This window comes from Micromonospora sp. CNZ297 (assembly GCF_007827625.1).
In genome coordinates this window covers 112,018-166,856 of the sequence record NZ_VISU01000017.1, presented here as the reverse complement: position 1 = coordinate 166,856, position 54,839 = coordinate 112,018, and the positions used below count along the sequence as shown (strand labels likewise).

The window sequence follows — 54,839 nt, the reverse complement described above, 5'->3', positions numbered from 1 at the left end:
CGGACAAGCCGACGAATCCCCTAGAAGACACCCAAGGTCAGTCAGAGGGTGAGTCAGACCGGCCGGGTGACCCGCTCCCACATCATCACTGTCAGGGGGTGAGGACCACCTGGAGTTCGGTGCGGCGGCGCTCGGCCAGGTCGGTCAGCAGGGCCGGGGCCTCGTCCAGCGGGACCACTGCGGAGATCAGGTGCTTACGGATCACGTCCCCGTACTGGCGCAGCAGCTCCACCGTCTCCGCCGACAGCCGCTCCCGGTCCCAGGTGGGGGCCAGCCCGCGCGGCACCCGGCCGATCTGCGCGCAGCGCAGCGACAGCCCGTTGTGGTGGAACTCCTCACCGAGCCGGACCGCGTCCGCGCCGCCCTGGTAGAACGCCAGGTCGACCACGGTGCCCTGCGGGCGCAGCAGGCGCAGCGCGAGCTGCAACGCCCAGTCCTGGCCCCGGCACTGGAAGACCACGTCGGCGCCCCGGTCCCCGGCGGCGTGGTTCCACCGCGTCTTGAGCACCACCGCCGGGTCGTCAGCGTCCGGGTCGAGCGTGTCCAGGCCGAGCGCCTCGGCGACCTGCCGCCGGGCCGGCGTCGGGTCGACCACGACCACCGAGGCGGCACCGTGCCTGCGGGCGAACAGGGCGGTCAGCAGCGCCACCACGCCGCCACCCACCACGGCCACCCGACGGCCGCGTACGCCGTCGCCCAGCGTGCGCACGTCGGCGCCGCACAGGTCGGCCGCGGCGTGCAGCAGCCCGTTGGCGCAGATCGGGCCCATGTGCGCGACGTACACGCCGAGCAGCGGATCAAGGTCGTCGGGCAGCGGCACGAACCGCTCGGTGAGCGGGTCGGCGACCCAGCCGCTGCGGTGGCCGTACGTCATGGCGCCGACCTCGCCCACCGCGACGGCCGGGGTCCGGCTCTCCACCACGCGCCCGACCTGCATGTAGCCGAGCCGGGTGACCGGGTACGGCGTGCTCGCCCTGCCGGGCCGGAACAGCCCGAGCGCGGCGTCCCAGGTGACGTGCAGGTAGGGGTTGGTGCCCTTGACGAAGCTCAGTTCGGTGCCGGCGGACACGCCGCTGTAGAGCGTCTCCACCCGGAACGTGCCCTCGCGCAGCTCCTGCGCGTCCAGTTCGGCCAGCTCGACCCGGCCGGGACCACCGACCACCACCACCCGGTCACGCATCGACGCTCACCCCCGCGTCCGCGACCGGCGCGGACAGTCGGGACGCCGGCCCGGTCGGCAACGCCACCGGCCGTCCGGTACGCGCCGACTCGGCCACCGCCAGCGCGAGCCGGTGGGTGCGCAGCGCCTCCGCGTACGGCACCCGGACGTCGTCGCCGAGGCCGCAGACGGCGTCGACGAAGGCCCGGTCGACTGCCACCCGCGCGCCGTCCGGGTCGGCGGGAACGTGCCGCTCGCCGTCGGCGTCACGCACGGTCAGGCCGTCCTCGGCCAGCCACAGCGCCAGCCCGTCGGCGAGGATCTCCACGCCGGCCCGGTGCTTCCAGCCGAGCACGCAGGACGCGGCGAGCGTGCCGACCGCGCCGGAGCCGAACCGCAGCGTGGCGGCGGTCACCGAGTCGATGTCGGCGCCGTCGACCGGCGGCGGGCTGCCGTCGCCGTACGCGGTCACCTCGACCGCCTCGCCGGCCAGCAGCCGGACCAGGTCCAGCACGTGCGCGGCCTGCTCGACCACCGGGCCGCCGGAGCGGTCCCGCCGCGCCCACCAGGCAACCGGCGGCACCTTGTCCAGCCAGGCACCGTTGACCATCCGCACCGGACGGCCGGCGAGCAGCCGCCGCGCCTCCTCCACGACGTGCAGGTAACGCCAGTGGTGCCCGACGCCGGTGAGCAGCCCCTGCTGCTGCACCAGCGCGGCGACCCGCTCGGCGGTCTCCAGGTCCAGCGCCACCGGCTTCTCCACGAACATCGGCACCCCGGCTGCGACCACCACCTCCTCGACCGGGCCGTGCGCGAACGGCGGCACGCAGACGTACACCGCGTCCGGCCCGGCCGCGAGCAGCTCGTCCACGTCGCGGAACACCCGGCCGCCGTACGTGCCGGCGAGCGCCCCCGCCGCGTCCGGCGCGACGTCCGTCACACCGAGCAGCTCCACGTCCTCGAAGCCCGTGAGCACCCGGGCGTGGCGTTGTGCCACCCCACCGGCTCCGACTAGTCCCACCCGGCAGGTACGCATCCGACCAACCCTCTCGCCACGACTGGAAGACTGCGGTCACCACTCCCCCCGGCGGCCGCGCGCGAAACGCCGCCGGGGGGCGCAACGCAACGTTCATCCGCCCGGAACCGCCCGGTACGCACCTGGTGATCAGGTTGTTAGGCAAGATCCGGTTAGCGCGGATGCGGGATTGGGAAAACCATGATTCGCGATTCCACCACTAATGGGGGGTGCCCGTGCGGGAATCAGATTCGACCGTCTCACCTGTGGTGGAGGCGTGGGCCACGTACCGCACCAGCACCGCCGACGACTGGCCGGCGCGGCGACTGGTACGCGCCAAGGGCGCGAGCCGGGTCAGCGTGGTGCTGCCGGCCCGCAACGAGGAGGCGACGGTCGGCGCGATCGTGTCGACCGTCCGGGAACACCTGATGGACCGTGTGCCGCTCGTCGACGAGCTGATCGTGGTGGACTCCCGGTCCACCGACCGGACCGCGCAGGTGGCGCGCGCCGCCGGCGCCGAGGTGGTCAGCCAGGACGCGATGACGCGCGGGCTGCCCCGCCTGACCGGCAAGGGCGACGCGCTCTGGGCCGGGCTGGCCGCGGCCGAGGGGGACGTGGTCGCGTTCGTCGACGCCGACCTGCGCGAGTTCCGGCCGCATTTCGTGACCGGGCTGCTCGGGCCGCTGCTGACGGATCCGGGCGTGGAGTTCGTGAAGGGCTTCTACCACCGGCCGCTGGTCGGTGCGACGAGTGTGGAGCCCGACGGCGGCGGGCGGGTGACGGAGCTGATGGCCCGGCCGCTGCTGAACCTGTTCTGGCCGGAGCTAGCCGGTTTCGTGCAACCGCTCGCGGGCGAGTACGCCGGCCGCCGCGAGGTGCTGGAGCGGGTGCCGTTCGTCACCGGGTACGGCGTCGAGACGGCCATGCTGATCGACCTGCTGGAGATGGTCGGGCTGGACGCGCTGGCCCAGGTCGACCTGGGTGAGCGCAAGCACCGGCACCAGGACACCGCCGCGCTGGGCCGGATGTCCGCGCAGATCATGCTGACCGCCTGGTCGCGGCTGCAACGACGCGGGTGGGCGGCGCCGGGGGTGGCGCCGACCGCGCTGCTGACCCAGTTCCGCCGGGGCGGCTCGGAGACGCTGCCCAACCTGGACCGCGAGATCGTGGTCAACGACGTGTCGGTGCAGGAACGCCCGCCGCTGGCGCAGATGCGGCACCGCCTTCCCCGCCGCCGGGTGGCGGCCGCGTGAGCGGGGAAACCCTGAGAGAGGACAGCGCATGACGCTCACCGTGCTGATGAACGCCGGGCCGTGGCTGTCCGTGCCTCCGCCGGGCTACGGCGGCATCGAGAACGTGATCGCCACGCTGGTGCCGGAGCTGCGCCGCCTGGGCGTACGGGTGGTGCTCGCCTCGGTGGAGAGCAGCACGCTGCCGGTCGACGAGCGGATCGCGGTCTTCCCGGACGGCCAGTTCCACGCGTTGCAGCGGCCGTACAACCAGGTCTGCGGCGTCTCCCAGGCGCACCTGTCCGAGGTGGTGCGGGCGCTGCACGCCCGCGACGACATCGACCTGGTGCACGACCACGTGGAGGCGGTCGGGCTGGCCACGCTCGCCGCGATGGGCCCGGACGCCCCGCCGGTGCTGCACACGCTGCACTGGGACCTGGCCAAGCACCCGGAGCTGTACGGCAACCTCGACGGCGGCGACCGGGTACGGGTCAACGGCGTGTCCGCGTCGCAGCTGGCGCGCGCTCCGGAGGCGCTGCGCGCGCACTCGGTGGGGCACGTGCACCTGTCCACCCCGCTCGCGGTCGACGCGGACCGGCACGCGCCGGTGGCCAAGGGCGACCACGTGGTGATCCTCGGCCGGATCAACCCGGGCAAGGGGCAGGACCTGGGCGCCCGGCTGGCGCAGGCGACCGGCTTCCGGCTGGTTCTGGCCGGGCCGGTCGGCCCGTACCACCGGCCGGAGGATCTGGCCGCGGCCGGCGACGAGGCCCGGCAGAACCCGGACGTGCGTTTCTTCTACGACCAGGTGGCGCCGAACGTCGACGGCGACCGGGTGCGCTGGGTCGGCACTGTCGCCGGGCGGGAACGCGACGACCTGGTCGCCTCGGCGCGGGCGTCGCTGTTCCCGCTGCGTTGGGAGGAGCCGGGCGGTACGGCTGTGGTCGAGTCGCTGTCGCTCGGCACGCCGGTGGTGGCCACCGCCCGGGGCTGCCTGCCGGAGCTGATCGAGCACGGCCGCACCGGCCTGCTCACCGACGACGAGCGTGAGCTGGGTGACCTGGTGCTCGCAGCCGCCGGGCTGGAGCCGGCCGAGTGCCGGCGGGAGGCGGCCCGGCGGTTCACCCCGGCCCGGATGGCACAGCAGTACGTCGAGCTGTACGACCGGGTCCGGGCGGGCGTGACGAAGCCGCTGCAGCCGGCCTGAGCCGCACCGGCCCGGCTGCCCCGCGCGGCCGGGCCGGCGTTTGCCCCCGCCGGGCGCGGGAAACCGGCGCTTCCCGCGGTGGCGAGGAGGCCGGCGTGACGAACTCGATGGCGCACTCCCGGGCACGGCGCAACCCGGCCGACGGGCGGGCGCCGGTACGCCGGATCGCCTCGGGGTTCGCCGTGCTCCTGCTGCTGCTCGGCGCGCTGGGCTTCGTGCCGGGCATCACCAGCGACTACGCGGATCTGCGCTTCGCCGGGCCGGGCTCCGGCGCCCGGCTGTTCGGTGTGTTCCAGGTCTCGGCGGTGCACAACCTGGTGCACCTGGTGCTCGGCCTGGCCGGGCTGGCGCTGGCCCGTACCGTCGCCGGCGCCCGCGCGTTCCTGGTCGGCGCCGGTGCGGTCTACCTGGCGCTGTGGCTCTTCGGTCTGGCGGTCGACAGACGCGACGCGGCGAACGCGCTCGCGGTCAACCGCGCCGACTCGTGGCTGCACCTGCTGCTGGGCGCCGCCATGCTGGCGCTGGGGCTGGTCGCGGCGCGGCGCGGGGACCGCCGCTGACCTGCGCCCCGGCGGCCCCGATGCCCGGTTTCACCGGTCCGGGGCCCGGGTACGTCCGTAGTCCTCCGGCTGCGGGAGGCGGCGATCGCCCCGGCCGGGCGGCCCTCCCCGACGAGAAGGAAACGAGGCGGCGATGGTGACCCGGATCAGGTGCGAGGTCCGCGACGAGTCGCCGGTCACTGTCGTACGGCTGGCCGGAGCGCTCGACCTGGGCACGATGCGCGCGGTGCACGAGGTGCTCGACAACTGCCTCGCCGCGCAGCCGGACGCCCTGGTGGTCGACCTGGAGGAGATCGAGGTCGGCGAGCCGCTGGCCCTGTCCGTCTTCGCCGCCGCCGCGCGGCGCGCCGCCGACTGGCCGGCGGTGCCGATGGTGCTCGCCGCTCCCTGCGCCGAGACGGCGGCCTGGCTGAACGAGACCACCGCCTGCCGGGTGGTGCCGGTGCGCCGGGACTGCGCCGAGGCGACGGCGCTGGCCGGCGCGGAGGCGGCGCCCCGGCTGCGGGCCCGGCTGGAGCCGGTCGCCGGCGCCTGCCGGCGGGCCCGGGAGCTGGTCACGGAGGCGTGCGGCAGGTGGAACGTGCCGGAGCTGGCCGGCCCGGCGTCGCTGGTGCTCACCGAGCTGGTCGGCAACGTGGTGCGGCACGCCGGCACCCCGATGCACGTGACGCTGACGCTGCGCCGGCCGTACCTGCGGGTCGCGGTGATGGACGGCAGCCCGGCCGACGCCCGCGCCGCGAGCAGCCGCGATCCGCGCGCCGAGGGCGGCCGCGGGCTGATGCTGGTCCGCGAGCTGACCCAGCGCTGGGGCAGCACTCCGGTCGGCGCCGGCAAGGTCGTCTGGGCCATGCTCCCGGCTAATTGACCGAATTCTCCGCTCTCGCCTGGTTACATGGGCAGAGGGCCGGGTACGCCCGCCCGTCCTGTCTGTCGTCACACGGGGTGAGATGCCATGCCCAAGCGGGTAGTCACGGAACCGGCACGAGACCGAGGGCCCGCGATCCTCGCGCCGGCCCGGTTCGGGGGCTACCCCGGGCCCGTACGGGAGGCGGTGAAGGGCAACGCGCTGTGGCGGTTGCTGCGGACCACCGACGCCAAGCAGATCGGCCTGCTCTACCTGATCACGTCGTTCGGGTACTTCATCGTCGGCGGGATCCTGGCGTTGATCATCCGAGTGGAGCTGGCCCGGCCGGGGATGCAGGTCGTCTCCCCCGAGCAGTACAACCAGATGTTCACCATGCACGGCACGGTGATGCTGCTGCTGTTCGCCACCCCGCTGTTCTTCGGGTTCGCCAACTACCTGGTGCCGCTGCAGATCGGCGCCGCCGACGTGGCGTTCCCCCGGCTGAACGCGTTCGCGTACTGGCTCTACTTCCTGGGCGCGCTCATGGTCGTGGGCGGGTTCGCCACCCCGGCCGGCGCGGCGGACTTCGGCTGGACCGCGTACACACCGCTGAGCACCGCGCAGCACTCCCCCGGCGTCGGGGCGAACATGTGGGTGGTCGGCCTGGCCGTGTCCGGTCTGGGCACGATCCTCGGCGCGGTCAACCTGATCACCACGATCGTGACGCTGCGCGCGCCGGGCATGACCATGTTCCGGATGCCGATCTTCACCTGGAACGCGCTGCTCACCAGCGTCCTGGTGATCTTCGTGTTCCCGCTGCTGGCCGCCGCGCTGCTGGCGCTGGCCTCGGACCGGCTGCTGCACTCGCACGTGTACGACTCGACGACCGGCGGGCCGATGCTCTGGCAGCACCTGTTCTGGTTCTTCGGCCATCCCGAGGTCTACATCATCGCGCTGCCGTTCTTCGGCATCATCACCGAGATCATCCCGGTGTTCTCCCGCAAGCCGATCTTCGGCTACACCGGCCTGGTGCTGGCCACCATCGCCATCACGGTGCTGTCGATGACCGTCTGGGCGCACCACATGTTCGCCACCGGGCAGGTGCTGCTGCCGTTCTTCAGCATCCTGAGCTTCCTGATCGCGGTGCCGACCGGAGTGAAGTTCTTCAACTGGATCGGCACCATGTGGAAGGGACAGATCACGTTCGAGACGCCGATGCTGTTCGCCGTCGGCTTCCTGGTGACGTTCCTGCTGGGCGGCCTGACCGGGGTGCTGCTGGCCAGCCCGCCGGTGGACTGGCACGTCACCGACAGCTACTTCGTGGTGGCGCACTTCCACTACGTGATGTTCGGGACCATCGTCTTCGCCGCGTTCGGCGGGCTCTACTTCTGGTTCCCGAAGATGACCGGGCGGCTGCTCGACGAGCGGCTGGGCAAGATGCACTTCTGGACCATGTTCATCGGCTTCCACGCCACGTTCCTGGTGCAGCACTGGCTCGGCAACGAGGGCATGCCCCGCCGGTACGCCGACTACCTGCCCGGCGACGGCTTCACCACGCTGAACACGATCTCCAGCATCGGCTCGTTCATCCTCGGCGCGTCCACCCTGTTCGTGATCTGGAACATCTGGAAGTCGTGGCGGTACGGCGCGATGGTCACAGTGGACGACCCGTGGGGTTTCGGCAACTCGCTGGAGTGGGCCACCACCTGCCCGCCGCCGCTGCGCAACTTCGACCGGATGCCGCGCATCCGCTCCGAGCGGCCGGCGTTCGACCTCAAGTACGGCCCGCTCGTCTCCGACCTGGGCCGCGACCTGCCGCAGCGCACCACCAAGCCGCCGCAGTCGTTCCGCGAGGAGATGCACCACGAGCGGCACGTGCCGGAGTCGCCGTCGGCCGGCGGCGCGTACGGCGCGCCCGAGGCGGTGGACTACCAGCCCGCTCCGCAGTCCGGGGCGCGCCCGGTGGAGGTGCCGGAGCCGGAGGAGGTGCGCCGGCCCAGCTTCGAGGAGACCGACGAGCCGGAGGGCAGCGCGCTCAACGCCGAGCGCGACGACCAGCGCAACGACAGGTGGCGGCACCCGCGCGGGCACGGGGACACCCCGGAGAACTGAGACACCGGACGAGGGCCGGCGCCGTCGGGCGCCGGCCCTCTCGTCGTACGCCTCGCGCCGGCTCCCGTGGTGGGAAGCCGGCGCGGCACGTGCTGGTCGGTCAGTCGGCGGCCGGCAGTCCGGCCGCGGTCAGCGAGCGGCGCACCGCCGGCTGCACCCGGGTCAGCCGCAGCGGCACCCCGGTACGCGCGGCGGCCTCCCGGCCGGCCATCAGCGCGGCGATCCCGCCGGCGTCGAAACCACCGGCGCCGACCAGGTCGACCACCACCTCGCGGGGCTGGCCGGTGACCGCCTGGAGCACCGCCCGGCGCAACTGGTCCGCGCCGGCCCGGTCCACCTCGCCGCCGACCTCGACGACGACCCGGTCGCCGTTCTGCCTCACCGAGATCCGCGCCTTCGCCGGCTCGGCCTCGGCCGCGCCGTTCTGCCAGGGCGGCGGGGCGTCGGCGAGCATCGCCTGACGCAGCCAGGTCAGCGCCCGCGACAGCAGCCGGGACACGTGCATCTGGGAGATGCCGAACCGGGCGGCGATCTCCGCCTGGGTCTGGTTGCCGTAGAAGCGCATCGCCAGGATGCGGCGCTCCCGCCAGGGCAGCCGGTGCAGCAGGCCACTGACAGTGACCCGGTCGTCCACCGACTCCAGCGCGTGGTCGGACTCGCCGACCAGGTCGCCGAACTCGGCCGAGCTCTCGCCGCCCACCGGCGCGTTGAGCGAGGCCGGGCTGTAGCCGGCAGCCGACTCCAGCGCGGCGAGGATCTCCTCCTCCGGCGTCTCCAGCCGGGCGGACAACTCGGCCACTGTGGGCGCGCGGGACAGCTCACTGGTCAGCGTCGCCGTCGCCTGTCCCACCTCGAGGATCAGGTCCCGCAGCCGGCGCGGCACGTGCACGCCCCAGGTGCGGTCGCGGAAGTGCCGCTTGATCTCGCCGACGATGGTGATCGCCGCGTACGCGGTGAACGAACCGCGTTCCGGGTCGTACCTGTCGACGGCGTTGACCAGGCCGAGACGGGCCACCTGCTCCAGGTCCTCCAGCGGCTCACCGCGCCCGCGGTAGCGGCGGGCGAGCCGGCCGGCGAACGGCAGCGCGAACCGGACCAGGTCGTCCCGCGCCTCCTGCCGCCGCTCCGGTGGCAGGCCCTCGATCCGGGCCGCGTACGCGAGCGCCGCCGCGTCCAGGTCCTCCAGACCCCGGTCGGTGGTCGGTGGTGTGGGTGTGGTGGTCTGTCCGAACATCCGCGCCCCCTCGCCGAAGAGCCCCCGCCCGGTCGGAACCGGTCGTGCGCGTGGTCGGACCACGCACCGGGTGAGGAAGTTGGGTTACGTGACGGATACGTCGAAAGCGGTGGCTGCCCGCCGCACGGCGTCGTGGGCCGTTTCGCGGCGAGCGGTCTTCCCGCTCCGTAGGTACTCAATCACGGACCGCAGGATCGCGAGGAAGTTTCGCCAGGTTGGCCGGCAGCCCGGTCCCGGCGGCGGTTCAGCGGACCAGCAGGCCCTGGTGTGCGCCCGCGTCACGCAGCACGGTGAGGGCCTCGGCCATCCGCAGCGGCGGCGGCGCGGGCAGGTCGCAGGGCTGGTTGCGCAACACCTCCGTGGCACGTCGGGTGGGTACCGAGGCGACCGGGTAGCCGCGGGCGGCACCTCGGTCCAGGGCCCGCCGGCGGCGCCCGAAGCCGGCCACCGCCAGCCACTGGGGCAGTCCCGCGTACGCGGGCGAGCGCAGGCCGGGCGGCTCGGGCAGCACGTCCACCGAGCTGAACGGCTCGCTGCCGGCCAGCCACCACTCGACGCCCGCGACCCGGCGCGCGGCGGCGTTCTCGCACCAGTAGGGCACCAGGCCGGCCCGCAGCACCTGCGCCGGGTCGAGCAGCCGGCCGCACTCCACCACCAGCCGGTTGCCGGTCTTGCCGGCCCGCCGCAGCCAGCGCCGGTACAGGTCGGCGGTCACCGCGCTCAGCGCGTCCGGCTGCGGCACGACCACCAGGTGCAGCGGATGCCCGTGCCGGTCGCCGAAGGAGCGGGCGTCGTGCTCGAAACCGGACTCCACGCCGTGTTCGGCGAACGCGCCCGCCACCGTGACCTCCGGCGCGGTCCAGCGCGTCTCGTCACCGCCGGCCGCGCGCAGCACCTGGCCCAGCGCCCGGGCGTCCGGGTGGAAGTCGACCGGGTCCAGGCCGCCGCCCGGGCAGCCGGCCTGGAAGCTGTGCCCGTCGCCGCAGTCGCGTACCGGCCAGGTGCGGGCGTCGTGCAGCAGCAGCACCGGCGCGGCCGGTTCCAGCCGGTCGGCCAGGAAGCGCGCGTACGCCTTCGGCAGCGTGCGCCAGCGCACCGCGAACGTCACCGCCGCGCCGGCTGCCGCGCCCCGGCTGGCCGGGCAGTGCACCTGGCGTACGTGCACGCGCGGGTTGGCGTCGAGCAGCCGGGCGGCCAGCGTGGCTCCGTGCGCGTACGCGGCGTCCGGACGGTCCACCGCCCCCCGGGTCCACTGCCCGGCCAGTTCGAACCCGGCAGGGAGCCAGGGCACGCCCAGGGCCACCGCGAGGTGGGCGGCGGCGCCGTGCGGCGAGCCGAGCACCACGCCGGGCCAGCGCCGGTCCGGGTACTGCCCGGCGAACCACCCGGCCACCCGCTCGGCGTCCACGGCGGCGATCTGTCCGGCGGTGAGCGCCGCCCGCCCGGCGGCCCGGACGGCGGCGGCGCGGCGTACCGGCTCGGGCGCGCCGGTGAGGCGGGACAGCGCGCCCGGGTGGCCGAGGTCGCCGCAGTCGTCGCCGCGCAGCGCCCGGGCGGTCACGGCGACCAGGACCCGGGCGGCGCTGCCGGCCGCCACCACCCGCTCCGCGGGCAGCCCTGCGCCGCTGACCGGCGTCCGTTCGACTCGTTCGCTCACCACGCGGCCCGGCTTCCCGTCCCTCTGGGGTCTAAACGGGGCATCTCCCCACGGGTGAGGACCAAGGCCCGCCCGGTAACCGCACCGCCCGCGACACCCAGGTACGCCGTCGCGCCGCGTGCCCGCCGTCGCGGGCGCAACAGCGCTCGGGTGCGGGTTTGGGCCGGACCGGGACGGGCACTGCACCGCGCATGCCCGACGACGAGAGCACCCCGGCGGCGACCATCACCCCGTACCGGGACGGACCACTGCTGGTACGCGGCGACTTCGCGCTGGTCACGCCCGACGGCACGCCGATCGAGACGCGCCGGGGCACGGTGGCGCTGTGCCGGTGCGGAAAGAGCGCGATCAAGCCGTTCTGCGACGGCACGCACAAGCTGAGCGGTTTCCGAGCCGGCAGCGACCGCGAGTCCTGACCCCCACCTCGTCGATCTTGCACTTCGGTGCCCGGCAAACCTCCCGAACCGGACACTCAAGGGGCCCGAACTGCAAGATCGCGCGGGAAAAGTGGGGTCAGGCTGCGGCGAGGGCGTGCTGGGGTGGGCGCAGGGACGACTCGCCCGTCGACCAGGCGGTGAGCAGGTGTGCGGCGAAGAGGGCGTCCAGCGCCAGCGCGGCGGCGGCCCCGAACAGCACGTCGGACGCGAGCGCCGGCTCGGCCCGGACCAGCCCGCCGCACATGTCGTACGCGGCGATCTGCTCGTGTACGGCGTCGGCCTCGACGTGCTCGTCGTAGAAGCGCGTGGCGACCTCGTCGAAGCCGAGCCGGCGCAGTCCGTTGCCGTAGCGGCGATTCGGCAGCGACGAGGTCATCTCGTACGCGGCCAGGTGCCCGAGCAGCGCCCCGCGCAGCCGCCGGTGCAGACCGAACAGCGACATCAGGTTGTTCGTCGCCAGCGTCACCGCCGGCACCCGGTCCAGATGGGCGGCGTAGCCGGTGTCCAGGCCGAGCCGGTCCATCGTGGTGCGGAACAGCTCGGCGTGCATCCGGTCCAGCCGGCCGTTGCCGTACTCGTCGGTCTGGATCTCCACGAGCGCGGCCTTCGCCGGCCCACCGAGCCGGGGCAGCGCCCAGCTGTGCGGGTCGGCCTCGCGCAGGTGGTAGATCGAGCGGTGGGCGACGAACTCGCGGAACCGGTCGAGGTCGGCGCGGCGTTGCAGCGTGGCGGCCAGCGGCGGGCCGTCGTCGGCGGCCACCAGGTCGGCCAGCGCACCCGGCACGCCGGCCGGCAGCACCGCCGGCTGCGGACCGGCCAGCTCGCGCAGCGCCGCCTCGAACGGCCGCTCGGCGCGGGCGCGCAGCGCCAGCAGCGACGGCTCCCACTCCCACGCCGCGTCGACGCCCGACCAGCCCCGGTAGTGCAGCTCGTAGCAGAGGAACAGGGTGAGCTGGAGGTCCTCGTCGGTCAGCGGCGCGGCGGCCGCGTCCAGGTGCGTGCCCAGCCCGGCCGGCAGCTCGCCCGGCGCCGCGCGCAGCGCGGTCAGCAGCGCGGCGGAGACAGGCCCGCGCGCCGCGGGCAGCGGAGCGGGGCCGTGACGACTGTCGGCGGCGACGGACATGTGACCTCCCGGGACGGTTGCGCCCGGTCGCAGTGCCCCGCCCGGATGCCGCTAAACGACTTCGTCCGCCGCGATGGCCTCGGTCTGGATCACCCGCTCCCGCACCCGGCGGGCGGCGTCCCCGTCGGCCACCAGGCCGCGCAGGTCGGCCAGCGCCGGTTCGGGCGCGTCCAGCGGCACGGCCGGGTCCACCACCGCCTCCAGGACGGCAGGCCGGTCGGCCGCCAGCACCTCGTCCCAGGCGGGTCCGACCAGGTCCGGCCGGTCCACCCGGACGCCGTGCAGCCCGAGCAGGCGGGCCCACCCGGCGTACGGCACCTCGGGCCCCCGCTCCCCGGGTGACCGGCCGCCGCCGACGCCGGACCGGTCCCTGTTGTTCAGCACCAGCACGATCAGCCGGGGATCGTGCCAGGCCGTCCAGTGGTGCGCCACAGTGATCAGCTCGGCCAGGCCGTTGAGCTGCATCGCGCCGTCGCCGAGCAGCGCGAACACCGGCTCGTCCGGGCGGGCCAGCTTGGCGGCGACCGCGTACGGCAGGGCGCAGCCCATCGAGCCGAGCGTGCCGCACAGCCGCGCCTGCACACCCGGCGGCAGCTCCAGGTGCCGGGCGTACCAGTAGACGACCGAGCCGACGTCGACGGCGACGCCGGCGTGCCGGGGCAGCCGGGTGGACAGCTCACGCAGCACGAGCCGCGGGTCGACCGGATCGGCGGGCGTGGCGGTGCGCTCGGCGGCGGCCACGCGCCACCGGTCCACCATCTTCTCCACCATGCCGCGCCACTCGCGGTGGGGATTCTCCGGCACCCGGGTCAGCAGCGCCCGCAGCGTCTCGGCGGCGTCGCCGACCAGCGGCACGTCCACCGGGTAGCGGGTGCCGATGCGCCGGCCGTCGATGTCGATCTGGATGGTGCGTACCTGGCCCGGCATCGGGAACCAGTCGGTCCACGGATCGTTGGTGCCGATCATCAACAGCGTGTCGCAGGAGCCCATGAGCTGCGCGGCGGCGGTGGTGCCGACCTCGCCGAGCACGCCGGTGTGGAACGGCAGCCGCTCGTCGAGCACCGGCTTGCCCAGCAGCGACGTGGCCACGCCCGCGCCGAGCCGGTCGGCGAGTGCGACGATCTCCTCGGCCGCGCCGTGCGCGCCCTGGCCGACGAGCACCGCCACCCGCCGCCCGTTGCCGAGCAGCGAGGCGGCGGCGTCCAGGTCGGCGTCGTGCGGCAGCACCCGGGCCAGCGGCTCGCCGGGCGTCGCGGTGACCACCCCGGCGGTCTGCGGCAGCAGGTCCGGTACGGCGGTGACCTGCAACGCGCGCGGCAGCACCACGCAGGTCGGGCTGCGGGTCGCCGCGGCGGTACGGAACGCCTGGTCCAGCAGTGCCGGCACCTGCTCGGGCCGGCGGCCGTAGCGGACGAACTGGTTGCACACGTCGCCGAACAGCCGGCTCAACCCGATCTCCTCGTGCGCGCCGCCGAGCGGGCCGGTGACGTCCTCGCCGATGATCGCGACCACCGGCTTGCTGTCGAGCTTGGCGTCGTAGAGCCCGTTGAGCAGGTGCACGGCGCTCGGGCCCTGGGTCGCCAGGCACACCCCGACGCCGCCGGTGAACTTCGCGTGCCCGGTGGCCATGTACGAGGCGGTCTCCTCGTGCCGGGCGGGGACGAACGCCGGGTCCCCGCCCGCGTCGTCGAGCGCGCCCACGAGCGGGGCGATCGCCGCGCCCGGACAGCCGAACACCCGCGGCACCCGCCAGGCCCGCAGGCGTTCGACCACCAGGTCGGCGACGATGCGCTCAGCCATTACCCCGCCCCGGCGTGCTCGCGTCGACGTAGCGCAGCACCGCGCCGACCCCGTCGGTCAGCTCCGGCGCCTCCTCGGGCGCGAGCACCGTCAGGTCCGCGTCGGTGCCGATCAGCGCGCGCAGCAGCGCCGCGTCGGCGCGTACCCGCTGGGGGTCGGCCACCGACATGCCGGCCAGCTGCCCCGGGTCGGTGGCGATCTCGGTCGGCTCGGGGCCCACCCACAGCTCGCCGTCGGCCGACGGGTCGTCCACGATGAGCATCGTGTCGACCTGGTTGCGTTGCAGCGCGGAGACCACGGCGTCGAGTCCGGCGCCGACGTCCTCCTGGACGCCGAAGCGGTCCAGCGCGGCGGCGATCCGCCGGTCGGCGACCTCGGCGACGGTCTGCACCATGATGTCGTCCATCAGCGTGTCGTCGGCGCCCACGTCGCGGGCGCCCGCGTCGGTGCGGACCAGCACGTCCTGCCAGCGCTCGGGGAGCTGGGCGGCGATCATGCCGGTGGCCCGGACGTCCCCGGCCACCAGGACGACGTCCGCGCCGACGCGCTCGGCCAGGTCGGCGGTGGCCGCGGCGGCGTCACCGGCGTTCTGGTGCCACGCCTCCATGGCGGCGCGCTGGTAGCGGGACTGCGACCAGCCGCCCGGCTGCACCCGGCGCAGCTGGCGGCTCTGCCCGCCCTTCACCTGGGCGCGCCGGGGCACGCCACCGGCGCTGACCGCCATCGCGTCCGCGCCGGTACGGTCGGCCAGCACCCGTACCCAGGCCACCTGCTCGCCGCGCTGGGCGACCAGCGGCATGGTGTGCGGCAGCGCCGACCAGCTCGCCAGGTCACGCAGCGGCGGCGCGGACAGGTACTCGGTGAGCACCACGCGGCCCCGGGTGGCGAACACGGCGATGCCGTAGTCGCCGGGCATCGGCTGGTGCCGGCGGACGACCTCCTCCACCGCCTCGACGGTGACCGGGTCGGCGCCCTGCCCCAGCAGGTCGCCCTTGAGGGCCCGCCAGCGCAGGTCGACCTGCGGTCGCGCGTCCTGGGTGTCGCGGGAGGCGTCCATGTACACCGAGCACCAGGGCCCGGGACGGTTGTAGAGCGGGCGCAGGAAGGACAGCTGCATGCTCGACCCCTTTCCGGCTCGGCCGCACGCATACCCGCGCCCCGGCGGATGTCACCTGCCGGCGGCCGGGGCGTGACCACCGTTCATTCACGTCGTTCAACCCGAAGGGCCGATACCATCTGTGCACGGAACGGGACTCTCGGTGGTGAACATGGACACGGAGCTGTACAGCCGACGCGTCGTCCACCCGACGGAACGCGTCGTCACCGGGCGTCTCGTCCGGTTGATGGAGGGCTACGCCCGGGAGGTCCGGGTCGGGCAGCCCGCGCTTGTCGCGGTGCTGACCGCCGCGGGCGTGGTGGGGCTGCTGCTGAAGGTGGTGCGCGCGTTGCTCAGCAGCGGCGGCGGCGGGGCCCGGCGCAGCTTCAAGGAGCTGAAGAAGGGGCCGGAGTTCCTGGTCACCCCGGTCCGGGTACGCGACGCCGCCGGCCGGCTGGTGGAGGTCGAGCTGCACGGCCACCTGCCGCAGAGCGCACTGCACCCCGGCGACCACGTCCAGCTCACGCTGCGGGCGCAACGTGACGAGGACCTGCCGCCGCGGATCGAGCGGATCGTCAACCTGACCACCGGGCAACTGCTGACCCCGCGTACCGCGACGCTCTGGTCCCACCTGGGTCCGGCGCTGCTGCTCCAGGCCATGCTGGGCGCCGTGCTGCTGTTCGGCGTGGCCGCCTGCTCGGCCCTGACCTAGGTTTCCCCGTCACCGGAGGCGGGCACCGCTGCGGCCATGTTCGCCGGATTCACGCTCACCGAGATCGACGTCGGCGCGGTGCGCCTGCGCGTACGCCACGGCGGCTCCGGGCCACCCGTGGTGCTGCTGCACGGGCACCCGCGTACCCATGCGACCTGGCACCGGGTGGCGCCGCGGCTGGCCGCGCGGCACACGGTGATCTGCCCGGACCTGCGCGGCTACGGCGGCTCGTCGAAGCCGCCGAGCGACCCGGAGCACACCGTCTACTCGAAGCGGGCGATGGCCGCCGACGTGGTCGAGCTGCTCGACGCGCTCGGCCACCGCCGGGCCGCAGTGATCGGTCACGACCGCGGCGCGTACGTGGCCATGCGGACCGCCCTGGATCATCCGGACCGGGTGAGCCGCCTCGGCGTGCTGGACGGGGTGCCGATCGGTGAGGCGCTGGCCCGCTGCGACGCCCGGTTCGCCGCCCGCTGGTGGCACTGGTTCTTCCTCGGTCAGCTCGCCAAGCCGGCCGAGCGGGTGATCAACGCCGATCCGGATGCCTGGTACGGCGGATCACCGGAGGAGCTGGGCGAGCAGGCGTACGCCGACTACCGGCGCGCCATCCACGACCCGGCGACGGTGCACGCCATGTGCGAGGACTACCGGGCCGGGCTCGGGCCGGACCGGGCGGCGGACGACGCCGACCGGGCCGCCGGGCGGCGGATCGGCTGCCCGGTGCTGTTCGCCTGGTCCGAGCGCGACGACATGGTCGACCTCTACGGCGACCCGGCCGCGATCTGGCGGGACTGGGCCGACGACGTGCGGACCGCGTCGATCCCGTCCGGGCACCACATGGCCGAGGAGGCGCCGCGGGAGCTGACCGACGTGCTGGCCGGGTTCCTCGCCGAGGATGTCGCTGCGGTCAGCGACCCGCGGGGGTGAGCGGCCGCTGCGCGACAGCCGGCGCGTCGAGCAGGCCCCGGCGGCTCGCCCAGCGCTCGAACAGCACGGTGGCGAACGGGGGCACCGCGCTGGCCAGGGCCAGCCCGGTCTGCACGAGCGTCCAGCGGCGCCGCCGGGCCACCACAAGCGCCAGCAGGCCGTAGACCACGAACAGCGCGCCGTGGATCGGGCCGAAGATCTTCACGCCGATCTCGTCGCCGGGCGGGCCGTACTTGACCGCCATGCCGGCCAGCAGCGCCGCCCACGAGCAGGCCTCGGCGAACGCCGCCACCACGAACGCCCGGATCCACCCGTCGCGCATTCCGCCACTCCCCTTCGCCGTCGGCGGCCATGCTAGCCGCCCGGGCCGGGCCGCCCGGACGGAACCCGCTGCCCCGCGACGGGGATCACCGGGGCCGCCACGGGGTACAGAAAAGGGCCTCCGGGCCTTTCCTGACCCGCCACTCCGTGCGAGGTTGGGGAGAACCAACGGTGACAGGGTGGTGACCATGGGCGAGGACGTCGGCGTGCGTACCTTCAGCCGGGAGGACCGGGCCCGCTATCGCGAGAAGGTCCGGCGGTGCCTGGACGTGTTCGCCGAGATGCTGCGCGAGTCCCGGTTCGACGTGGAGCGGCCGATGACCGGCCTGGAGATCGAGCTGAACCTGGTCGACGACGGCTTCGACCCGGCCATGCGCAACGCCGACGTGCTGGAGGCGATCGCCGACCCGGCGTTCCAGACCGAACTGGGCCAGTTCAACGTGGAGATCAACGTCGAGCCGCGGCGGCTCGCCGGCACCGGCACCGCGGCGTTCGAGGAGCACGTCCGTGCCAGCCTGAACGCCGCCGAGGAGAAGGCCCGTACCGTCGGCGCGCACATGGTGATGATCGGGATCCTGCCGACGCTGCGCCCGGAGCACCTGACCGCCGAGACGCTGTCGGCCAATCCCCGGTACGCGCTGCTCAACGAGCAGATCTTCGCCGCCCGGGGCGAGGACCTGCCCATCGCGATCAGCGGGGTGGAGCGGCTGGCCACCACCGCCGACACCATCACGCCGGAGGCGGCGTGCACCAGCACCCAGTTCCACCTCCAGGTCAGCCCGGCGCAGTTCGCCGACTACTGGAACGCGGCCCAGGCGGTCGCCGGCATCCAGGTGGCGCTCGGCGCGAACTCCCCGCTGTTCTTCGGCCGGGAGCTGTGGCGCGAGACCCGGGTGCCGCTGTTCCAGCAGGCCACCGACACCCGGGCGGAGGAGATCAAGGCCCAGGGCGTACGCCCGCGGGTGTGGTTCGGCGAACGCTGGATCACGTCGGTGTTCGACCTGTTCGAGGAGAACGTCCGCTACTTCCCGGCGCTGCTGCCGGTCTGCGACCCGGAGGACCCGGCGGCCACGCTGCACAGCGGCGGCGTGCCGAAGCTGGCCGAGCTGCGGTTGCACAACGGCACCATCTACCGGTGGAACCGGCCGGTCTACGACGTGCTCAAGGGCCGGCCGCACCTGCGGGTGGAGAACCGGGTGCTGCCGGCCGGGCCGACGGTGGTGGACACCGTCGCCAACGGCGCGTTCTACTTCGGCCTGGTACGGGCGCTCGCCGAGTCCGACCGCCCGTTGTGGTCGCAGATGTCGTTCAGCGCGGCCGAGGAGAACTTCAACGCCTGCGCCCGGCACGGCATCGACGCCCAGGTGTACTGGCCCGGGCTGGGCTACCTGCCGGTGACCGAGCTGGTGCTGCGCCGGTTGCTGCCGATGGCCCACCACGGGCTGGACCGGTGGGGCCTGGACCCGGCGGAGCGGGATCGGCTGCTCGGCATCGTCGAGCAGCGCTGCCTGACCGGCCGCAACGGCGCGACGTGGCAGGTGGAGACGCTGCACCGGCTGGAGTCGGCCGACCACATGGACCGGCCGGCGGCGCTGCGCGAGGTGGTCCGCCACTACGTCGACCTGATGCACAGCAACCGGCCCGTGCACGAGTGGCCGATCCCCTGAGCCGGGTCGGCGCGGTGCCCCGCGTCAGCGCAGCGCCGTCACGGTCGCCCGCGCGGCCTGGGCCACCAGCGCGTCGTCGGGCTCCGCGTCGCGGCTGTCCCGGCTGGACATGACTGCGAGCACGATCGGCGCCCGGTCCGGCGGCCACACCACGGCGATGTCGTTGCGGGTGCCGTACCCGCCGGTGCCGGACTTGTCCGCCACCTGCCAGCCGGCCGGCACGCCGGCCCGGACCAGTCCGCTCCCGGTGGTGCTGGCCCGCATCCAGCCCAGCAGCAGGTCGCGGTCCGCGGGCGGCAGGGTCTCACCCAGCGTGTACGCCCGCAGCGAGCCGGCCAGCGCGCGCGGCGTACTGGTGTCGCGCTCGTCGCCGGGCGTGGCCGCGTTGAGTTCCGGCTCGGTACGGGCGGGCCGGGTCACCTGGTCGCCGACGTCCCGCAGCGCCCGCTCGAAACCGGCCGGGCCGCCGAGCGCGTCGAACAGCAGGTTGCCGGCGGTGTTGTCGCTGTACCGCACCGCCGCCTCGGCGGCGTCCCGCAGCGTCATCCCGGTCTCCACGTGCCGCTCGGTCACCGGGGAGTGCGCCACCAGGTCCGCGCGCCGGTAGCGGACCACCCGGTCCCGGTCGGCGTCCGACGTGGCGGCCAGCATCGCGCCCGCCGCGAGCGCCTTGCACGTGGAGGCGTACGCGAACCGCTCGTCGGCCCGGTGCGCGAGGGTGCGGCCGGTGCCGGTGTCGAGGGCGAAGATGCCGATCCGGGCGCCGGAGCGCCGCTCCAGGGCCGCCAGTTCCGGCGGCGCGGGCACCGGCGAGGCGTTCGGTGTGGCGCTCGGCGTGGCCGGGGCGGTGGATGCGGCCGGGGCGCTGGTCGCCGGTGCGGGTTCGGGCCGGTCCGTGGTGCAGCCGGCCACCAGAGCCGTCGCCGTGAGCATCGCCGCCGCGAGCACCTGCCGTCGGATCATCCGTTTCCTCCCCCGTCGTCCGGACCACGCCGTTCTCGGGCCATTGTCGCCGATCCCGGTCGCCGGTGGTCCGCAGCCTCTCGGCCGGGGCGGTGGTCCTGCCGCCCGCCCGCGCCGGCCAGGACCGGTGGTTCGCCGGCCGACGCGGCGGGTCAGCCCGCGACGGCGGCGAACGTGACAGCGCCGAGCGCGGCCACCGGCAACGCCACCGCGGCGGCCAGCAGCCGCACCCGGGCGGACCGGCCGATCAGCACCACGAGCAGCGCGGCGAGCGCGAGGTCGATCGCGACGTTCCACCACGCTCCGGGGTACGACCCGGACTTCAGCGCGAACCGCAGCGCCTCCTCGACGAACACGGCCACCGGCAGGGCGGTCCCCACGATTCGCCGCCATCCGTCGGTCCGCGCCCAGATGCCGCCGACGCCGAACACCACGCCCGCCACCACGCCGAACGCCATCCAGACGATCGAGGTGGGCGACCAGATCACGGCGAGGTCGTCGCCCTGGAGCAGCGTCGCCGCCAGGTAGTAGCTGGGCACCGCGACGATCAGCAGGACGCTGGCCGCCACGGCGGCGCGCACCGCGCCCGACCGGATCCACCAGCCCAGCGCGAACGCGGCGACCGCCCAGGTGGCTGTGGAGTTGCCGAGTTCGGCGAACGGGAACGGCACCCACTTGATCCAGACGAAGTCCAGGAAGCCGAGCAGGAAACCGGCGACGGGGACGACAAGCGCGACGGCGCGACGCGAGGGTGGCATGCGGGGGAGCATACTCAGTATGCTCACCGGGTCGGCAGGGTGGCCCTACGAAGCCAGGCGCCGCTCGGACGGCGCGAGACGCACCGCGGCGTCGGAGCGGTTGATCTCGGCCCACACCTCGTCGAGGGAGAGGCCGAGGACGTCGGCGATGGCGGCGATGGTGGGGAACGCCGGCGTGGCGACCCGGCCGGACTCGATCTTCCGAAGCGTCTCCGGGGAGACACCGGCGTCGAGCGCGGTGAGCAGCATCGAACGCTCGCCCCGGGCGCGGCGCAGAAGCGCACCGAGGCGCTGCCCGCGCTCGACCTCGGCGGGGGTGAGGGGCAACCTGACCATGCCAGGATTCTAATACCGGGATAACATGACCGGGATACTTATTGGTCGCGTGAGGAAGGCGCCTGCATGATCGAGATCCTGAGCCCCACCGACGTACGGCGGGCGCGGGACACCGGCGCCCTGGTCGCCCACATCCTGCGGACGCTGCGCAGCCGCACCACCGTCGGCACGAACCTGCTCGACATCGACAGGCAGGCGCAGCGCATGATCGCCGAGGCCGGGGCGCAGTCCTGCTATGTCGACTACGAGCCGTCGTTCGGGCGCGGGCCGTTCGGCCACTACATCTGCACCTCGGTCAACGACGCGGTGCTGCACGGGCTGCCGCACGACTACACGCTGGCCGACGGCGACCTGCTCAGCCTCGACCTGGCCGTCTCGCTGGGCGGGGTGGTGGCCGACTCCGCGATCAGCTTCATCGTCGGTGACGCCCGGCCCGCGGAGAGCGTCGCGCTCATCGACGCCACCGAACGGGCGTTGCAGGCCGGGATCGCCGCGGCCCGCCCCGGCGCCCGCGTCGGCGACCTCTCGTACGCCATCGGCTCGGTCCTCACCGAAGCCGGATACACGGTCAACACCGAGTTCGGCGGCCACGGCGTCGGGTCGACGATGCACCAGGACCCGCACGTGTCGAACACCGGGCGCCCCGGTCGCGGCTACACGCTGCGTCCCGGACTGCTCCTGGCGCTGGAGCCGTGGGTGATGGCGGACACCGCCACGCTGGTCACCGACGCCGACGGGTGGACGCTGCGCAGCGCGACCGGCTGCCGCACCGCGCACAGCGAGCACACCATCGCCATCACCGACGACGGCGCGGAGATCCTGACGCTGCCGAAGCAGTGACCTTCGCTGCGGCAGGCGTCGCCGTTCTCCCGCGTTCCCGCCGCCGGGCGTCGTCAGGCGGGCGCGCAGCGCTCCCGCAGCGCCGGCACGCCGGGGCCGGTGAGGTCGTCGCAGTAGGCGGCCCGCCCGGCCATCGCCATCATCAGCGCGAGCGTGGTGCCGCTGACCAGCGGGCCGGCGCCGGCGGTGAACGGTCCGTCGGTCGCCTCCACCCGCAGGCCGTCGATCGCGCTGCGCCCGGCCACCGTGAAGTCCCGCCCGGCGTAGAACCGGGCGACCGGCGTGACGGCCTCGACCGACGGCGTCCGTGTCAGGCCGAGCGGACGCCGGATGTCCTGGGCGTGCACGACCACCTCACCGAGCCACGCCTCGGTCGGCCCGAACGTCGAGGTGGTGCTGCGGATGATCCGGCGGAACCGGTCTAGCGTCTCCCCCGGGTCGGTGCCCCGGTGCTCGGCCAGCCGGCGGTCGTTGTGCAGATCGAAGTCGAACCGGGCGCCGAGCACGCTCGCGAGCCAGCGGACGCGGCCGATGCTCGCCGCCGCGGTCATGTGCGCCAGCGTCTCCTCCACCGTCCACCGGCTGCACAGCGAGGGCCGCGCCCACTGCGCCGCGTCGAGCCCGGCGAGATCGTCGGCCAGGGCGGCGCGCTCGGCGTGCGCGAGCGCCCACAGCTCGCTGCGGGTCAGCGTGTCGGACATGGAACCTCCAGAGTCGGGCCGTCGGAGGTTGGACCGCGCCGCCGCGGCGAACTCACCGCTCCCCTCTTTGCCGATCTTGGAGTTGTGGTGGTTCACCAACCCGACATCGGCGACATTCGAGGCGCCACAACTCCAAGATCGACGGGGGCGAGTCGGGTTCAACGTTTGCTGCACGTCCGCTGAACGCTCGCCGGTGACGCTTTTCGCATCCATCAAACCGCAAGGGAGAAGCGTCATGTCACACCGTTTCCTCTCCACCTCGCGTGCCGCCGCCTCGGTGGTCGGTGCGCTCGTCCTGGCCGCCGCCGGCCTTGCCGGTGGCGCCGCCCCGGCGTCCGCGGCCTACATCGTCCCCGCCGACTGCGGCCCCTACTCCGGGGCGCCGGTGCCGGCCGGATACACCCTGAGATTCGCCGGCGCGCTCTACGTCAGCAACAACGCCAACGGCCCGGAGTTCATCATCGGCACGACAACTCGCAACGTCATCGTCGGAAGCGTCTACGACGACATCATCTGCGGGCTCGACGGCAACGACGACATCCAGGCTAACAGCGGCGACGACATCGTCTACGGCGGGCTGACCGGCGACGACATCTGGGGCGACCTGGGCAACGACACCTCCACGGCGACGGCGGCGCCGACACCATCCACGGTGACCGCTTCATCGGGCCCAGCGCCCTGGACGGCAACGACCGCGTGGACGGCGGCAGCAACGACGACCACCTCTACGGCGACCAGGGCGTGGACACCCTGGTCGGCGGCCCCGGCTGGGACGACGGTGACTGCGGACCGGACGCGGTGATCGACGATCCCCGGCCCACCCTGGATCTCCCGATCAACTGCCCGTGATCCCGCCGGCACGGCGGTCCGCGCACCGGGAGACCGGGAACGCGGACCGTCGCGCTGCCGCCTGTCGGATCGTCGTCAGGCCCGGTCCGACCATCGCCGTCCGCGGCTACCGTGACAGTCCGTGGCGGTGGAGTTCCGGGTACTCGGCGACCTGGACGTCCGGGTCGACGGCCGGACGGTCCGGATCGGTCACGCCCGTCAACAGTGCGTCCTCGCCGCCCTGCTGGTCGAGCCCAACCGTGTCGTCGCGACCGAACAGCTCATCAGCCGGGTCTGGGGCGACGAGGTGCCGGACGGGGCCACCGCCACCCTGCGTGGCTACCTGTCCCGGCTCCGCCGGGCCCTGGCCGGCGCGGACGAGGTCCGCATCGTCCGGCGCCATCCCGGCTATCTGCTCGCCGTCGACCCGGACCGCGTCGACCTGCACCGCTTCCGCGACCTGACCGAGCAGGCTCGGCGCGCCGGGGACGACGCGACGGCGATCAGCTGCCTGGAACGGGCGCTGGGTCTCTGGCGCGGCGAGGCGTTCGACGGGCTGACCACATCGTGGCTGGTGGCCTACCGGCAGACCCTCGACCGGCAGCGGCTCGCCGCCGCGCTGGACCGCAACGACATCGCCCTGCGCCGGGGCCGGCACGTCCGCCTTCTCCCCGACGTTCTGGCGCTGAGCGGCCGGTACCCGTGGGACGAGCGCCTGGCGGCGCAGGCGATGCTCGCGTTGTACCGGTGCGGGCGGCAGGCCGACGCCCTCGAGCACTTCCACCGGATGCGCCGCCGGCTGGCCGCCGAGGTCGGCACGGACCCCAGCCCGCCGCTGGCACAGCTCTACCAGCAGATCCTCACCGCCGACGCGGCGATCGCGCCGCCGGACCTGCCGGGCGGCGGCGAATCAAGCGCGACGGCCACCGGCACGGCACGGGATGCGGGTGCCGTGCCCCGGCAGCTACCAGCGTCGCCAGGGGTCTTCGCCGGCCGGACCGCCCAGCTCGCGCGCCTCGACGAACAACTCGGCGACGCGGGACGCCCGGACGGCGGCGGGTCGCCGGTGGTGATCTCGTCCATCGGTGGTGGCGGTGGCGTCGGAAAGACCTGGCTGGCCCTGCGCTGGGCGCACGCCAACGCCGGCCGCTTCCCCGACGGGCAGCTCTACGTCAACCTGCGCGGCTTCGATCCGACCGCGGACCCGGTGGCGTGGCCCGCGGCGGTGCGCGGATTCCTCGAAGCGCTCGGCGTCGAACCGGCACGCGTCCCGGCCGACCCGGACGCCCGGGCGTCGCTGTACCGCACGCTCGTCGCCGGCCGCCGGCTGCTGGTGGTTCTCGACGACGCCCGCGACACCGCCACGGTGATCCCGCTGCTGCCCGGCACGCCCACGAGTGCGGTCCTGGTGACCAGCCGCCGGCAGCTGGCCGGCCTCGTCACCACCCACGGCGCGCGTCCGCTGCCGCTGGACGTGCTGCCCGACGACGAGGCCCACGAGCTGATCGTCCGGCAGGTGGGTGCCGCACGGGTGGCGGAACACCCGGACGCCGTCGCGGACATCCTGCGCTTCTGCGGAGGTCTGCCGCTGGCGCTCGGGATCGTGGCGGCCCGTGCCGCGCTTCACCCCGAACTCCCCCTGTCGTCGGTCGCGGCGGAGCTGACCACGGCTGTCCACCCGCTGGACGCGCTGGCCGGCGACGAGGCGACGACGAACCTGCGCGTGGTGCTGTCCCGCTCGCTCGCGGCGCTCACACCGGCCGCGGCGGAGGTGTTCACGCTGCTCGGACTCGCCCCGGGCCCGGACATCAGCCGGGCCGCGGCGGCCGGCCTGACCGCCCGTACGCCGGACGAGCTGCGCCCGCTGCTGCGCGAGCTGGTCGACGCGCATCTCGTGCAGGAGCACGTCGCGGGCCGGTACCGCATGCACGACCTGGTCCGCAGTTTCGCGGTCGAGCGGGCGACCGGCGACCCGGCCGGTACCCGGCCCGCGCTGTGCCGGCTGGTCGACCACCACCTGCACACGGCGCACGCGGCCGCGCTGCTGCTGTCCCCGCAGCGCGACCCGCTGACCCTGGCCCCCGCCGCGCCGGGGGTGACCGCCGAACGGCTCGACGACCTGGCGGCCGCGCTGGCCTGGTTCACCAGCGAACACCAGGTGCTCCTCGCGATCATCGACTACGCCGCCGGCAACGGCCTCGACACCGCTGCCGGGCAGCTGTCGTGGACCCTGGCCACCTACTTCGACAGGCAGGGCCACTGGCACGACTGGGCCACAGTGGCCCGCCGGGCGGTCGAGGCGACCCGGCGGTCGGGTGACCGTCCCGCGCAGGCCCAGGCGCACCGGCTCCTGGCCGGGGCCTGCTCCAACCTCGGCCGGTACGACGAGGCGCAGCGCAACCTGCTCGCCGCGCTCGACCTGTTCGCCGCCCTGGGCGACGACGAGGGGCGGGCGCACACCCACTTCGACCTCAGCATGCTGCACGACCGGCAGCGGCAGCCCCGGGAGGCCCTGCCGCACGCGCGGCGGAGCCTCGCCCTCTACGAACGGGTCGGCGGCCCGCTCAAGCAGGCGGTCGCGCTCAACGCGATCGGCTGGTACCACTCGCAGCTCGGCGAGCACCACGACGCGATCACCTTCTGCCGCCGGGCGCTCGCCCTGTCCGAGCAGGCCGGGAGCGCGTACGGGCAGGCGAACACGTGGGACAGCATCGGCTTCGCCCACCACCACCTCGGCGAGTACGAGCACGCAGTCGACTGCTTCCGGCAGGCCCTCGCCCTGTTCACCGACATCGGTGACCGCCATGCCGAGGGCATCGTGCTGGACCACCTCGGTGACACGTGGGCGGCGGCCGGGCGAGCGGACGCGGCCCGGGACGCCTGGCGGCGGTCACTCGTGCTGCTCGACGAACTCGGTCACGCCGACGCCGAGGCGGTACGGCGGAAACTTCACCAGTGAGCGCTCAGAGCGCCACGATCGCCGCGCTCTCCGGCGGCAACTCGATGCCGTCGCGCATCACGGTGACGCCCTCGGACGTGGCGAGCAGCACGCGGCGTACCACGCCGGGCAGGTTGATCCGCTGTGCCCGGCCCGCCAGGTTCGCCACCACGAGCGTCTCGCCGCGCCGCATCACCAGGAACCGGTCGCCGTGGCGTACGTCGACCCGGTCCAGCCGGGGGTCGGACAGGTCGGCCCGGGAGCGGCGCAGCGCGATCAGCCGCCGGTAGAGGTCGTACGTCTCGCGGTGCTCCGGCTTGTCCAGCTCGGCCCAGTCAAGCCGGGACCGCAGGAACGTCTGCGGGTCCTGCGGGTCGGGTACGTCGTCGGTGGCCCAGCCGTGGTCGGCGAACTCGCGTCGGCGGCCGGTCGCGACCGCCGCCGCGAGTTCCGGCTCGGGGTGGCTGGTGAAGAACTGCCACGGCGTGGAGGCCGCCCACTCCTCCCCCATGAACAGCATCGGCGTGAACGGCGCCGTCATCAGCAGCGTCGCGCCGACGCGCAGCAGGCCGGGCGACAGCGTGGCGGAGATCCGGTCGCCGGTGGCCCGGTTGCCGATCTGGTCGTGGTTCTGCAGGTACGCCACGAAGCGGTGGCCGGGCGTGCGCTGCCTGTCGACCGGGCGGCCGTGACTGCGGCCCCGGAAGCTGGACCAGGTGCCGGCGTGGAAGAAGCCGCCGGTCAGCACGTCGGTGAGGCACTCCAGGGAGCCGAAGTCGCCGTAGTAGCCCTGCCGCTCGCCGGTGAGCAGCGTGTGCAGCGCGTGGTGGGCGTCGTCGTTCCACTGGGCGTGCAGGCCGTACCCGCCCGCCTCGCGGGGCGTGATCAGGCGCGGGTCGTTGAGGTCGCTCTCGGCGATCAGCGACAGCGGCCGTCCGAGGTGCGTCGACAGCGCCTCGACCTCGGCGGCGACCTCCTCCAGCCAGTGCACGGCCCGGCCGTCCGGCATGGCGTGCACGGCGTCCAGCCGCAGCCCGTCGACGTGGTAGTCGCGCAGCCAGGTCAGCACGCTGTCGGCGATGTAGCGGCGCACCCCGTCGGAGTGCGGGCCGTCCAGGTTGACGGTGCGGCCCCAGGTGTTGCTCTGCTCGGTGAGGTACGGCGCGAACCGCGGCGCGTAGGCCCCGGAGGGCCCGAAATGGTTGTAGACGACGTCGAGGATCACCCCCAGGCCCTTGGCGTGGGCGGCGTCGACGAACCGTTTCAGGCCGTCCGGGCCGCCGTACGGCTCGTGCGGGGCATACCAGCAGACGCCGTCGTAGCCCCAGTTGTACTCGCCGTTGAACGCGTTGACGGGCAGCAGTTCGACCATGTCGACGCCGAGGTCGACCAGGTGGTCGAGCTTCGCGATCGCAGCGTCGAACGTGCCCTCCGGGGTGAACGTGCCGATGTGCAGCTCGTACAGCACGCTGCCGGGTAGTTGCCGGCCGGTCCAGGCGGCGTCGGTCCAGCCGAACGCGGCGTGGTCGTAGAGCCGGCTGGGCCCGTGCACCCCGGCCGGCTGCCAGGCCGAGCGCGGGTCCGGCAGGGCCTGCTCGTCGTCGTCGAGCAGGAACGCGTAGTCGGTGCCCGGCCCGGCGTCGGGCACCTCGACCCGCCACCAGCCGTCCGGCCCCTGACGCATCGCGTGGTCGGCGGCGCCGGGCAGGCGCAGCCGCACCCGGGCGGCCTCGGGCGCCCACACCGTGAACTCGGTCATGCGGCGGCCTCCACAGAGTCGGTGGGTGCGAGGAGGGCGACGGGATAGGTGCTCAGCAGATCATCCAGGAGCAGCTCAGAACCACTGTAGACCCGCCCGGTGAACAAGTCGGTGCACTGATGAACGGGAAGTGACACCGTCGTGTCCCGCCAGCCGCCGGAGCGGGCCAGCCGCAGCGGCAGCCGGGTCGCCACCGCCACCGCGCCGCCCCTGTCGAAGGCCACCGCGTGCGCGGCGGCCGGGCCGCGCGCCGGCACCGGCCGGTAGCCGCCGAACAGGTCCGGGCGGTCGCGGCGCAGCCGCAGCGTCCGGGACACCACGAGCAGCTTGGCCGCGCCGTCGTCGGCCACCGCGGGCCGCCATCCGGCGTCGAGCCGGGCCAGCATGTCCCGGCGTACGGCGAAGTCGACAGGCCGCCTGTTGTCCGGGTCGACGAGCGAGTTCTCCCACAGCTCGGTGCCCTGGTAGACGTCGGGCACACCGGGCATGGCGAGCTGCACCAGCTTCTGCCCGAGCGCGTTGGACCAGCCGGGCGGGGTGATCTCGGCGGCGAACGCGGTGATCTGGGCGTGCAGTTCCGGATCGTCGTACATCCGGTCGACCAGGGCGTGCATCTCGTGCTCGAAGGATGGGTCCGGGTCGGCCCAGCTGGTGGTGACCGACGCCTCCCGGGCGGCCTTCTCGGCGTACCCGTGCAGTCGTTCCCGTTCGATCGGCCACGCCCCGACGGCGGTCTGCCAGAGCAGGTGGGCCAGCGCGGGGTCGGCCAGCGGCGCGCGGGACATCCAGTCGGCGACCCGCTCGGACCAGCGGCCGGGCATCTCGGACAGCACCGCGAGCCGGGCGCGGACGTCCTCGCCGCGCTTGGTGTCGTGGGTGGAGAGCGCGGTCATGCTCGCCGGCCACCGGACCTGCCGGGTGGCGGCGAACCGGTGCAGCTCGGCCGCTGGTACGCCGAAGTGGGCCGGGCTGCCGCCGACCTCGTTGAGGGCGACGAACCGGCTCCACCTGTAGTACGCGGTGTCCTCCACGCCCTTGGCCATGACTGCGCCGGTGAACTGCGGGAACCGGGCGGCCAGCTCGTGGCCGGGGTCGCGCAGCCGGGCGGTGACCGCGTCCAGCACGCCGATCAGGTCGGGACGGCGGCGGCCTGCTTCGCTGCGGGCGGCGGCCAGGTGCCGGGCGCCCTCGGGCGGGTAGCCGCGGTAGACCGGGAAGCAGGCGGCCAGCTCGGCCAGGGTGGCGCGGACCTGCTCGCCGGGCAGCTCCGGCACGAGCGCGGCCAGCCGGGTCAGCTCGGCGGCGAGCAGCCGGGTGGCGGCCTCCAGCTTGGTGGCGTGCGTCAGGTCGGCCCAGGACGTGTGCCGCCCGGTCAGCCGGCCGTCCAGAGTGGTGAACTCCGGTTCGGCGTCCGGGTCGACGAAAAGCCCGGACACGGCGGCCAGCGCGTCGTAGCCGGTGGTGCCGTCGACCGGCCAGTCCGGCAGGTCCTCGCCGTACTCCAGGATCTTCTCCACCACCAGCCAGCTCGCCGGTGCGGCGGCGCGCAACCGGGCGAGATAGCCGGCCGGGTCGCGCAGCCCGTCCGGGTGGTCGACCCGGATGCCGTCGGCCTCGCCGGCGGCGACCCAGCGCAGGATCTCCGCGTGGGTGGCGTCGAAGACCTCCGGGTCCTCCACCCGCAGGCCGGCCAGGTCGGACACGGCGAAGAACCGGCGGTACGTCAGCTCGGCGTCGCCGCGCCGCCAGTTCACCAGCTCGTAGTGCTGCCGGTCGTGCACCTGCCGGGGAGTGCCGTCGCCGGTGCCGTCGGCGACCGGGAAGCGGTGCTCGTGGTAGCGCAGCTCTCCGTCGACGAGCTTCAGGTCGTCGAGCGCGTCGGCGGTGTCGGCGAGCACCGGCAGCAGCAGCCGTCCGCGGTCCCAGTCGATGTCGAACCAGCGCGCGTACGCCGATTCGCGTCCCCGCCGCAGCACGTCCCACCAGGCCGGGTTGGCCTCGGGCCGGGCCACCCCGGCGTGGTTGGGCACGATGTCCACGACCAGGCCCAGCCCGGCCGCGCGCAGCGCCCGGACCAGCCGCGCGCGGGCGGCCTCGCCGCCGAGCTGCGGGTTGACCGTGCGGTGGTCCACCACGTCGTAGCCGTGCGTGGAGCCGAGGGTGGCGGTGAGCAGGGGCGCGGTGTAGAGGTGGGTGACGCCGAGCGCGGCGAGGTAGCCCGCCAGCTCGGCCGTGGCGTCCAGGTCGAAGCCGGGACGCACCTGGACCCGGTACGTCGAGCGGGGGGTGTCGGGCATCGGTCAGGCCGTCCTCTCCAGGACCAGCAGCGAACGGTCCGGCACGCAGACCGTGCCGCCCGCCTCGACGAGCGTCGTCTTCTCCGGATCGGGTTCCGCGGTGCTGATCACCAGCTCCCACCGGGTGCCGAACTCCTCGCCGGGCAGCGTGAAGTCCAGCGGCGCGTCGTGCGCGTTGAACAGCAGCAGGAACGAGTCGTCCCGGTGGCGCTGGCCGTACTGGCCGCGCTCGCCGATGCCGTCGCCGTTGACGAACAGGGCCACCGAGCGGCCGAAGTCGTTGCCCCAGTCCTCGCCGGTCATCTCCCGGCCGTCCGGGGTGTACCAGGCCAGGTCCGGCAGTCCGGACCCGGCGGCCCGGCCGCCCACCGGCAGGCCGGTGAAGAACCGGCGGCGGCGGAACACCTGGTGCCGGTTGCGGAACTCGGTGAGCCGGCGGACGAAGTCCAGCAGCTCGGTGTCGGCCCGGTCCCAGTCGACCCAGGCGATCTCGCTGTCCTGGCAGTAGGCGTTGTTGTTGCCGCGCTGGGTGCGGCCCAGCTCGTCGCCGTGGCCGAGCATCGGCACGCCCTGGGACAGGATCAGCGTGGCCAGGAAGTTGCGCCGCTGCCGGTCGCGCAGCACACGTACGCCCGGGTCGTCGGTCTCCCCCTCGACGCCGCAGTTCCAGGACCGGTTGTGGCTCTCCCCGTCCCGGTTGTCCTCGCCGTTCGCCTCGTTGTGCTTGTCGTTGTAGGAGACCAGGTCGGTGAGCGTGAACCCGTCGTGGCAGGTGACGAAGTTGATGCTGTGGAACGGGCGGCGTCCGTCGTCCTGGTAGAGGTCGGCCGAGCCGGAGATGCGGGAGGCGAACTCGGCGAGCGTGGCCGGCTCGCCGCGCCAGAAGTCGCGGACGGTGTCGCGGTACTTGCCGTTCCACTCGGTCCACTGCGGCGGGAAGTTGCCGACCTGGTAGCCGCCGGGGCCCACGTCCCACGGCTCGGCGATGAGCTTCACCCGGCCGACCACCGGGTCCTGCTGCACCACCTCGAAGAACGTGGACAGGCGGTCCACCTCGTAGAACTCGCGGGCGAGCGTGGCCGCCAGGTCGAACCGGAAGCCGTCGACGTGCATCTCGGTGACCCAGTAGCGCAGCGAATCCATGATCAGTTGCAGTGAGTGCGGGCTGCGGACGTTGAGGCTGTTGCCGGTGCCGGTGTAGTCGACGAAGTAGCGCCTGTCCTCCTCGGAGAGGCGGTAGTAGCTCGGGGTGTCGATGCCCTTGAAGCTGAGCGACGGCCCGAGGTGGTTGCCCTCGGCGGTGTGGTTGTAGACCACGTCGAGGATGACCTCGATGCCGGCGGCGTGCAGCGCCTTGACCATGCCCCGGAACTCCTGCACCTGCTGGCCGAGGCGGCCCAGCGCGGAGTAGCCGTGGTGCGGGGCGAAGAAGCCGATGGTGTTGTAGCCCCAGTAGTTGCGCAGCCCCAGGTCGGCCAGGCGGTGGTCGTGCACGAACTCGTGCACCGGCATCAGCTCCACCGCCGTCACGCCGAGCCGCTTGAAGTGCTCGATCATCACCGGTGAGGCGATCGCCGCGTACGTGCCACGCAGCTCCTCCGGGATGCCCGGGTGGCGCATGGTCAGGCCGCGCACGTGCGCCTCGTAGATCACCGAGTGGTGGTACGGGGTGCGCGGCGGCCGGTCGTTGCCCCAGTCGAAGTACGGGTTCACCACCACCGACTTCGGCATGTACGGCGCCGAGTCGGCGGTGTTCATCCGGTCCGGGTCGCCGCCGACCTCGTAGTCGTAGACCGACGGATCCCAGGTGATCTCCCCGTCGACCGCCTTCGCGTACGGGTCGAGCAGCAGCTTGTGCGGATTGCAGCGCAGCCCCTCGGCCGGGTTCCACGGCCCGTGCACCCGGTAGCCGTAGCGCTGGCCGGGCTCGACCCCGGGGATGTAGGCGTGCCAGACGTACGCGTCGACCTCGCGCAGCTCCACCCGCCGCTCGGTGCCGATGTCCCACTCGTCGAACAGGCACAGCTCGATCTTCTCCGCCACCTCGGAGAAGATCGCGAAGTTGGTGCCCATCCCGTCGTACGTGGCGCCGAGGGGGTAGCTCTCGCCCGGCCAGACCTGCATGTCGCTCCTTCGGCCCATGATCGTGAGCGCACCGGACAGGGGGAACCGCCGATGCGCACGCCGGTGATGCCCAGTCGTACCCGCCGTCAATCCACCCGTTCGGACCGTAACCGAATCCGCCCTCGTGCGAACGGATAGACGTTCGGGTGTCATCCGTCACGATCGCCCTTTTCGAGATGCGGACCGGCGGCGGATGGACTTTCCTGGATCCGGGCCCACGCGCGCGCGGGCCCGCCCGGCCGTTCGGCCACCCCTCACCACCGCTCGACGCCGCCACCGAAGCCGGCGTGCCTCACCATGCATGGACGGAGATCCACGTGACCACTCTGCGGGTCGGCGCTCAGCCCGCCACCGCGACGGACCGGCTCCACCGGCCCACCCTCACCTCCCGCCCGGCGCCCCCGTCGCCGGCCGGGTCCGCGCCCCGGACCCGGCGCATCCTGATGCTGTCGTGGGAGTACCCGCCGGTGCTCGTCGGCGGGCTCGGCCGCCACGTGCACGCGCTGTCAGTCGCCCTGGCCGCCGCCGGGCACGAGGTCACGGTCGTCACCCGCCACGCCGAGGGCGCTCCCCTGGAGGAGTACGCCGACGGCGTCCGCATCGTCCGCGCCGCCGAGGACCCGGTCACCTTCCCCCTCGCCACCGGCTCGCTGCTGGCCTGGACCATGGCGTTCAACCACACCCTCACCCGGGCCGCGCTGCGCGCCGCCTCCTCCGGCTCGTACGACGTCATCCACGCCCACGACTGGCTCGTCGCGCACACCGCGATGACGCTGCGCGAGCACCTGGACGTGCCGCTGGTCAGCACCATCCACGCCACCGAGGCGGGCCGGCACCAGGGCTGGCTGCCCGAGGAGATGAACCGCACCATCCACGGCGTCGAACACTGGCTCGCCGGCGAGTCCGGCCGCGTGATCGTCTGCTCCGGTTACATGCGCGACGAGGTGGGCGCGCTGTTCGGCGTGGACGCCGCCCGCGTCGACGTGGTCCCCAACGGCGTCGAGCCGCACCGCTGGCGGGTGCCCGCGTCGGCGGTCGCCGCCGCCCGGGCCCGGTTCGCCGCCGACGGCCCGCTGGTCACGTTCGCCGGCCGCCTGGTGTACGAGAAGGGCGTGCAGCACCTGCTGGCCGGGCTGCCCCGGCTGCGCGACCGGCACCCGGGCCTGCGCGCGGTGATCGTCGGCGACGGGCCGTACAAGGCGGAACTGGAGGCCGAGGTGCACCGCCTCGGGCTGGGCGCCACTGTGAGCATGCCCGGGTTCCTCGGCGGCACCGACCTGCCCGCCGTCATGGCCGCCTCGGACTGCTTCGCGGTGCCGAGCATCTACGAGCCGTTCGGCATGGTGGCGCTGGAGGGGGCCGCCGCGGGCGCGCCGCTCGCCGTCGCCCGTACCGGTGGGCTGGCCGAGATCGTGGAGCCGGGCGTCACCGGGATGACGTTCGCCCCGCACGACCCGGACGGCCTCGCCGAGGCGGTGCACGCGCTGCTGTCCGACCGGGACCGGGCGCGTGCGCTCGCCCGGCGGGCCCGCACCATGGTGCACGAGCAGTACGGCTGGGCGGCCATCGCGTCCCGCACGGCTGCCGCGTACGCCGCAGCCATCGCCGGCGACCCGGCGTTCACCGCGGCCCGCGCCCAGCACCGCATGGCACACGGCCACCCCACGCCGCGCGTCCCCGAGGGCAACCTCCTCACCGCCGCCGGCTTGAGGTAAGGAAGGGCCCCCTATTAACGCCTCAGGTAGAGGAAGGGCCCCTTATTAACGCCCCCGCACCCCGGACGCACGACGAAGGCCGCCGACCCGAGAGGGTCGGCGGCCTTCGTCGTCCGCGTGTTAAAAGGGGGCCCCTCGTCTACCTGAGGCGTTAAGAAGGGGCCCTTCCTTGCACGCTCAGCGCTGGGCGGCGGGGACGTAGTCCCGCTCGGTGGCGCCGGTGTAGATCTGCCGCGGGCGACCGATCTTGGTCTCCGGGTCGTTGATCATCTCGCGCCACTGCGCGATCCAGCCGGGCAGCCGGCCGAGCGCGAACAGCACCGTGAACATCTTCGTCGGGAAGCCCATGGCCTTGTAGATCAGGCCGGTGTAGAAGTCCACGTTCGGGTAGAGCCGCCGGGACACGAAGAAGTCGTCGGCGAGCGCGATCTCCTCGAGCTGCACCGCGAGGTCCAGCAGCGGGTCCGGCTTGGCCATCCGGCCGAGCACGTCCTGGGCGGCCTTCTTCACGATGGCGGCGCGCGGGTCGTAGTTCTTGTAGACCCGGTGCCCGAAGCCCATCAGCTTCACGCCGTCCTGCTTGTCCTTCACCTTCTGCACGAAGGAGCGGACGTCGCCGCCGTCGGCCTGGATCTTCTGGAGCATCTCCAGGACGGCCTGGTTGGCGCCGCCGTGCAGCGGGCCGAACAGCGCGTTCACGCCGGCCGAGACCGAGGCGAACAGGTTGGCGTTGCTGGAGCCGACCAGCCGCACGGTCGAGGTGGAGCAGTTCTGCTCGTGGTCGGCGTGCAGGATGAACAGCATGTCCAGCACCCGGGCGACGACCGGGTCGACCTCGTACGGCTCGGCCGGTACGCCGAACGTCATCCGCAGGAAGTTCTCGACGTAGCCCAGCGAGTTGTCCGGGTACAGCAGCGGCTGCCCGATCGACTTCTTGTACGCGTACGACGCGATGGTGGGGACCTTCGCCATCAGCCGCACCGTGGACATCTCCACGTGCTCGGAGTCGAACGGGTCCAGGCTGTCCTGGTAGAAGGTCGAGATGGCGCTGACGGCCGAGGAGAGCACGGCCATCGGGTGCGCGTCGCGGGGGAAGCCGTCGAAGAAGCGGCGCATCTCCTCGTGCAGCAGCGAGTGCCGCCGGATCCGCTCGCTGAACTCGGTGAGCTGCGTCTGGGACGGCAGCTCGCCGTAGATCAGCAGGTAGGAGACCTCCAGGAAAGAGGACTTCTCGGCCAGCTGGTCGATCGGGTAACCCCGGTACCGCAGGATGCCGGCATCACCGTCGATGTAGGTGATGGCGGACGAGCAGGACGCGGTGTTCACGAAACCGGGGTCGTACGTGGTCATCCCGGTTTCCTTGAGCAGCTTGCTCACCCCGATCCCGGCGGGGCCCTCAACCGCGGACTGCACCGGCATCGACAGCTGCCCACCGGGGTGGTCGAGCTTGACTTCCGTCATCTGTTCCTCGCTTCGCCGGCAAGATCTTCGTTGAATTGCCTTCGCTTCTACCGTAATCACGGCGCGGAGAACACCGCTCGTCATGGTTTGAGGGTGAGGTGTGCGTCACCTGTTTCCCGGCCAGCCGGTCCGGAAACCGGATGGGAGCGCGGCCATGGGCATGTTCGGGAGGTCCGTCACGACAGCGTGAGCCGCCGCAGCGTCCCGTCGTCGCCGACCCGGTAGAGGTCGAGCCGGTTGGCTCCGGCGGCGAACAGACGGTCGTCGGCGAGCAGCGCGGCGAACCGCCGCCCGGCGGCGTCCGGGGGCACCACGGGCACCACCGCGCCGACGGTGCCGTTGACCGCCACGGCGAGCCGGGTGCCGTCGGGTACGCCGTCCGGCACGGTGCCCCAGACCATCGCGGGCAGCCCGCCGCCGGCCGGGTCGACCGCGTCGAACGCGTCCCGGTTCGCCACCGTGGCGGTCCCGGCGACCGGCACGTCACCGACCCGGGTGCCGACGAGCGGGTCGACGGGAGGCGGCGGGAGCGGCGCGGGCACACCGCCGTTGACGGTGACCGGCTGGCCGGGGCGGTCGTAGAAGCGTTTGTCGGCCCGTTCGCGCGGGGCCGCCTTCGCCGACCGGCCGTCCATCCGCCAGGGCACCCGCATGTGCGTCTCGTCGGCGATCGTGGGCAGCAGGTCGACGTGCTCCCAGTTGCGGTCGTCCACCCGTCCGGCGCGCTGGCCGGGTTCCTTGACGAACATCGGCACCCAGGCCACCTCGTTCGCGGCGTGGTCGATGGCGTCCATCCCCCGGCCCTGCCAGTCCCGGCGGAAGCTGACGCCGTGGTCGGCGGTGACCATAACCAGCGCCTGGTCGTAGAGGCCGGTGGCGCGCAGCGTCCGCAGCGTCTCGCCGATCAGCCGGTCGGTGTAGCCGAGCTGGGCGAGGTGCCGGGCGCGGGCCAGGTCGACCCAGCCGGTGCCGTCGTTGGGCAGGTCGTCCGGCGCCGCGTAGTGCGCTCCGGACGGCAGGTACGCCCACGGCGAGTGCGGCATCAGCAGGTGCAGGAAGTGCAGCGTGGGCCGGGTGTCGGGGCGCAGCCCGGCCAGGAACGAGGTGAACCGGGCCGGCTGGTTGTCATCCAGGGTGTCCCAGCGGAACTTCGGGTCGTCAGGCACCGGCTCGGCGGCGTCCAGCCCGGCCTCGGCGGCGGTCCGCTCGCGGTAGGAGTCCTCCGGGTCGATCCGGCTGTCCACCGGCGCGGCGATCCGTCCGAGCAGCCGGCCGCTCTCCCGGACCAGCACGCCGAGCCCTTGTTCCGGGGTGGTGGCCTGCTCGCAGCGGCTCGGCGGGCAGAGCCGGGTGATGCTCTCCTCGGCCTTGATCCGGTAGAGGCCGCCGAGCGCGGTGAACAGGTTGTCCGGGTACTGCGAGTAGTGCGGCGCCGCCCCCCGCTCCGGGTAGCGCCCGGTGAGCATCGCGGGCAGCGCGTAGGGCGTCCAGCCGCTGACGCCGGTGGCGTTGCGGTACCACGTCGAGCCGCCGGCCAGTGCCGCGAAGTTCGGGTAGCGCTCGGCGTCGATCCGGCCGTCCGGGCCGAGCAGGGAGACGAGCGGCAACTCGTCCAGCACGATCATGACCACCGGCGGGTGCGCGCCCGCGCCGGCCACACCGGCCGCGCCGCCCTCGCCGCGCGGCAGCACCACCGCCGAGGCGGGCGAGGCGAACAGGAACAGCCCGACGAACACCAGCGGCCCGGCGGCGGCGACCCGCAGCACCCGCCGGGGCGCCCGCCACCGCCGGTGCGCGGCCGCGCCGGCGGCTCCGGCCACACCGGCGACAACGAGCAGGGGTACGCCCCGAAGCGGCGTGACGTGCCGGCCGACCTGGACCGCCAGCGCGGCGAGCAGCAGGCCCACGAACACGGTGTGCACGGCGGCCCGGGTGAGGCGTCCGGCGAACAGCGCAAACGCGCCCAGCAGCGCGAACAGCGCTGTCGGCGCGAGCGCGATCAGGGCGACCAGCAGCAGCACGTCGGCCCGGGAGGCGCGGTGGAACAGGAAGAAGTCGGGGCTGCGGCCGAGCACGTCGAGCAAGGGCTGGGTGACCACCAGCCCGACCAGCGCCACCACCTCGGCCAGCCGGGCCGCCTCGGCGCGCCACCACTGCCGGCGTTCCCGCCGGACCGGGACGGCCGTGTGGTCGCGGGGTGGCGCGAGGGTGTCCTCAGCCACCCACCACCACCTGGTAGAGCGTGCGGGTGCCGGACGGCAGCTCGGTCCGGGCGACCACCCGGCCCCGGCGCGCGAGCAGCGCCTCGAAGACGTCGCGCCGGTAGTCCGGGAACAGGCCGTCGGGCTTGTTCGCCAGCAGGCGGCGGGCCATCAGGTCGTCCGGGTGGACGAACTCCACCACCAGGCTGCCGCCGGTGACGGTGAGCACGGTGAGCTGGTCGAGCACCTCGGGCAGCGGCACGTTGCGCCCGATCGCGAGGTGGTGCACCACGGCCAGGGCCAGGACGGTGTCCGCGCGGGCCCGGTCGGCGAACGCGGCCCGCTCGACGCCGCGCCAGCCGCCGCCCGGGGACGGGTCGGCCAGGTCCATCACCAGCGGCAGGATCCGTGTCTCGCCCTCCTCGCGCAGCGCGCGGTAGAGCGTGTCGACGACCGCCGGGTCCTGCTCGACGGCGACGACGTGCGCGGCGTGCCGGGCGGCGATGCGGGCGTACCGGCCGTCGTTGGCACCCAGGTCCAGCGCCGAGCCGCCACCGACGGCGGCCATCGCCCGGTCGACGAACTCCTCCTTGGCCTGCCGGTCCGGCACCGAGTACGCGCAGGTGCGCTGGTAGTCCGACCAGTGGCTGTCGCCGGGCCGGTGGTCGAGCCGGCGGACCAGCTTCGTCAGCCCGCGTACCGTGGCCAGCGCCAGCTCGCGGGAGAACCCGGCGGCGCGCAACTGGGCGCGGACGTCTGTGGTGCTCGCGGCGGAGTTGCGGGCCTGCATGGCGCCGTGCAGGTGCACGTGGGTGGGCACGCCGGCCCGCCAGCGCCGGGTGCCGCCGAACAGCCGGCGCATCTGGTCCGGTTCGACGCCGTCGACGCGGGCGCGCAGGAACGGCTGGAAGTCCAGCCCGAGGTGGGCCTGGATGAGCAGCGGGTAGAGCAGCGTCTGGCAGAACTGCCGGTAGCCGGCCCAGGGTTCGCCGTCGCGCAGTGCCTCGAACGAGCCGACGTCGATGAAGACCGGCCGGGCGCCGCGCCACTGCACGTTGTACGCCGAGCCGTCCTTCGTGGTGAAGCCTGCTTCCAGGGCGGCGCGCAGCACGTCCAGGTGCAGCAGCGCCGCGTCGCGCAGCATCGCGGACGACCACTCGTAGGGGTGCGAGACGAACGGGATCCGCTCGTGCCGCAGCACCGTGGTCCAGGGCGCGTCGACAGGGGTCGGGGTCAGTTCCTCGGTGCCGACGATCTGCCCGGTGCTGGTGGCGTGCCGGAAGAAGTCGGTGACGGACAGCGCCCGCCAGTCCCGGGCGGAGCGCTCGTCGAGCCCGCGCAGCACCTCCTCGCCCCGGTGGAACACCCGGTTGCCGGGGTCGCGGAAGGAGCCGGGCTCGACGCGGACGCCGGTGGCGGGGATCGTCACGCCGCCGGGCCCTGGTCGGAGGGCTGACGCCGGAACCGGGACACCAGGCGGCGCCAGTAGAGCTTGGCGGCCACCGCCACCCCGGCCACCCCGCCGACCACCGCCTGCACGATGAGACTGCCGGATCCCGCGTCCAGGTAGGCCAGATGCGTCACGGCTGCTTTTCCTTCCCTCGCCGGTCATCGGAGCACGCCCGGAATGCGAGCTTTGTTGCTCGGAGCCGGACTTGTCCCTCACCGTAACGTCTCGGCGTCCGGGTGCGCGGCCACACCGGCCACTCGTCCCCCGTCCGATCCGTTCAAGACGGGCCGGGCCGGTCGCGCCTACCGTGGCCGGCATGACACCGCAGTTCGATCTGGTCGGGACCGTGGTCACCGACATGGCCCGCACGCTCGACTTCTACCGGCGGCTGGGGCTGCCGATCCCGGCCGGCGCCGAGACGGAAGGGCACGTCGAGGTCACCCTGCCGAACGGCGTACGGCTGGCCTGGGACACGGTCGAGGTGATCCGCAGCTTCCACCCCGACTTCGACCCGTCCGGCGGCAACAACCGGATGAGCCTGGCCTTCCGGTGCGCCGACCCGTCGGAGGTGGACCGCTGGTACGCCGAGCTGACCGGTGCCGGGCACCACGGCGAGATGCCGCCGTGGGACGCGTTCTGGGGGCAGCGGTACGCGGTCCTGCACGACCCGGACGGCAACGGCGTGGACCTGTTCGCCCCGCCGCCTGCGGCCGAGTAGACGGGAGCCGGCTCGCGGGCCGCTTCCGGGCCGGTCAGGTCGCCTGCGGGCGGCTCCGGGCCGGGGCGAGCAGCCGGGTCGGCGGCACCCCGGCCAGCTCCCGCACCTCGCGGGTCAGGTGGGCCTGGTCGGCGTACCCGCTGCGCACCGCCACCTCGGCGAGCGGCGCACCGGCGCGGGCCAGGTCCAGCGCGCGGCGCATCCGCAGGATGCGGGCCAGCGTCTTCGGGCCGTACCCGAAGAGGTCCCGGCTGCGCCGGTGCAGGGCGCGCGGGCCGAGGCCGACCTCGGCGGCGGTCGCGGCGACGGTGGCCCCGGCGGCCAGGCGGGCGGCGACATGCGCGCCGATCGGGTCGGGGCCGCCGGCCGCGCGCAGCCGGTCGCGGGCGACCCGGGTGAGCACCCCGGCGGCCTCGTCGCCCGGCGCGGCCAGCGCGGCCTCGACCCGCTCGGTCACCTCGGCGGCGGCGCGGCCCCACAGGTCGGCGAGCGATACGCGGCGGTCCCGCAACTCCTCGGCCGGCACCCCGAACACGGCCGGGCCGGTCCCCGGCGGCAGGCGCAGCCCGATCCACCGATCCCCCGGCGCCGACCGCGACAGGTGCGCGGTGCGGTCCGGACCCGCGACCAGCAGCCCGGACCGGCTGGACCAGAGCAGATCCAGGCACCCGTCCGGCAGCACCCGCGTCTCACTCCCGCCCGAGACGCTGCTCCACAGCACCCCGCCCGGAACCCCCGCCACCTTCCACTCCCGGTACACGCCCCCACCCTCCCACCCTCCCGCCTCCCACCCTCCCCGTCGATCATGAAGTTGACGGTGTCGGCGCCCGGCGTGTCGCACCGCCAACCTCATGATCGACGGGGTGGGGTCAGGGCGGTGGGGGTCAGGGGCGGTGGTGCATGGCCAGGCGGAGCAGGAGGAAGCGCAGGGCCGTCGCGGCCAGGTTGGCCGTTACCAGGACGGTCAGCTCCAACGCGCGGTTCGGGGTTGTGGTGGCGTGCAGCGCGGCCAGGGAACCGCTGGTCAGGGCCAGGCCGAGGGCGAACGCGAGCAGGCCCTGGAGGTGGTGCCGGCCGGCGTGGCGGCGCCCGGTGACCCCGAACGTGAGCCGCCGGTTGGCGGCCGTGTTGGCCACCGCCGTGAGCAGCAACGCCAGCAGGTTCGCCGGCTGCGCCCCGAGCGGGCCGCGGGCCAGCAGGAACAACAGCAGGTACGCGAGCGTGCTCGCCACGCCCACAGCGGCGAACCGGGCGAGCTGGCGCGGCAACCCGATCGGCACCTGCGCCGGCAGGGCCGGCAACGGCCCCCGGCCGAGCTGGGCGCGTAACTGCGCCAGCGGCAGCGCCCCGGTCACCAGCGCCCGGCCCAGCCGCCCGATGCCGCGCAGGTCGGCCAGCGCGGTGGCGACGATGTCGACCCGGCTGTCCGGGTCGTCCACCCAGTCCACCGGCACCTCGTGGATGCGCAGCCCGGCCCGCTGCGCCAGGACCAGCAGCTCGGTGTCGAAGAACCAGCCGGTGTCACGCACCAGCGGCAGCAGCTCGGCGGCCACGTCGGCGCGGATCGCCTTGAAACCGCACTGTGCGTCGGAGAAACGCGCCGCGAGCGCCCCACGCAGCAGCAGGTTGTAGCCGCGCGAGATGACCTCCCGCTTGGCACCCCGGACCACCCGGCTGGTCCGCGCCAGCCGGGTGCCGATGGCCAGGTCCGAGTGCCCGGAGATGAGCGGGGCGACCAGCGGCAGCAGCGCGGCCAGGTCGGTGGACAGGTCCACGTCCATGTACGCGAGCACCGGCGCCGGCGAGGCCGACCAGGCGGCGCGCAGTGCCCGCCCGCGGCCCTTCTCGTCCAGGCGCAGCACCCCCACCCCGGGCAGCTCGTCGGCGAGCGCCCGCGCCACCGCCGGGGTGCCGTCCACGCTGGCGTTGTCGGCCACAGTGATCCGGAACGGGTACGGGAAGTGCGCGGTCAGGTGCGCGTGCAGCCGCCGGACGCAGGGCCCCAGGTCCGTCTCCTCGTTGTAGACCGGGACCACCACGTCGAGCACCGCGCTGTCGGCGGCGGGCCGGGCCTGCACGGCGGCCCGGGGCGCGTACGTGCCAGTCATCGCTCAGCCCTGCTTTCCGCTGCTCAGGTCGTACACGGTCACGCCGTCGACGGTGGTGGCGGTGAAGGTCTCGGTGACCCACGCGGCGATCTCGGCCGAGGCGTTGCTGCCGCCGTCGGCCCGGAACCCACCGCCGCCGAGGAAGTAGTGGATCCGCCCGTCGGCGACGTACCGCTGGAACTGGGCGAGCGTCGGCGACGGGTCACTGCCGTTGAAGCCGCCGATCGGCATGACCGGCCGGCCGGTCGCCAGCTGGTAGCCGGAGGCGTTGTTCGAGCCGACAGTCGCGGCGACCCAGGTGTAGTCGTCGGCGTCGGCGGTGAGCAGCGCGGTCATCTCGGCGCTCGGCTCACGGGCGTCGAGCAGCCCGCCCATGCCGCCGCCGCGCTGCCCCCGCCCCTCCTGCCCGGTCCCGCCGTCCTGCCCGGGGAAGCCGCCCGGCGCGGTGCCGCCGTCCTGACCTGTGCCGCCGGGCGCGCCCGGGGCCGAACCACCACCAGGGAATCCGGGGAACCCACCGGCGTTCGCCCCGCCGTCCTGGCCGGTACCGCCCGGGCCGGAGCCGTCGGAACCCGTGCCGTCCGAGCCGGTGTCGTTCGGGCCACCAGGGAAGCCCGGGAACTGCCCGTTCCCGCCGCCCGGCATCCGGCCGCCCGGTCCGCCGGGGCCGCCGAAGCCACCAGCTCCGGCCGGCCCGGCACTCGGGATCGAGCCGCTGTGCGGGGTGGCAGCGGTCTGCATCGCGTACGCGGCCGGCCCGGCCAGCGCCACCGCGATCCCGGCGACAGACACCACCGGCACCACCCACCGCACAACCCGCCCGGCAAACCCAGCCCCGGGCCCCGCCGCCACCCCCGTCTCCGAGTTGACCAAGGAGTTCGCGTCACTTTGAACGCCGTTCCCGGACGCGAACTCCTTGATCACCGCCGAGGTGGCCAGGAGGGCTGCGGTGGTCAGGCCCACGGCCAGGATTGTGGAGCGCAGCCAGGGGTGCCAGTCGGGGGTGCGGCCGAGCAGGTGCCAGGACCACCAGGCGGTGACCGCCAGCGTGCCGGCCAGGACCAGCGCGGCGGCGAACCGGCGCCACCGGCCCGGTGCTGAGCGGGCGCGCCACAGCAGCGTGACGCCGATGCCGGCCAGCGCGCCGACCGCCGGGGCCAGGGCGACCGTGTAGTACGCGTGGAAGATCCCGGACATGAAGCTGAAGATCAGTCCGGTGACCAGCAGCCAGCCGCCCCACAGCAGCAGACCGGCCCGGGTGCGGTCGGTACGCGGTGCCCGCCCGGCCAGCCACAGCCCCGCGACCAGCAGGATCAGCGCGGCCGGCAGCAGCCAGGAGATCTGCCCGCCGACCTCGGTGTCGAACATCCGCAGGAGACCGGTCTGACCGGAGAACGGCCCGCCGCCTCCCCCGCCGGGCCGGCCGCCACCGCCGCCGACGCTGCCCACCTCGTCGCCGGTGATGCGGCCCAGCCCGTTGTAGCCGAGCGTCAGCTCCAGGATGCTGTTGTTCTGCGAGCCGCCGATGTACGGGCGGGCGCTCGCCGGCGTCAGCTCGACGATCGCCACCCACCAGCCGGCGGAGACGACCACTGCGAGCCCGGCCAGCAGGAGCTGCCGGATCCGCCGTCCGAGTCCGGTCGGCGCGGCCAGCAGGTAGACCCCGGCGAAGACCGGGATCACCAGGAACGCCTGGAGCATCTTGGTGAGGAAGCCGAAGCCGACGAGCACGCCGGTCAGCACGATCCACCGCGTGCTCGCCGTCTCGACCGCGCGCACCGTGGCGTACGCGGCGGCGACGAGCAGGAACACCAGCAGCGCGTCCGGGTTGTTGAACCGGAACATCAGCGTCGCCACCGGGGTGAGCGCGAGCACCGCGCCGGCGAGCAGGCCGGCGGCCGGGCCGTACCAGCGGCGGACGGTCGCGTACAGCACGCCGACGGAGGCGACGCCGAGCAGCGCCTGCGGCACGAGGATCGACCAGCCGCTCAGGCCGAAGATGCGCACCGAGAGCGCCATCAGCCACAGCGAGGCGGGGGTCTTGTCCACTGTGATCGAGTTGGCCGCGTCCGAGGAGCCGTAGAAGAACGCCGTCCAGCTCTGCGACCCGGCCTGCACGGCGGCGGAGTAGAACGCGTTGGCCCAGCCGGAGGCGCCCAGGCCCCACAGGTAGAGCAGCGCGGTCGCGACCAGCAGGCCGGCCAGGGCCGGCCGGGCCCAGCGCGGATCGCGGCCGGTGCGGGTCTCCTCAGGTACGGGCGCGGGGGCCGGCTCGGTGCCGGGTGGACCGGCCGTGGGCACGGTCGGCGGGCTGTCGGTTCGGTTCATGCCGGCAAGACTCGGCGGGCCCGCTGGCCCGCTCCCGTGAGCGGCCTATGCGTCGGCTGTGGATCCGGGCAGCCAGACCGTGAACGCGGTGTGGCCGGGCCGGCTGACCACGTCGACCCGCCCGTGGTGCGCCTCCACCACGGCGGCGACGATGGCCAAGCCCAGGCCGGTGCTGCCCTGCGCGCGGGAGCGGGAGGTGTCGCCGCGCGCGAACCGCTCGAAGACCTCCGGCTGCAACTGCTCCGGGATGCCCGGCCCGTCGTCGGTGACGCGTAGTTCGACGCCGCCGGGCGCGGGCGCGAGCCGGACCGTGACTGTGGTGCCGGCCGGGGTGTGCACCCGCGCGTTCGCCAGCAGGTTCGCCAGCACCTGGTGCAGCCGGTGGGCGTCGCCGGTGACGGTGAGCGGCTCGTCGGGCAGGTCGAGTTGCCAGCGGTGGTCGGGCCCGGCGACGTGCGCGTCACTGACCGCGTTCACGGCCATGGCGGTCAGGTCGACCGGCTCGGCGGCGAGCGGGCGGCCGGAGTCCAGCCGGGCCAGCAGCAGCAGGTCGTCGACGAGGCTCGTCATCCGGGTGCTCTCCGACTCGACGCGGCGCAGCGCGTGCGCCACGTCGGGCGGCACCTCCTGGCGGCCCCGGCGGGCCACCTCGGCGTACCCGCGGATGGCAGCGAGGGGGGTGCGCAGCTCGTGGCTGGCGTCGGCGACGAACTGGCGTACCCGGGTCTCGCTGGCCTGCCGGGCGGCGAGCGCGGCGGCGACGTGGCCGAGCATCCGGTTGAGCGCGCCGCCGACCTGCCCGACCTCGGTGCGGGGGTCGGTGTCGGCGGCCGGCACCCGCACGGACAGGGCGACCTCGCCGCGGTCGAGCGGCAGTTCGGTGACCCGGGCGGCGGTGGCGGCGACGCGGTTGAGCGGCCGCAGCGTCACCCGGACGATGAGCAGACCGAGGGCGCCGGCGATGACCAGGCCGGCGCCGATCACCCCGGCCTGCGCGACGAGCATCCACATGACGGTGTCGTCGACCTGGGCCAGCGGGATCGCGAGGACCAGCACGTCGCCGTCGCCGCGCGGCGACGGGAGCGCGATCGCGCGGTAGTCGCCCCGGTCGCCGACGACGACTGTGTGCGGGCGGTCGCCGACGGGTACGCGGGCCAGCGCGGTCAGGTCGGCGGCGGGCACCTCCTCGCTGTCGCCGTTTCCGGACCGGACCCGGCCGACGGGTTCGGCGGCGGCGGGCACCCGGACGGCGATCGAGCCCGGCGGGAAGCCGCCAGGGGGGTCCGGCGCCACCTCGTCGGAGTCCGGCGGGGTGGGCCGCTGGTCCGGTCGCGGCGGGTCGACGCCGCGGCGGGCCCAGCGTTCGAAGTCGGCGGGCCGCCGGTCGCCGAAGGTGAGCTGGTTGTCGATCTGGTCGATCAGGAAGTGTCGCAGCGCGACTGTGGTCAGGCCGCCGATGCCGATGCTCACCAGCGCGAGCAGCGCCACCACGGAGAGCACCAGGCGGCGGCGCAGCGACCAGCCGGCCAGGCGGCGGCGCAGCCGGCCGCCCCTGTCACTCGGCGGGTTTGAGGACATAGCCCGCCCCGCGCAGCGTATGGATCATGGGCGCGCGGCCCGCGTCGATCTTCTTGCGCAGGTACGAGATGTACAGCTCGACCACGTTGGCCTGGCCGCCGAAGTCGTAGTTCCACACCCGGTCGAGGATCTGCGCCTTGCTGAGCACCCGGCGCGGGTTGCGCATGAGGTAGCGCAGCAGCTCGAACTCGGTGGCGGTGAGCGTGATCAGGTCGTCGCCGCGGCGTACCTCGTGGCTGTCCTCGTCGAGGGTGAGGTCGCCGACGGTGAGCACCGCCTCCTGGCGGGCGGCGACCGCGAAGCCGGAACGGCGCAGCAGCGCGCGCAGCCGGGCGATCACCTCCTCCAGGCTGAACGGCTTGGTGACGTAGTCGTCGCCGCCGACGGTGAGCCCGGCGACGCGTTCCTCCACCGCGTCGCGGGCGGTCAGGAACAGCACCGGCACGCTCGGGAACTGCTCGCGCAGGCGGCGCAGCACCTGGAAGCCGTCCAGGTCGGGCAGCATCACGTCGAGCACCACGGCGTCCGGGCGGAACTGGCGGGCGGTGGTGACAGCCGCCATGCCGCTGCCGGCGGTGGCGACCTGCCAGCCCTCGTACCGCAGCGCCATCGAGAGCAGGTCGGTGAGTGTCGGCTCGTCGTCGACGACGAGCACCCGCACCGGTTCGCCGTCCGGTCGGCGCAGTTCGATGCGACCCTGCGCGGACTGCGCGTTCATGACCATGCCCCCATCGTGGGCGGACCCGCTGTCGGCGGGCTGTCCCGATCCTGTGTACCAGCTGTGCGCGCCGCGCGGCGGCGATCCGGGCAGGTCGACGGGGTCTTCCGCACCGGGGCTACCCGGTGGTAACTTCCCGGCATGTCCATCGATGGTCGTTTTTCCGGCCGGTTGGCCGGCAAGGTGGTGCTGGTGACCGGCGCGGCCCGGGGCATCGGCGAGCACACCGCCCGCCTCGCCGCGGCGCGCGGCGCCCGGTTGTCCCTCGTCGGGCTGGAACCCGACCGGCTCGCCGCGCTCGCCGCCGAGCTGGGCCCGGGGCACGCATGGTTCGCCGCCGACGTCACCGACCAGAACGCCCTCGCCGCGGCGGTGGACGGGACACTCGCGACGCTGGGCGGGATCGACGCGGTGGTGGCGAACGCCGGGGTGGCCAACCGCGGCACGATCGCCGTCGGCGACGTCGAGGCGCTGGTGCGTACGGTCGAGGTCAACCTGATCGGGGTGATGCGCACCGCGGCGGCGACCGTGCCCGCGCTCGTCGACCGGGGTGGCTATCTGCTGATCGTCTCCTCGGCCGCGGCGTTCGCCGCGCTGCCCGGCATGGCCGCCTACTGCGCCTCCAAGGCCGGCGTCGAGCAGTTCGGCAACGCGGTCCGGCTGGAGCTGGCACACCGGGGCGTGGCGGTCGGCACCGCCCATCCGTCGTGGGTGGACACCGACCTGGTCCGCGAGGCGCGCGCCGACCTGCCGGCCTTCTCCACGGCGCTGGCGAAGCTGCCCTGGCCGCTGCGGCGTACCACAACGGTGACCGAGTGCGCCGAGGCGTTCGTCCGGGCGATCGAGCGCCGCAGCCGCCGGGTGTACGTGCCGCGCGCCGTGGCCGGCGTGCAGGCGATGCGATCGGTGCTGGTCAGCCCGCTGGCCGACCGGCTGGTGGGCCGCACCGTCCGGGCCACCGTGCCGCTGATCGAGGAGCAGTCCCGCGCGCTGGGCCGGGGCTTCGGCGCCAGCACGCCGCAGGGGCGGCCGTGACCGCGCCGGTGGACGTCGTCTACGAGCGGCGGGGCGCCGGGCCGACGCTGGTGCTGCTGCACGGCATCGGCCACCACGGCGGCGCCTGGCGTCCGGTGCTGGATCGCCTCGCCGAGGCGCACGACGTGATCGCCGTCGACCTGCCGGGCTTCGGCCGCTCCCCGGTGCCCGCCGCCGGGCTGCCTGCCGACATGCCCGGCCTGGCCGTGGCCATGGTCGAGCTGTTCGCCGCGTTCGGGCTGGAACGCCCGCACGTCGCGGGCAACAGCCTCGGCGGCGCGATCGCCCTCGAACTGGCCGCGATCGGCGCGGTCTCCTCGGCCACCGCGCTGTCGCCGGCCGGGTTCTGCACCGCGCGCGAGCTGCGCTGGGCGCTGACGGTGCTCGCGCTGCACCGCAACGCGGCCCGGCTGCCCGAACCGGTGCTGCGCCGCCTGTTCGCCGCGCCCGCGCTGCGGATGCTGGCGATGGGCATGATCCTGGCCCGGCCCAACCGGATGGCCCTCGACGACGCGCTCGCCGACGCCCGCGCGCTGCGCCAGGCACGGGCGTTCCGCGCCGTCGCCCGCGCCGGCCGGGGGTACGCCTACGCGGGCGCGCCGACCGTGCCGGTCACAGTCGCGTGGGGTACTCGGGACCGGATCCTGCCGTACCGGCAGGCGGCGCTGGCGCGTACCCGGCTGCCCGCCGCGCGGCACCTGGACCTGCCCGGCTGCGGGCACGTGCCCATGCACGACGACCCGGAGCTCGTCGCCTCGGTCATCCTCGGCACCACCGGCGTCCGGCCGGCCTGACGCGCCGCGTCCGGCCGCTGCGAGACGACCTCACTCGGTCGCGCCGAACGGGAACGTGTGCACGTACCGCATCGTCCAGCCGCCGGGCGACGCGTGGTCGTCGCGCTCGTAGAGGTGGTCGGCCACCCCCTCGGCCGGTTCCTCCGGATGACGCAGCACCCACCGGGGCGGCGGCGCGCCGTCCGGCCCCGCGGGCAGGTCCCGGGTCAGCTCGTCGGCCGGCCCGCCGACGAACCGCACGCGCACCACGGCCACCGCTGCCCTCCGTCCGTCGACGCCCTCGCCGCGAAGCTACCCCGCCGCGGCGCCGCCCCTCGGCGGTTTGCACAGCTCCGGGGCCGGGTAGCGGGACCGGAGGGCACCGGACGAGGCGAGGAGTGGCGATGAGGACGCTGGGCGGGCGGTACGAGCTCGAACAGCGAGCCGGCCTGGGTGGCATGTCGGAGGTGTGGCGCGCGCACGACCGCGTGCTGGACCGGACCGTCGCGGTGAAGCTCATCTCGCCCGCACTGGACGGCGACGCCGGATCGGTGGACCGGATCCGGGCCGAGGCACGCTCGGCGGCGCGGCTGGTGCACCCGAACGTCGCCAGCGTGCACGACTTCGGCACCGCGACACTGCCGGACGGACGCCCGGTGCCGTACATCGTGATGGAGCTGGCCGAGGGCGAGACGCTCGCCGCGCACCTGCGCAACGGGCCGCTGGACTGGCGCATCGCGGTACGGGTCTGCGCCGAGGTGTGCGCCGCGCTCGCCGCCGCGCACGCGCACGACATCGTGCACCGGGACGTCAAGCCCGCGAACGTGATCCTCACCCCGTGCGGGGTGAAGGTGCTCGACTTCGGCATCGCCACTCCGGCCGGCGCACCGGACCACACTCCGGACGGCGTCGTCGTGGGCACCCCGGCGTACCTGGCGCCGGAGCAGCTCGACCGCCGGCCGGCCACCCCGGCCGCCGACATGTACGCCCTGGGCGTGCTGCTGTACTACTGCCTCACCGGTGAACTGCCGTACGAGGCCGGCACCACCACCCAGCTGCTCGGGTCGCGCCGCCGCCGGCCGCCCCGCCCGCTGCCCGAGGTTCCCGGCCTGCCGGGCGAGGTGGCCGAGCTCGTCCGCCGCTGCCTCGACGCCGACCCGTGCGCCCGGCCGACCAGCCCGATGGCCGCGTTGCTGCTGGCCGAGGCCGTGGACGCCCGGGTCTACGTGCCGATGACCGCGATGCTGCCCCGGCAGCGCCTGCCGCAGGTGTCGCCGTGGACCAGCCGGGCCGCCGCCGAGGCCACCGAGGCGATGGCCGTCGACGCCGCGACCAGCGGCCGGGTCCGCTGAGCACTCCTACTGGCTGCTCGGGCGCGGTTTCGCCGCTCGGGGTCCGGGAACGCGGTCCGGTGAGTGACGGGAGGAACGCGATGCCGGATCCGAGTTCCTGGCTGGCCGAGACGGCCACGGCGACCGCGGCGGGCGGTCACGTACGCACCGACGACGGCGGGCTCTCCTCCGCCCTGGCGTCCCCGCTGGCGCCGCACTGCACCGGTCTGACGCCGGAGCAGCTCCTGGCCGCGGCGTTCGCCTCCTGCCTGCACCACGCGGCGGTGGAGGCGGCCGGGGAGATCACCGACGAGGCGCACACCGTGCAGGTGACCGCCGAGGCGAAACTGGGCCGCGACGACGACGGCCGCTACCGGGCCGACGTGCACGCCGAGATCTCCTCGGCGGGACTGACCCGGGACCAGCTGGCCGATCTGGTCGCGTACGCCGACCGGCTCTGGCCGTTCTCCAGTGGCGACCCGAGCCGGCACCGGCTCACCGTGACCCCGGCGGAGAACGGCCGGCACTGAGATCTCACCAGCGGAAGCCGGCGGTGACCGCGCGGTGGTCGCTGTCCGGGGTGTGCAGCACCCCGGCGGCGGTCGGCGTCAGTCCCCGGTAGAGGACGTGGTCCGGGCGGGTGACCGGCAGCCCGGCCGGCCAGGTGAACCCGAATCCCTGCCCGGCCTCGGCCTGCGCGTCGCCGAGCAGCCGGGTCAGCGGGTCGAAGACCCGGTCGGTGGTGGCGGTGTTCAGGTCGCCGAGCACCACCAGCCGGTCGGCCGGGTCGGCACGCACGGCGTCGGCGAGCGCGGCGACGGTCTGGTCCCGGGTGGCGGTGTGCCCGGCCCGCGCGGAGCCGAGGTGGACCACGTACACGGCCAGGTCGCCCTGAGGCGCGGCGACCACGGCCCGCAGCGCGCGGTCCCAGCCCAGCCCGGTGTCGACACCGTGCGCCTCGCGGATCGGCCACCGGCTCCACAGCGCGACAGTCGACACCACCGCCCGGTGCGGGTAGCGCTCGGCCAGCACGGACGCCACCCGGTCGCCGTCGGCGACCTCCTGGAGCCCGATCAGGTCCGGGGCGTCGCCGGTGAGCGCGCCGACGGTGGCGGCCGGGTCGGGGTTGCCCACGCGCAGGTTCTGGCTGACCACGCGGACCGCGGCGCCGTCCGCGCCGGCGGCCGGGGGCAGCCACGCGCGGCCGTAGAGCCCGGCCCAGACCAGGGCCGGCAGCAGCACCGCCAGCAGCGCCGGCCGGGAGCGGCGCAGCAGCGCCGCGAGCGCGAGCAGCGGTACGGCGATTCCGAGCAGCGGGGTGACGCTGTCCACCAGGCTGCCCAGGCCGTGGACGTTCGGCACCAGCCGGTGCCCGGCCAGCAGCAGCGTGAGCAGCACGGCGCAGACGATGACGACGGCGCCGCGCCGGCTGCGGGGGCCGGGCGGGCGCTCGTCGACCATCCGCTGCGTCACCGTCGGAATCGTATCGAGCGCCCGGGTCGCCGCGCGGCGGCGTCGCCATGATCCACGGTCCTCGCACCGCGAGCCGCCGGATCGCGAGGAGTCGATCGCGGCGAGTCGGCGGACCGCCGGCGGGCGAGAGACGGCCGACCAGGGCACCCTCGGCCGAACGGTGGAGCCGGGCGTCGGCCGCCGCCGGGTCGGCTCGGCGTCCGTTTCGCACCACCGAAACCGACATAGGCATTCTTCCGGGTACGCACGGTTAGCGGTTTTCCTGATCCGCCACCCCTGATGTCGCCCGCGAATCCGGCAGATTGTGGCGCATGCCACCAATCACCCCGATGGCAAAGGGCCGGAAGCTTTCTAGCCTCGGCGGGTGCACCCCGACGACCCCGATCATCAGCCGTTGCCCGCCAACCGCCCGGTTCGCCGAACGATTGACCCGGCATCAGCCGAACGGAGGGTGGGGCGTCACCGCGCCCCGGAACCGCCACGACGCGGCCCGGCCCGGTCCGTGCCCGGCCGGATCGCGGTGGCCACCGGCGTCACCTGCTGCCTCGGCCTGATCGGCGTGGCGGGCGTCGGCGAGACCGGCCCGGCGCACCTGGAGGTACGCGAGGCGGTCGCCGACCGGGCCGCCGCCGACCAGCGCGCCTCCCGCGACTTCACCCGGGTCGCGCCACCGGCCGCCGCGGCCCTGCCGCCGCCGGCTCCCACGCCCGGCGCCACGGCGACGAGGAAGCCGCCGCGCAAGCCCGTGCTGCCCGAGCGCCCCCGGCCGGTCGCCGGCCTGGACCAACGGCAGATGGACAACGCCAAGGCCATCGTCGACGTGGGGCGGGAGATGAAGATGCCCCGCCGGGCCCTGGTCGTCGCAGTCGCCACCGCCATGCAGGAGAGCAACCTCTACAACCTGGCCAGCGACGTGGTGCCGCAGTCCTTCGACCACCCGCACCAGGGCAGCGGCTCCGACCACGACTCGGTCGGGCTGTTCCAGCAGCGGCCCAGCAGCGGCTGGGGCACCGTCGCCCAGCTTATGCGGCCGGCGTACGCGGCCCGGGCCTTCTACACCGCGCTGCGCGAGGTGCCGGGCTGGGAGGACATGAGCGTCACCGCCGCGGCCCAGGCGGTGCAGGTGTCCGCCTACCCCGACGCGTACGCCCGGCACGAGAAGCGCGCCACGACTGTGGTGGCGGCGCTGGTCTGACCCGGCGCCGGTCAGGCGGAGCTGCGCCCGGCGCCACCGGGCCGTACGCTCGCCGCGGCGGTGGGGGTGTCCACCGCCACCCGCTCGCCCCGCGCCCCGGCCAGGATCTCGTCGACCCGGGACTCCCGGCGGCGGCGCGCCAGCAGGGCCGCCTCGAACTCGCGGCGCGCCCGCACGGCCTCGGCGTACGCCTCCTCCCGCAACCGGCGGGCCTCCTCACGTGCGGCCTCCAGCTCGGCGCGAGCCTGCGCCAGCAGCTCGGCGGCCTCCCGTTCGGCGACGGACGGGTGGGACGCGGCCGTCTCGACCGGCGCGGTACGGCGATGCAGGAAGTCGCACAGGTGCACGGCGTCCGACCGGATCTGGTCCCACTCCCGGCCGGCCCCGGCGGCGCCCTCCGCTCGCGCCGCCAGCCGACCCAGCCGCAGGCTCAGCTCGTCCAGACAGGCGTCGACCTGCCGCCTGTCGTAGCCGGTCTCCACCACCGAGAACCTCATGCGTCGCCCCCCAGGCAGCCGGTGCGCGTCCCCACCTGCCGATCCTGCGGTCCCCGCGCTCCCGGGCGCGGCCGTTCCCGCAAAATGTTCAGGATGCGGAGGCCCGGACTTCCCGCCCCTACGGGTGCTTCGGGAGCACGACCACCCGTCCGAAGAACTCGTCGATCCGGCGTACCACGTCGTTGAAGTCGTCCAGGTCGATCGGCTTCGTCACATACGCGTTGGCCTGGAGCGTGTAGCTGCTGACCACGTCGGTGTCGGCGTTGGAGGTGGTGAGCACAACGATCGGGATGGTCCGCAGGCTCTCGTCACCCTTGACCTCGCCGAGCACCTGCCGCCCGTCCATCCGAGGCATGTTCAGGTCGAGCAGGATCACGTCGGGGCGCTGCGCCTCGGTGTGCCGGCCCTCGCGGCGGAGGAACTCCATCGCCTCCTGGCCGTCGGCGACCACGTCGATCACCTTGTCGACGTCGGAGTCGGCCAGCGCCTCCTCGATCATCAGGACGTCACCCGGGTCGTCGTCCACCACCAGGATGCGAACGGGGCTGGGGCTGGTCTGACCCATCGGTTTACCTGCTTCGTGGTGAGGAGGGCGTCCGGCCGCACGGCCGGCTGCTGGCGGGGAAATGTACCGGATCAGGAGGCGGCCGGCGCGGTCGGGTCGGCGGTGTCGAGGCCGCGGTGGAGCACCTCGGCCAGCCCGGTCACCTGGAGCACCCGGGCCACCCGGCCGGTCGCCCCGGTGAGCCGCAGCCAGCCGCCGTCGGCGGCGACGATGTTGTCCCCCCGGACGAAGGCCGCGATGCCGGTGGAGTCGCAGAACGTCAGTTCGGTGAGGTCGAGCAGCAGCTCGCGGTGCCCCTCCGCCACCACCCGGTCGATCGCCGAGCTCAACTCTCCGGCCGTGCCGAGGTCGAGCTCGCCGGCCAGCCGGAGGCAGACGCCGCCCCCGTCCCGCTGGGCGTACGTGACGGTGAACGTCACAGTGGCCCCTCTCGCTCCCACCGCAGGCGAACCCTTGCAGTGGTGCAAGTATATGCGACGGCCGGCCCGGCGCCCGTCAGCGGCCCGCCGCCGACAACCCGCCCACCAGGGCCCTCCCCCGGTCGAGGAAGGCGGCCGCGCGCGGGAAGTCGCGCAGCTGCTGTCCATAGTGCTCCAGCGTCAGCCCGACCGCGCCCGCCGGCACCCCGCGGCTGACCAGGATCTCCACCAGCCACTCGACGAACCCGGTGAACAGCGTCGCGTCGTCCACGTAGAGCGCGGCGGCCAGGAAGTCCACGATGTAGCCGAGGTCGCTGATCGTGGAGTCGACCTGCGCCGGGGTGTAGCCGGCCGTCGACGGCACCCGCTCGCGCAGGTCGGCCAGGGCGCTGTCGATCAGCTCGCCGCGCCGTTTGACCAGGCTGACGTACTCGTCGTCGGCCAGGTGATCCAGCCGCGCGGGCGGCGTCTCGCGCAGCGCCCGCTCGTCGGCCACCAGGTCCGCCGCGGCCGGCGCGTCGGGCGCCCACGGCACGCCGAGCACGCGGGCCCAGCGGCCGTCGTCGCCGAAGCCCCGGCCACCGACCACCACCGGCACGTCGGAGCGGCGGCACGCCTCCACCATCCGGT

49 protein-coding genes (1 of these 49 running past the window's edge) are annotated in these 54,839 nt (G+C 74.2%); 19 read left to right on the top strand and 30 right to left on the bottom strand.

What is annotated here, in order from left to right:
* Window positions 1-91: 91 nt before the first annotated feature.
* Window positions 92-1,180, bottom strand: a complete 1,089-nt coding sequence (locus FB454_RS25685; protein ID WP_145823668.1) for a zinc-dependent alcohol dehydrogenase — start codon at window positions 1,178-1,180, stop codon at window positions 92-94.
* The gene (locus FB454_RS25680; RefSeq protein WP_145755776.1) at window positions 1,173-2,195 is read right to left on the bottom strand and encodes a Gfo/Idh/MocA family protein; all 1,023 of its coding nucleotides are present in this window, start codon (window positions 2,193-2,195) and stop codon (window positions 1,173-1,175) included. Before FB454_RS25680 ends, FB454_RS25685 begins: the two co-directional genes overlap by 8 nt.
* A 248-nt stretch (window positions 2,196-2,443) precedes the next feature.
* On the opposite strand from FB454_RS25680, the gene FB454_RS25675 reads away from it, so the two are divergent.
* From FB454_RS25675 to ctaD, 5 genes are all read left to right on the top strand, one after another.
* Window positions 2,444-3,427, top strand: coding sequence for a glucosyl-3-phosphoglycerate synthase (locus tag FB454_RS25675; protein ID WP_225319619.1), 984 nt, complete (start codon window positions 2,444-2,446; stop codon window positions 3,425-3,427).
* A 28-nt stretch (window positions 3,428-3,455) separates the two neighbouring features.
* Window positions 3,456-4,610 carry a glycosyltransferase gene (locus FB454_RS25670; RefSeq protein WP_145823667.1) on the top strand — a complete coding sequence of 385 codons (1,155 nt, stop codon included), beginning with the start codon at window positions 3,456-3,458 and terminating at the stop codon, window positions 4,608-4,610.
* 107 nt (window positions 4,611-4,717) lie between these two features.
* A complete protein-coding gene (locus tag FB454_RS25665) occupies window positions 4,718-5,170 on the top strand; it encodes a DUF4383 domain-containing protein (RefSeq protein ID WP_030274282.1) in 453 nt (150 codons plus the stop codon).
* 133 nt (window positions 5,171-5,303) lie between these two features.
* The gene (locus tag FB454_RS25660; protein WP_013286031.1) at window positions 5,304-6,035 is read left to right on the top strand and encodes an ATP-binding protein; all 732 of its coding nucleotides are present in this window, start codon (window positions 5,304-5,306) and stop codon (window positions 6,033-6,035) included.
* A gap of 87 nt (window positions 6,036-6,122) precedes the next feature.
* Window positions 6,123-8,126 (top strand): aa3-type cytochrome oxidase subunit I, encoded by a 2,004-nt coding sequence (gene ctaD, locus FB454_RS25655; RefSeq protein ID WP_013286030.1) that lies wholly within the window; start codon window positions 6,123-6,125, stop codon window positions 8,124-8,126.
* Window positions 8,127-8,226: 100 nt separating this feature from the next.
* Here ctaD and FB454_RS25650 read toward each other — a convergent pair whose 3' ends face one another.
* The gene (locus tag FB454_RS25650) at window positions 8,227-9,360 is read right to left on the bottom strand and encodes a SigB/SigF/SigG family RNA polymerase sigma factor (protein ID WP_013286029.1); all 1,134 of its coding nucleotides are present in this window, start codon (window positions 9,358-9,360) and stop codon (window positions 8,227-8,229) included.
* A gap of 244 nt (window positions 9,361-9,604) precedes the next feature.
* A complete protein-coding gene (locus tag FB454_RS25645; protein ID WP_145823666.1) occupies window positions 9,605-11,020 on the bottom strand; it encodes a hypothetical protein in 1,416 nt (471 codons plus the stop codon).
* A 188-nt stretch (window positions 11,021-11,208) separates the two neighbouring features.
* On the opposite strand from FB454_RS25645, the gene FB454_RS25640 reads away from it, so the two are divergent.
* Entirely contained in the window at window positions 11,209-11,433 is a 225-nt protein-coding gene (locus FB454_RS25640) for a CDGSH iron-sulfur domain-containing protein (protein WP_145755779.1), read from the top strand.
* A gap of 97 nt (window positions 11,434-11,530) precedes the next feature.
* On the opposite strand, the gene FB454_RS25635 is transcribed toward FB454_RS25640, so the two are convergent.
* The 3 genes from FB454_RS25635 to FB454_RS25625 are packed head-to-tail and all read right to left on the bottom strand — an operon-like array spanning window position 11,531 to window position 15,494.
* Entirely contained in the window at window positions 11,531-12,577 is a 1,047-nt protein-coding gene (locus FB454_RS25635; RefSeq protein ID WP_013286026.1) for an iron-containing redox enzyme family protein, read from the bottom strand.
* A 51-nt stretch (window positions 12,578-12,628) separates the two neighbouring features.
* Entirely contained in the window at window positions 12,629-14,377 is a 1,749-nt protein-coding gene (locus FB454_RS25630; RefSeq protein WP_013286025.1) for a thiamine pyrophosphate-requiring protein, read from the bottom strand.
* On the bottom strand, window positions 14,370-15,494 hold the full coding sequence (locus FB454_RS25625; RefSeq protein ID WP_013286024.1) for a baeRF2 domain-containing protein: 1,125 nt from the start codon (window positions 15,492-15,494) through the stop codon (window positions 14,370-14,372). Before FB454_RS25625 ends, FB454_RS25630 begins: the two co-directional genes overlap by 8 nt.
* Before the next feature lie 151 nt (window positions 15,495-15,645).
* Between FB454_RS25625 and FB454_RS25620 the strand changes: the two genes are divergently transcribed.
* Window positions 15,646-16,185: a hypothetical protein gene (locus FB454_RS25620; RefSeq protein WP_036311648.1), complete on the top strand. Its 540-nt coding sequence runs from the start codon at window positions 15,646-15,648 to the stop codon at window positions 16,183-16,185.
* A gap of 36 nt (window positions 16,186-16,221) precedes the next feature.
* A complete protein-coding gene (locus FB454_RS25615; protein WP_145823665.1) occupies window positions 16,222-17,112 on the top strand; it encodes an alpha/beta fold hydrolase in 891 nt (296 codons plus the stop codon).
* Here the strand turns inward: FB454_RS25615 and FB454_RS25610 are convergent.
* On the bottom strand, window positions 17,093-17,434 hold the full coding sequence (locus FB454_RS25610) for a DUF3817 domain-containing protein (protein WP_013286021.1): 342 nt from the start codon (window positions 17,432-17,434) through the stop codon (window positions 17,093-17,095). The genes FB454_RS25615 and FB454_RS25610 overlap by 20 nt on opposite strands.
* Window positions 17,435-17,621: 187 nt before the next feature.
* Between FB454_RS25610 and FB454_RS25605 the strand changes: the two genes are divergently transcribed.
* On the top strand, window positions 17,622-19,100 hold the full coding sequence (locus FB454_RS25605) for a glutamate-cysteine ligase family protein (RefSeq protein ID WP_013286020.1): 1,479 nt from the start codon (window positions 17,622-17,624) through the stop codon (window positions 19,098-19,100).
* A 24-nt stretch (window positions 19,101-19,124) separates the two neighbouring features.
* Here the strand turns inward: FB454_RS25605 and bla are convergent, their stop codons facing one another.
* The 3 genes from bla to FB454_RS25590 form a co-directional block, all read right to left on the bottom strand.
* Window positions 19,125-20,063, bottom strand: coding sequence for a class A beta-lactamase (gene bla, locus FB454_RS25600; protein WP_145823664.1), 939 nt, complete (start codon window positions 20,061-20,063; stop codon window positions 19,125-19,127).
* 152 nt (window positions 20,064-20,215) lie between these two features.
* The gene (locus FB454_RS25595) at window positions 20,216-20,821 is read right to left on the bottom strand and encodes a DUF6518 family protein (protein ID WP_232236776.1); all 606 of its coding nucleotides are present in this window, start codon (window positions 20,819-20,821) and stop codon (window positions 20,216-20,218) included.
* Window positions 20,822-20,866: 45 nt separating this feature from the next.
* Window positions 20,867-21,157: a helix-turn-helix domain-containing protein gene (locus tag FB454_RS25590; RefSeq protein WP_013477014.1), complete on the bottom strand. Its 291-nt coding sequence runs from the start codon at window positions 21,155-21,157 to the stop codon at window positions 20,867-20,869.
* Window positions 21,158-21,223: 66 nt separating this feature from the next.
* Between FB454_RS25590 and map the strand changes: the two genes are divergently transcribed.
* Window positions 21,224-21,997, top strand: coding sequence for a type I methionyl aminopeptidase (map, locus tag FB454_RS25585; protein WP_123110421.1), 774 nt, complete (start codon window positions 21,224-21,226; stop codon window positions 21,995-21,997).
* Window positions 21,998-22,050: 53 nt separating this feature from the next.
* On the opposite strand, the gene FB454_RS25580 is transcribed toward map, so the two are convergent.
* Window positions 22,051-22,698, bottom strand: coding sequence for a maleylpyruvate isomerase family mycothiol-dependent enzyme (locus tag FB454_RS25580; RefSeq protein WP_145823663.1), 648 nt, complete (start codon window positions 22,696-22,698; stop codon window positions 22,051-22,053).
* A gap of 696 nt (window positions 22,699-23,394) precedes the next feature.
* Here FB454_RS25580 and FB454_RS35520 point away from each other — a divergent pair.
* Complete coding sequence (locus FB454_RS35520; RefSeq protein ID WP_486485456.1) at window positions 23,395-23,547, top strand: hypothetical protein; 153 nt, start codon at window positions 23,395-23,397, stop codon at window positions 23,545-23,547.
* Between the two features lie 121 nt (window positions 23,548-23,668).
* Window positions 23,669-26,485, top strand: a complete 2,817-nt coding sequence (locus tag FB454_RS25570; RefSeq protein ID WP_145823662.1) for a BTAD domain-containing putative transcriptional regulator — start codon at window positions 23,669-23,671, stop codon at window positions 26,483-26,485.
* A gap of 4 nt (window positions 26,486-26,489) precedes the next feature.
* Here the strand turns inward: FB454_RS25570 and treZ are convergent, their stop codons facing one another.
* Genes treZ through glgX form a run of 3 tightly spaced genes read right to left on the bottom strand, consistent with a single transcriptional unit; the run spans window position 26,490 to window position 32,644 of the window.
* Window positions 26,490-28,223, bottom strand: coding sequence for a malto-oligosyltrehalose trehalohydrolase (gene treZ, locus FB454_RS25565; RefSeq protein ID WP_013477019.1), 1,734 nt, complete (start codon window positions 28,221-28,223; stop codon window positions 26,490-26,492).
* The gene (gene treY / locus FB454_RS25560; protein WP_145823661.1) at window positions 28,220-30,520 is read right to left on the bottom strand and encodes a malto-oligosyltrehalose synthase; all 2,301 of its coding nucleotides are present in this window, start codon (window positions 30,518-30,520) and stop codon (window positions 28,220-28,222) included. Before treY ends, treZ begins: the two co-directional genes overlap by 4 nt.
* Window positions 30,521-30,523: 3 nt before the next feature.
* Complete coding sequence (gene glgX, locus FB454_RS25555) at window positions 30,524-32,644, bottom strand: glycogen debranching protein GlgX (protein WP_145823660.1); 2,121 nt, start codon at window positions 32,642-32,644, stop codon at window positions 30,524-30,526.
* Window positions 32,645-32,961: 317 nt separating this feature from the next.
* On the opposite strand from glgX, the gene FB454_RS25550 reads away from it, so the two are divergent.
* On the top strand, window positions 32,962-34,359 hold the full coding sequence (locus FB454_RS25550; protein ID WP_145823659.1) for a glycosyltransferase family 4 protein: 1,398 nt from the start codon (window positions 32,962-32,964) through the stop codon (window positions 34,357-34,359).
* A 177-nt stretch (window positions 34,360-34,536) separates the two neighbouring features.
* Here the strand turns inward: FB454_RS25550 and FB454_RS25545 are convergent, their stop codons facing one another.
* The 4 genes from FB454_RS25545 to FB454_RS35050 form a co-directional block, all read right to left on the bottom strand.
* A complete protein-coding gene (locus FB454_RS25545) occupies window positions 34,537-35,820 on the bottom strand; it encodes a citrate synthase (protein ID WP_013286008.1) in 1,284 nt (427 codons plus the stop codon).
* Between the two features lie 176 nt (window positions 35,821-35,996).
* The gene (locus FB454_RS25540; protein WP_145823658.1) at window positions 35,997-38,042 is read right to left on the bottom strand and encodes a sulfatase-like hydrolase/transferase; all 2,046 of its coding nucleotides are present in this window, start codon (window positions 38,040-38,042) and stop codon (window positions 35,997-35,999) included.
* On the bottom strand, window positions 38,035-39,450 hold the full coding sequence (locus FB454_RS25535) for a methyltransferase (RefSeq protein WP_145823657.1): 1,416 nt from the start codon (window positions 39,448-39,450) through the stop codon (window positions 38,035-38,037). The genes FB454_RS25540 and FB454_RS25535 overlap by 8 nt, the downstream gene beginning before the upstream one ends.
* On the bottom strand, window positions 39,447-39,605 hold the full coding sequence (locus tag FB454_RS35050; RefSeq protein WP_013286005.1) for a hypothetical protein: 159 nt from the start codon (window positions 39,603-39,605) through the stop codon (window positions 39,447-39,449). The genes FB454_RS25535 and FB454_RS35050 overlap by 4 nt, the downstream gene beginning before the upstream one ends.
* A 182-nt stretch (window positions 39,606-39,787) precedes the next feature.
* Between FB454_RS35050 and FB454_RS25530 the strand changes: the two genes are divergently transcribed.
* Window positions 39,788-40,189, top strand: a complete 402-nt coding sequence (locus tag FB454_RS25530; protein ID WP_145823656.1) for a VOC family protein — start codon at window positions 39,788-39,790, stop codon at window positions 40,187-40,189.
* A gap of 34 nt (window positions 40,190-40,223) precedes the next feature.
* On the opposite strand, the gene FB454_RS25525 is transcribed toward FB454_RS25530, so the two are convergent.
* The 5 genes from FB454_RS25525 to FB454_RS25505 form a co-directional block, all read right to left on the bottom strand.
* Window positions 40,224-40,949: a helix-turn-helix transcriptional regulator gene (locus tag FB454_RS25525; protein ID WP_013477026.1), complete on the bottom strand. Its 726-nt coding sequence runs from the start codon at window positions 40,947-40,949 to the stop codon at window positions 40,224-40,226.
* A gap of 124 nt (window positions 40,950-41,073) precedes the next feature.
* Window positions 41,074-42,297 carry a dolichyl-phosphate beta-glucosyltransferase gene (locus tag FB454_RS25520; protein WP_145823655.1) on the bottom strand — a complete coding sequence of 408 codons (1,224 nt, stop codon included), beginning with the start codon at window positions 42,295-42,297 and terminating at the stop codon, window positions 41,074-41,076.
* 3 nt (window positions 42,298-42,300) lie between these two features.
* Window positions 42,301-44,625: a glycosyltransferase family 39 protein gene (locus tag FB454_RS25515; protein ID WP_145823654.1), complete on the bottom strand. Its 2,325-nt coding sequence runs from the start codon at window positions 44,623-44,625 to the stop codon at window positions 42,301-42,303.
* 45 nt (window positions 44,626-44,670) lie between these two features.
* Window positions 44,671-46,203, bottom strand: coding sequence for a sensor histidine kinase (locus FB454_RS25510; protein WP_071095283.1), 1,533 nt, complete (start codon window positions 46,201-46,203; stop codon window positions 44,671-44,673).
* A complete protein-coding gene (locus tag FB454_RS25505; RefSeq protein ID WP_030269147.1) occupies window positions 46,181-46,927 on the bottom strand; it encodes a response regulator transcription factor in 747 nt (248 codons plus the stop codon). The genes FB454_RS25510 and FB454_RS25505 overlap by 23 nt, the downstream gene beginning before the upstream one ends.
* 135 nt (window positions 46,928-47,062) lie before the next feature.
* On the opposite strand from FB454_RS25505, the gene FB454_RS25500 reads away from it, so the two are divergent.
* The gene (locus tag FB454_RS25500; RefSeq protein ID WP_145823653.1) at window positions 47,063-47,956 is read left to right on the top strand and encodes an SDR family oxidoreductase; all 894 of its coding nucleotides are present in this window, start codon (window positions 47,063-47,065) and stop codon (window positions 47,954-47,956) included.
* On the top strand, window positions 47,953-48,750 hold the full coding sequence (locus tag FB454_RS25495; protein ID WP_145823652.1) for an alpha/beta fold hydrolase: 798 nt from the start codon (window positions 47,953-47,955) through the stop codon (window positions 48,748-48,750). The genes FB454_RS25500 and FB454_RS25495 overlap by 4 nt, the downstream gene beginning before the upstream one ends.
* A 30-nt stretch (window positions 48,751-48,780) precedes the next feature.
* Here the strand turns inward: FB454_RS25495 and FB454_RS25490 are convergent, their stop codons facing one another.
* A complete protein-coding gene (locus tag FB454_RS25490) occupies window positions 48,781-49,005 on the bottom strand; it encodes a hypothetical protein (RefSeq protein WP_013285996.1) in 225 nt (74 codons plus the stop codon).
* A gap of 128 nt (window positions 49,006-49,133) precedes the next feature.
* Between FB454_RS25490 and FB454_RS25485 the strand changes: the two genes are divergently transcribed.
* The gene (locus tag FB454_RS25485; protein ID WP_145823651.1) at window positions 49,134-50,081 is read left to right on the top strand and encodes a serine/threonine-protein kinase; all 948 of its coding nucleotides are present in this window, start codon (window positions 49,134-49,136) and stop codon (window positions 50,079-50,081) included.
* Window positions 50,082-50,161: 80 nt separating this feature from the next.
* The gene (locus FB454_RS25480; RefSeq protein ID WP_013285994.1) at window positions 50,162-50,590 is read left to right on the top strand and encodes an OsmC family protein; all 429 of its coding nucleotides are present in this window, start codon (window positions 50,162-50,164) and stop codon (window positions 50,588-50,590) included.
* A 4-nt stretch (window positions 50,591-50,594) separates the two neighbouring features.
* On the opposite strand, the gene FB454_RS25475 is transcribed toward FB454_RS25480, so the two are convergent.
* Complete coding sequence (locus FB454_RS25475; protein WP_225319668.1) at window positions 50,595-51,533, bottom strand: endonuclease/exonuclease/phosphatase family protein; 939 nt, start codon at window positions 51,531-51,533, stop codon at window positions 50,595-50,597.
* Window positions 51,534-51,897: 364 nt separating this feature from the next.
* Between FB454_RS25475 and FB454_RS25470 the strand changes: the two genes are divergently transcribed.
* Window positions 51,898-52,728 (top strand): hypothetical protein, encoded by an 831-nt coding sequence (locus FB454_RS25470; RefSeq protein ID WP_435818686.1) that lies wholly within the window; start codon window positions 51,898-51,900, stop codon window positions 52,726-52,728.
* A gap of 11 nt (window positions 52,729-52,739) precedes the next feature.
* Here FB454_RS25470 and FB454_RS25465 read toward each other — a convergent pair whose 3' ends face one another.
* The 4 genes from FB454_RS25465 to FB454_RS25450 form a co-directional block, all read right to left on the bottom strand.
* A complete protein-coding gene (locus FB454_RS25465) occupies window positions 52,740-53,225 on the bottom strand; it encodes an ATPase (protein ID WP_145752490.1) in 486 nt (161 codons plus the stop codon).
* Window positions 53,226-53,343: 118 nt separating this feature from the next.
* On the bottom strand, window positions 53,344-53,790 hold the full coding sequence (locus FB454_RS25460; protein WP_013285990.1) for a response regulator: 447 nt from the start codon (window positions 53,788-53,790) through the stop codon (window positions 53,344-53,346).
* Between the two features lie 71 nt (window positions 53,791-53,861).
* Window positions 53,862-54,209 carry an STAS domain-containing protein gene (locus FB454_RS25455; protein WP_013285989.1) on the bottom strand — a complete coding sequence of 116 codons (348 nt, stop codon included), beginning with the start codon at window positions 54,207-54,209 and terminating at the stop codon, window positions 53,862-53,864.
* A gap of 76 nt (window positions 54,210-54,285) precedes the next feature.
* On the bottom strand, window positions 54,286-54,839 hold the 3' portion of the coding sequence (locus tag FB454_RS25450) for a cobalamin B12-binding domain-containing protein (RefSeq protein ID WP_145752488.1). 493 nt of this gene lie beyond the right edge of the window; only the last 554 of its 1,047 coding nucleotides appear in the window; the start codon falls outside the window, past its right edge — the gene reads right to left on this strand; it ends in the stop codon at window positions 54,286-54,288.

Bases quoted from the DNA above. Each gene is read 5' to 3' on its own strand.
- FB454_RS25685 (WP_145823668.1), bottom strand. From the start codon at position 1,180: ATGCGTGACCGGGTGGTGGTGGTCGGTGGTCCCGGCCGGGTCGAGCTG.
- FB454_RS25680 (WP_145755776.1), bottom strand. From the start codon at position 2,195: ATGCGTACCTGCCGGGTGGGACTAGTCGGAGCCGGTGGGGTGGCACAA.
- FB454_RS25670 (WP_145823667.1), top strand. From the start codon at position 3,456: ATGACGCTCACCGTGCTGATGAACGCCGGGCCGTGGCTGTCCGTGCCT.
- FB454_RS25665 (WP_030274282.1), top strand. From the start codon at position 4,718: ATGGCGCACTCCCGGGCACGGCGCAACCCGGCCGACGGGCGGGCGCCG.
- FB454_RS25660 (WP_013286031.1), top strand. From the start codon at position 5,304: ATGGTGACCCGGATCAGGTGCGAGGTCCGCGACGAGTCGCCGGTCACT.
- ctaD (WP_013286030.1), top strand. From the start codon at position 6,123: ATGCCCAAGCGGGTAGTCACGGAACCGGCACGAGACCGAGGGCCCGCG.
- FB454_RS25650 (WP_013286029.1), bottom strand. From the start codon at position 9,360: ATGTTCGGACAGACCACCACACCCACACCACCGACCACCGACCGGGGT.
- FB454_RS25640 (WP_145755779.1), top strand. From the start codon at position 11,209: ATGCCCGACGACGAGAGCACCCCGGCGGCGACCATCACCCCGTACCGG.
- FB454_RS25635 (WP_013286026.1), bottom strand. From the start codon at position 12,577: ATGTCCGTCGCCGCCGACAGTCGTCACGGCCCCGCTCCGCTGCCCGCG.
- FB454_RS25630 (WP_013286025.1), bottom strand. From the start codon at position 14,377: ATGGCTGAGCGCATCGTCGCCGACCTGGTGGTCGAACGCCTGCGGGCC.
- FB454_RS25625 (WP_013286024.1), bottom strand. From the start codon at position 15,494: ATGCAGCTGTCCTTCCTGCGCCCGCTCTACAACCGTCCCGGGCCCTGG.
- FB454_RS25620 (WP_036311648.1), top strand. From the start codon at position 15,646: ATGGACACGGAGCTGTACAGCCGACGCGTCGTCCACCCGACGGAACGC.
- FB454_RS25615 (WP_145823665.1), top strand. From the start codon at position 16,222: ATGTTCGCCGGATTCACGCTCACCGAGATCGACGTCGGCGCGGTGCGC.
- FB454_RS25610 (WP_013286021.1), bottom strand. From the start codon at position 17,434: ATGCGCGACGGGTGGATCCGGGCGTTCGTGGTGGCGGCGTTCGCCGAG.
- FB454_RS25605 (WP_013286020.1), top strand. From the start codon at position 17,622: ATGGGCGAGGACGTCGGCGTGCGTACCTTCAGCCGGGAGGACCGGGCC.
- bla (WP_145823664.1), bottom strand. From the start codon at position 20,063: ATGATCCGACGGCAGGTGCTCGCGGCGGCGATGCTCACGGCGACGGCT.
- FB454_RS25595 (WP_232236776.1), bottom strand. From the start codon at position 20,821: ATGCCACCCTCGCGTCGCGCCGTCGCGCTTGTCGTCCCCGTCGCCGGT.
- FB454_RS25590 (WP_013477014.1), bottom strand. From the start codon at position 21,157: ATGGTCAGGTTGCCCCTCACCCCCGCCGAGGTCGAGCGCGGGCAGCGC.
- map (WP_123110421.1), top strand. From the start codon at position 21,224: ATGATCGAGATCCTGAGCCCCACCGACGTACGGCGGGCGCGGGACACC.
- FB454_RS25580 (WP_145823663.1), bottom strand. From the start codon at position 22,698: ATGTCCGACACGCTGACCCGCAGCGAGCTGTGGGCGCTCGCGCACGCC.
- treZ (WP_013477019.1), bottom strand. From the start codon at position 28,223: ATGACCGAGTTCACGGTGTGGGCGCCCGAGGCCGCCCGGGTGCGGCTG.
- treY (WP_145823661.1), bottom strand. From the start codon at position 30,520: ATGCCCGACACCCCCCGCTCGACGTACCGGGTCCAGGTGCGTCCCGGC.
- glgX (WP_145823660.1), bottom strand. From the start codon at position 32,644: ATGCAGGTCTGGCCGGGCGAGAGCTACCCCCTCGGCGCCACGTACGAC.
- FB454_RS25545 (WP_013286008.1), bottom strand. From the start codon at position 35,820: ATGACGGAAGTCAAGCTCGACCACCCCGGTGGGCAGCTGTCGATGCCG.
- FB454_RS25530 (WP_145823656.1), top strand. From the start codon at position 39,788: ATGACACCGCAGTTCGATCTGGTCGGGACCGTGGTCACCGACATGGCC.
- FB454_RS25520 (WP_145823655.1), bottom strand. From the start codon at position 42,297: ATGACTGGCACGTACGCGCCCCGGGCCGCCGTGCAGGCCCGGCCCGCC.
- FB454_RS25515 (WP_145823654.1), bottom strand. From the start codon at position 44,625: ATGAACCGAACCGACAGCCCGCCGACCGTGCCCACGGCCGGTCCACCC.
- FB454_RS25510 (WP_071095283.1), bottom strand. From the start codon at position 46,203: ATGTCCTCAAACCCGCCGAGTGACAGGGGCGGCCGGCTGCGCCGCCGC.
- FB454_RS25505 (WP_030269147.1), bottom strand. From the start codon at position 46,927: ATGGTCATGAACGCGCAGTCCGCGCAGGGTCGCATCGAACTGCGCCGA.
- FB454_RS25500 (WP_145823653.1), top strand. From the start codon at position 47,063: ATGTCCATCGATGGTCGTTTTTCCGGCCGGTTGGCCGGCAAGGTGGTG.
- FB454_RS25485 (WP_145823651.1), top strand. From the start codon at position 49,134: ATGAGGACGCTGGGCGGGCGGTACGAGCTCGAACAGCGAGCCGGCCTG.
- FB454_RS25480 (WP_013285994.1), top strand. From the start codon at position 50,162: ATGCCGGATCCGAGTTCCTGGCTGGCCGAGACGGCCACGGCGACCGCG.
- FB454_RS25465 (WP_145752490.1), bottom strand. From the start codon at position 53,225: ATGAGGTTCTCGGTGGTGGAGACCGGCTACGACAGGCGGCAGGTCGAC.
- FB454_RS25460 (WP_013285990.1), bottom strand. From the start codon at position 53,790: ATGGGTCAGACCAGCCCCAGCCCCGTTCGCATCCTGGTGGTGGACGAC.